This is a genomic window from Azospirillum sp. TSH64 (genome assembly GCF_003116035.1).
Classification (GTDB): Bacteria; Pseudomonadota; Alphaproteobacteria; order Azospirillales; family Azospirillaceae; genus Azospirillum.
In genome coordinates, this window is the sequence record NZ_LGQW01000015.1 from 4,317,782 (window position 1) to 4,375,452 (window position 57,671).

At 68.4% G+C, this 57,671-nt stretch carries 49 protein-coding genes (2 of these 49 running past the window's edge); 35 read left to right on the forward strand and 14 right to left on the reverse strand.

The features are described 5' to 3' along the window. Positions 1-326: the end of a GntR family transcriptional regulator gene (locus TSH64_RS20945; protein WP_098736333.1), read on the forward strand. Its footprint begins 433 nt before the window's first position; 326 of the gene's 759 nt are visible here — the last part of the coding sequence; its start codon lies beyond the left edge, outside the window; its stop codon occupies positions 324-326. Between the two features lie 50 nt (positions 327-376). Next, the gene (locus tag TSH64_RS20950; protein ID WP_109447930.1) at positions 377-1,042 is read left to right on the forward strand and encodes an HAD-IA family hydrolase; all 666 of its coding nucleotides are present in this window, start codon (positions 377-379) and stop codon (positions 1,040-1,042) included. Positions 1,043-1,086: 44 nt separating this feature from the next. Here the strand turns inward: TSH64_RS20950 and nagA are convergent, their stop codons facing one another. The 3 genes from nagA to ptsG form a co-directional block, all read right to left on the reverse strand. Next, positions 1,087-2,247 (reverse strand): N-acetylglucosamine-6-phosphate deacetylase, encoded by a 1,161-nt coding sequence (gene nagA, locus TSH64_RS20955; RefSeq protein WP_109447932.1) that lies wholly within the window; start codon positions 2,245-2,247, stop codon positions 1,087-1,089. Beyond that, positions 2,247-3,308, reverse strand: coding sequence for an SIS domain-containing protein (locus tag TSH64_RS20960; protein ID WP_109447934.1), 1,062 nt, complete (start codon positions 3,306-3,308; stop codon positions 2,247-2,249). The genes nagA and TSH64_RS20960 overlap by 1 nt, the downstream gene beginning before the upstream one ends. 179 nt (positions 3,309-3,487) lie before the next feature. Then, positions 3,488-5,272: a PTS glucose transporter subunit IIBC gene (ptsG, locus tag TSH64_RS20965; RefSeq protein ID WP_109447936.1), complete on the reverse strand. Its 1,785-nt coding sequence runs from the start codon at positions 5,270-5,272 to the stop codon at positions 3,488-3,490. A 330-nt stretch (positions 5,273-5,602) separates the two neighbouring features. On the opposite strand from ptsG, the gene ptsP reads away from it, so the two are divergent. Continuing rightward, the gene (ptsP, locus tag TSH64_RS20970; protein ID WP_109447937.1) at positions 5,603-8,179 is read left to right on the forward strand and encodes a phosphoenolpyruvate--protein phosphotransferase; all 2,577 of its coding nucleotides are present in this window, start codon (positions 5,603-5,605) and stop codon (positions 8,177-8,179) included. 72 nt (positions 8,180-8,251) lie between these two features. Here ptsP and TSH64_RS20975 read toward each other — a convergent pair whose 3' ends face one another. Beyond that, positions 8,252-8,953 carry a hypothetical protein gene (locus TSH64_RS20975; protein ID WP_109447938.1) on the reverse strand — a complete coding sequence of 234 codons (702 nt, stop codon included), beginning with the start codon at positions 8,951-8,953 and terminating at the stop codon, positions 8,252-8,254. Between the two features lie 358 nt (positions 8,954-9,311). Between TSH64_RS20975 and TSH64_RS20980 the strand changes: the two genes are divergently transcribed. The 3 genes from TSH64_RS20980 (at position 9,312) to TSH64_RS20990 (ending at position 14,090) form a co-directional block, all read left to right on the forward strand. Beyond that, positions 9,312-10,220 (forward strand): DUF6502 family protein, encoded by a 909-nt coding sequence (locus tag TSH64_RS20980; protein ID WP_199237621.1) that lies wholly within the window; start codon positions 9,312-9,314, stop codon positions 10,218-10,220. Beyond that, positions 10,217-11,608, forward strand: coding sequence for a DUF5666 domain-containing protein (locus TSH64_RS36665; protein WP_282188116.1), 1,392 nt, complete (start codon positions 10,217-10,219; stop codon positions 11,606-11,608). Before TSH64_RS20980 ends, TSH64_RS36665 begins: the two co-directional genes overlap by 4 nt. A gap of 379 nt (positions 11,609-11,987) precedes the next feature. Beyond that, positions 11,988-14,090 carry a HAMP domain-containing methyl-accepting chemotaxis protein gene (locus TSH64_RS20990; protein WP_109447940.1) on the forward strand — a complete coding sequence of 701 codons (2,103 nt, stop codon included), beginning with the start codon at positions 11,988-11,990 and terminating at the stop codon, positions 14,088-14,090. On the opposite strand, the gene TSH64_RS20995 is transcribed toward TSH64_RS20990, so the two are convergent. Beyond that, positions 14,068-15,297 carry an ROK family protein gene (locus TSH64_RS20995; protein ID WP_109447941.1) on the reverse strand — a complete coding sequence of 410 codons (1,230 nt, stop codon included), beginning with the start codon at positions 15,295-15,297 and terminating at the stop codon, positions 14,068-14,070. The two genes, TSH64_RS20990 and TSH64_RS20995, sit on opposite strands and share 23 nt — an antisense overlap. A 238-nt stretch (positions 15,298-15,535) precedes the next feature. Here TSH64_RS20995 and TSH64_RS21000 point away from each other — a divergent pair, with 238 nt between their 5' ends. The 11 genes from TSH64_RS21000 (at position 15,536) to TSH64_RS21050 (ending at position 27,964) form a co-directional block, all read left to right on the forward strand. Next, the gene (locus TSH64_RS21000) at positions 15,536-17,038 is read left to right on the forward strand and encodes a sugar ABC transporter ATP-binding protein (protein WP_109447942.1); all 1,503 of its coding nucleotides are present in this window, start codon (positions 15,536-15,538) and stop codon (positions 17,036-17,038) included. A gap of 10 nt (positions 17,039-17,048) precedes the next feature. Next, the gene (locus tag TSH64_RS21005; protein ID WP_247873068.1) at positions 17,049-18,023 is read left to right on the forward strand and encodes an ABC transporter permease; all 975 of its coding nucleotides are present in this window, start codon (positions 17,049-17,051) and stop codon (positions 18,021-18,023) included. Positions 18,024-18,048: 25 nt separating this feature from the next. After that, on the forward strand, positions 18,049-19,041 hold the full coding sequence (locus TSH64_RS21010) for a substrate-binding domain-containing protein (RefSeq protein ID WP_109447946.1): 993 nt from the start codon (positions 18,049-18,051) through the stop codon (positions 19,039-19,041). 101 nt (positions 19,042-19,142) lie between these two features. Then, positions 19,143-20,210, forward strand: a complete 1,068-nt coding sequence (locus tag TSH64_RS21015) for a sugar phosphate isomerase/epimerase (RefSeq protein WP_109447949.1) — start codon at positions 19,143-19,145, stop codon at positions 20,208-20,210. Continuing rightward, complete coding sequence (locus tag TSH64_RS21020; protein WP_109447951.1) at positions 20,207-21,379, forward strand: Gfo/Idh/MocA family oxidoreductase; 1,173 nt, start codon at positions 20,207-20,209, stop codon at positions 21,377-21,379. The genes TSH64_RS21015 and TSH64_RS21020 overlap by 4 nt, the downstream gene beginning before the upstream one ends. Before the next feature lie 368 nt (positions 21,380-21,747). After that, positions 21,748-22,584: an alpha/beta hydrolase gene (locus TSH64_RS21025; protein WP_109452880.1), complete on the forward strand. Its 837-nt coding sequence runs from the start codon at positions 21,748-21,750 to the stop codon at positions 22,582-22,584. Positions 22,585-22,741: 157 nt separating this feature from the next. After that, a complete protein-coding gene (locus TSH64_RS21030) occupies positions 22,742-23,428 on the forward strand; it encodes a hydrolase (RefSeq protein WP_109447953.1) in 687 nt (228 codons plus the stop codon). Positions 23,429-23,508: 80 nt separating this feature from the next. Further along, complete coding sequence (locus tag TSH64_RS21035; RefSeq protein ID WP_109447955.1) at positions 23,509-23,775, forward strand: XapX domain-containing protein; 267 nt, start codon at positions 23,509-23,511, stop codon at positions 23,773-23,775. Further along, positions 23,772-25,781, forward strand: coding sequence for an amidohydrolase (locus TSH64_RS21040; protein ID WP_247873069.1), 2,010 nt, complete (start codon positions 23,772-23,774; stop codon positions 25,779-25,781). The genes TSH64_RS21035 and TSH64_RS21040 overlap by 4 nt, the downstream gene beginning before the upstream one ends. A 75-nt stretch (positions 25,782-25,856) precedes the next feature. Then, a complete protein-coding gene (locus tag TSH64_RS21045; protein WP_109447957.1) occupies positions 25,857-26,303 on the forward strand; it encodes a DoxX family protein in 447 nt (148 codons plus the stop codon). A gap of 56 nt (positions 26,304-26,359) precedes the next feature. Beyond that, positions 26,360-27,964 carry a Na+/H+ antiporter gene (locus tag TSH64_RS21050; protein WP_109447959.1) on the forward strand — a complete coding sequence of 535 codons (1,605 nt, stop codon included), beginning with the start codon at positions 26,360-26,362 and terminating at the stop codon, positions 27,962-27,964. A gap of 7 nt (positions 27,965-27,971) precedes the next feature. On the opposite strand, the gene TSH64_RS21055 is transcribed toward TSH64_RS21050, so the two are convergent. Both TSH64_RS21055 and rocF read right to left on the reverse strand, forming a co-directional pair. Beyond that, entirely contained in the window at positions 27,972-29,042 is a 1,071-nt protein-coding gene (locus TSH64_RS21055) for an ornithine cyclodeaminase (RefSeq protein ID WP_247873070.1), read from the reverse strand. 13 nt (positions 29,043-29,055) lie between these two features. Beyond that, positions 29,056-30,006: an arginase gene (gene rocF, locus TSH64_RS21060; RefSeq protein WP_109447963.1), complete on the reverse strand. Its 951-nt coding sequence runs from the start codon at positions 30,004-30,006 to the stop codon at positions 29,056-29,058. A gap of 138 nt (positions 30,007-30,144) precedes the next feature. Between rocF and TSH64_RS21065 the strand changes: the two genes are divergently transcribed. From TSH64_RS21065 to TSH64_RS21090, 6 genes are all read left to right on the forward strand, one after another. Further along, positions 30,145-30,588, forward strand: a complete 444-nt coding sequence (locus tag TSH64_RS21065; RefSeq protein ID WP_098736358.1) for an Lrp/AsnC family transcriptional regulator — start codon at positions 30,145-30,147, stop codon at positions 30,586-30,588. A gap of 138 nt (positions 30,589-30,726) precedes the next feature. Next, positions 30,727-31,584 (forward strand): ATP-binding cassette domain-containing protein, encoded by an 858-nt coding sequence (locus tag TSH64_RS21070; protein WP_109447965.1) that lies wholly within the window; start codon positions 30,727-30,729, stop codon positions 31,582-31,584. 171 nt (positions 31,585-31,755) lie between these two features. After that, a complete protein-coding gene (locus TSH64_RS21075; protein ID WP_109447967.1) occupies positions 31,756-32,595 on the forward strand; it encodes a transporter substrate-binding domain-containing protein in 840 nt (279 codons plus the stop codon). Positions 32,596-32,600: 5 nt separating this feature from the next. Continuing rightward, positions 32,601-33,305, forward strand: coding sequence for an ABC transporter permease subunit (locus TSH64_RS21080; RefSeq protein WP_109447969.1), 705 nt, complete (start codon positions 32,601-32,603; stop codon positions 33,303-33,305). Between the two features lie 2 nt (positions 33,306-33,307). Continuing rightward, the gene (locus tag TSH64_RS21085) at positions 33,308-33,997 is read left to right on the forward strand and encodes an ABC transporter permease (protein ID WP_109447971.1); all 690 of its coding nucleotides are present in this window, start codon (positions 33,308-33,310) and stop codon (positions 33,995-33,997) included. A gap of 57 nt (positions 33,998-34,054) precedes the next feature. After that, positions 34,055-34,837 carry an alpha/beta hydrolase gene (locus TSH64_RS21090; protein ID WP_109447973.1) on the forward strand — a complete coding sequence of 261 codons (783 nt, stop codon included), beginning with the start codon at positions 34,055-34,057 and terminating at the stop codon, positions 34,835-34,837. Here the strand turns inward: TSH64_RS21090 and TSH64_RS21095 are convergent. From TSH64_RS21095 to TSH64_RS21110, 4 genes are all read right to left on the reverse strand, one after another. Beyond that, entirely contained in the window at positions 34,824-36,566 is a 1,743-nt protein-coding gene (locus tag TSH64_RS21095; protein ID WP_247873071.1) for an ATP-binding protein, read from the reverse strand. The two genes, TSH64_RS21090 and TSH64_RS21095, sit on opposite strands and share 14 nt — an antisense overlap. Before the next feature lie 19 nt (positions 36,567-36,585). Continuing rightward, positions 36,586-37,116 carry a YfiR family protein gene (locus TSH64_RS21100; RefSeq protein WP_109447975.1) on the reverse strand — a complete coding sequence of 177 codons (531 nt, stop codon included), beginning with the start codon at positions 37,114-37,116 and terminating at the stop codon, positions 36,586-36,588. A 2-nt stretch (positions 37,117-37,118) separates the two neighbouring features. After that, a complete protein-coding gene (locus TSH64_RS21105; RefSeq protein WP_109447977.1) occupies positions 37,119-39,062 on the reverse strand; it encodes a TonB-dependent receptor in 1,944 nt (647 codons plus the stop codon). Positions 39,063-39,151: 89 nt separating this feature from the next. Continuing rightward, the gene (locus TSH64_RS21110; RefSeq protein WP_109447979.1) at positions 39,152-39,469 is read right to left on the reverse strand and encodes a DUF1289 domain-containing protein; all 318 of its coding nucleotides are present in this window, start codon (positions 39,467-39,469) and stop codon (positions 39,152-39,154) included. A 359-nt stretch (positions 39,470-39,828) separates the two neighbouring features. On the opposite strand from TSH64_RS21110, the gene ccoG reads away from it, so the two are divergent. Next, entirely contained in the window at positions 39,829-41,310 is a 1,482-nt protein-coding gene (ccoG, locus tag TSH64_RS21115) for a cytochrome c oxidase accessory protein CcoG (RefSeq protein ID WP_109447981.1), read from the forward strand. 131 nt (positions 41,311-41,441) lie between these two features. After that, positions 41,442-42,938 carry a PLP-dependent aminotransferase family protein gene (locus TSH64_RS21120; RefSeq protein WP_109447983.1) on the forward strand — a complete coding sequence of 499 codons (1,497 nt, stop codon included), beginning with the start codon at positions 41,442-41,444 and terminating at the stop codon, positions 42,936-42,938. Between the two features lie 10 nt (positions 42,939-42,948). Here TSH64_RS21120 and TSH64_RS21125 read toward each other — a convergent pair whose 3' ends face one another. Then, the gene (locus TSH64_RS21125; protein WP_199237623.1) at positions 42,949-44,154 is read right to left on the reverse strand and encodes an ROK family transcriptional regulator; all 1,206 of its coding nucleotides are present in this window, start codon (positions 44,152-44,154) and stop codon (positions 42,949-42,951) included. 452 nt (positions 44,155-44,606) lie between these two features. Between TSH64_RS21125 and TSH64_RS21130 the strand changes: the two genes are divergently transcribed. From TSH64_RS21130 to TSH64_RS21160, 7 genes are all read left to right on the forward strand, one after another. Continuing rightward, positions 44,607-45,917 carry a sugar ABC transporter substrate-binding protein gene (locus TSH64_RS21130; RefSeq protein ID WP_109447985.1) on the forward strand — a complete coding sequence of 437 codons (1,311 nt, stop codon included), beginning with the start codon at positions 44,607-44,609 and terminating at the stop codon, positions 45,915-45,917. 128 nt (positions 45,918-46,045) lie between these two features. After that, positions 46,046-46,918 (forward strand): sugar ABC transporter permease, encoded by an 873-nt coding sequence (locus TSH64_RS21135; RefSeq protein WP_109447987.1) that lies wholly within the window; start codon positions 46,046-46,048, stop codon positions 46,916-46,918. Next, positions 46,915-47,751, forward strand: a complete 837-nt coding sequence (locus tag TSH64_RS21140; protein WP_348770340.1) for a carbohydrate ABC transporter permease — start codon at positions 46,915-46,917, stop codon at positions 47,749-47,751. The genes TSH64_RS21135 and TSH64_RS21140 overlap by 4 nt, the downstream gene beginning before the upstream one ends. Positions 47,752-47,764: 13 nt before the next feature. Further along, positions 47,765-48,793 (forward strand): ABC transporter ATP-binding protein, encoded by a 1,029-nt coding sequence (locus TSH64_RS21145; protein WP_109447991.1) that lies wholly within the window; start codon positions 47,765-47,767, stop codon positions 48,791-48,793. A gap of 14 nt (positions 48,794-48,807) precedes the next feature. Further along, entirely contained in the window at positions 48,808-49,581 is a 774-nt protein-coding gene (locus TSH64_RS21150; RefSeq protein ID WP_109452888.1) for an L-iditol 2-dehydrogenase, read from the forward strand. A 196-nt stretch (positions 49,582-49,777) separates the two neighbouring features. After that, positions 49,778-51,253 (forward strand): mannitol dehydrogenase family protein, encoded by a 1,476-nt coding sequence (locus tag TSH64_RS21155; protein WP_109447993.1) that lies wholly within the window; start codon positions 49,778-49,780, stop codon positions 51,251-51,253. A gap of 14 nt (positions 51,254-51,267) precedes the next feature. After that, positions 51,268-52,242 (forward strand): PfkB family carbohydrate kinase, encoded by a 975-nt coding sequence (locus TSH64_RS21160; RefSeq protein ID WP_109452890.1) that lies wholly within the window; start codon positions 51,268-51,270, stop codon positions 52,240-52,242. A 111-nt stretch (positions 52,243-52,353) separates the two neighbouring features. Here the strand turns inward: TSH64_RS21160 and rpoH are convergent, their stop codons facing one another. After that, positions 52,354-53,319, reverse strand: coding sequence for an RNA polymerase sigma factor RpoH (rpoH, locus tag TSH64_RS21165; RefSeq protein ID WP_109447995.1), 966 nt, complete (start codon positions 53,317-53,319; stop codon positions 52,354-52,356). A gap of 721 nt (positions 53,320-54,040) precedes the next feature. On the opposite strand from rpoH, the gene TSH64_RS21170 reads away from it, so the two are divergent. The 3 genes from TSH64_RS21170 to TSH64_RS21180 all read left to right on the forward strand — a co-directional run bounded on the left by TSH64_RS21170 (position 54,041) and on the right by TSH64_RS21180 (position 57,022). After that, entirely contained in the window at positions 54,041-55,294 is a 1,254-nt protein-coding gene (locus TSH64_RS21170) for a polysaccharide pyruvyl transferase family protein (RefSeq protein WP_109447997.1), read from the forward strand. Positions 55,295-55,302: 8 nt separating this feature from the next. Then, positions 55,303-56,448, forward strand: a complete 1,146-nt coding sequence (locus TSH64_RS21175; protein WP_109447998.1) for a hypothetical protein — start codon at positions 55,303-55,305, stop codon at positions 56,446-56,448. Between the two features lie 142 nt (positions 56,449-56,590). After that, on the forward strand, positions 56,591-57,022 hold the full coding sequence (locus TSH64_RS21180; RefSeq protein ID WP_109447999.1) for a DUF1810 domain-containing protein: 432 nt from the start codon (positions 56,591-56,593) through the stop codon (positions 57,020-57,022). Between the two features lie 10 nt (positions 57,023-57,032). On the opposite strand, the gene TSH64_RS21185 is transcribed toward TSH64_RS21180, so the two are convergent. Then, on the reverse strand, positions 57,033-57,671 hold the 3' portion of the coding sequence (locus TSH64_RS21185) for a malate/lactate/ureidoglycolate dehydrogenase (RefSeq protein ID WP_109448000.1). The gene runs 486 nt beyond the window's last position; only the last 639 of its 1,125 coding nucleotides appear in the window; its start codon lies beyond the right edge, outside the window; the stop codon is at positions 57,033-57,035.

The following is a 57,671-nucleotide window of genomic DNA, read 5'->3' on the forward strand; positions in this document are numbered from 1 at the left end:
ACCGGCTGCGGCTGGCCGACGGCACCCCGCTCGCCATCGAACTCAGCGCCCTGCCGACCAGCGTCCTGCCCGATCCCGATCTGGTGCAGGGTTCCCTGTACGAGACCCTGCGCGGGCGCGGCCATCCACCCTTCCGCGCCCTGCAACGCTTGTCTGCCATTCGCCTGCCGGCGGATCAGGCGACGCTTCTGGGGGTTCCCGACGGCGCCCCCGCCCTCTACATTGAGCGCCGCACCTTCCTGGAGAACGGAACCCCGCTGGAGTTCGTCCGTTCCCACTACCGCGGCGACGCCTATGACTTCGTCGTGGAACTGTCGCTGGTCTGATCCCCCCGGACCATTCCGTCCCACACAGACGTTTCCAACGAGAGCGAGCGATGAAGCCTGCCCTTGATACCCCGTTCCGCGTCCGCGCCATCCTGTTCGACATGGACGGCACCCTGATCGACACGAAGGGTCCGGTTGAACGCTCCTGGCGCGCCTGGGCCGCCCGGCACGATCTCGATCCCGAGGCGATCCTGGCGGTCTGCCACGGCGTCCGCAGCATCGAAACCGTCCGCCGCTTCGCCCCCGCCGGTGCCGACATCGACGAGGAGGTGCGTCTGGTGGAGGAGTGCTACACCAGCGATACCGAAGGTGTGCGCGCCGTCCCCGGCGCGCTGGAGCTTCTGCAATCGCTGCCGCGCCACCGCTGGGCGGTGGTGACCTCCGCCCCGCACGACATGGCACGGAAGCGCATCGCCCAGGCCGGCCTGCCGCTGCCCGACCTGCTGATCGGCGCCGACAACGTCACCCAGGGCAAGCCCCACCCCGAAGGCTACCGCACCGCCGCCGAAAAGCTGGGCTTCGACCCGCGCGACACCGTGGTGTTCGAGGATGCCCCGGCGGGACTGGCCGCCGGCAACGCGGCAGGCGCCTGGGTGATCGGACTGACCACGACACTGCCGGCGCATGAGTTGGACGGCAACCTGTCCCTGCCCGACCTGACCGCGCTGCGGGTGCGCGTCGACGAGGATGGGCTGGAGATCGTGGCGGTGGGCTGACGGATCGTCGGAGTGTGGGCATCGGCAGCCGATAGCTGAGCGCCCTAAGCCCACCGCCACTCCCCGTCGACCCAGGTTCCGCGCACCGTCAGATCCGGCCGCAGCAGCACCAGATCGGCCCGCCAACCCGGCGCGATCCGGCCGCGCTCGCTCGCCATGCCTAAGAACTCGGCCGGATAGAGCGACGCCATGCGCAGCGACTCTTCCAGCGGCAGGCCGATCAGCGTCCCGGCATTGCGCACCGCCGTCGCCATGTCGAGGTCGGCCCCCGCCAGAGTGCCGTCGGCCAGCACCAGCCGCCCGTCGCGCCGGTAGATCGTCCGCCCGTTCAGTTCGAAGCGATCCGCGTCGGTGCCCGTCGGCGGCATCGCATCGGTCACCAGCATCATCCTGCCCCGCGGCCGGGCAGCCAGCGCGGCGCGCATCATCAGCGGGTGGACATGATGCCCGTCGGCGATCAGCCCACACCAGGGCCGCCCGTCGCCCAGCGCCGCCCCGGCCGGGCCGGGCTGGCGGTTGGCGATGCCGGGCATGGCGTTGTAGAGGTGCGTCACCCCGCGCACGCCGAGATCGAAGGCCTCGACCACCCGCTCGGCGCTCGCCATCGTGTGGCCGACCGATAGGATCACCCCCGCCGCCATCAGCCGGGACAGGGCCGCATCCTCCACGCATTCCGGCGCCAGGGTCAGCAGCACCCGGCCGCCCGACATCCGCCCCGGCAGACTACCGATGAAGGCAAGATCGCCCTCGTCCGGTGCGCGGACGAAGCGCGGATCGTGAGCGCCGACCCGCTGCGGGCTGATGAAGGGTCCTTCGAAATGGATGCCCAGCACACCGCTGCCCGGCTGTGCCACCGCCGTCACCGCGGCCTCGGCGGCGGCGCGGTGGCAGTCGGGGGTGTCGGTGATGATGGTCGGCAGCAGCCCGGTGGTGCCGAAGCGCCGGTGCGCCGCGGCGATGGCGAGCGTCGCTTCCACAGTCGGCCGCTCGTTGAACAGCACGCCGCCGCCGCCATTGACCTGGATGTCGAGGAAGCCGGGCGCCAGCAGGTCGCCGGCCTCCAGCGCCACCGTCCGCTCGACGTCCGGCAGGGTGCGGCCAGGCGCCAGGATGTCGAGGATGCGGCCATCGGCGACCAGCAGGCTGCGGCCGTCGAGGATGGTCTCGCCCGTGAAGATCCGGGCACCGGTCAGGAGCTGTCGCATCAGACGGTCTTCGTCACTTTGGCAAGGTTGGGCGGGCTGTCGGGGTCGATGCCGCGGGCCAGCGCCAGTTCATAGACCGCGCCATAGAAGCTCTGCAATGCCGCCAGCGGTGCCGCCTCCGGTGCGATCCCCGGCAGGCTCGGCAGCAGCGTGGTTCCTGTAAGCCCCGCTTCGGTGGTGGCGACGTTGGCCCCCAGCCCGACGATGCGCTCCACCACCGCGCGGGTGTGCGGCTCCGCCGCATCGGGCTGGGTCAGGGCCAGCACCGGGAAGCCGGGGCCGACCAGCGCCAGCGGGCCATGAACCACCTCCGCCGCGCTGAAGGCTTCGGCGTGCAGTCGGCAGGTTTCCTTGAACTTCAGCGCCATCTCCAGCGCAGCACCGAAACCGACTCCGCGCCCCAGCACATAGAGGTTCCGCGCGGTGGCGAGCGGCATCAGCGCCGGCCTCCAGTCCAGCCCCTTCGCCGCCTCCAGCGTGTCGGGCAGGGCCGCCAGCGTCGCCTTCAGCGCCGGATCGTCCTGCCAGTGCGCCACCAGCTGCAGATAGGTGGCCAGCGAGGCGATGCAGGATTTCGTCGCGGCGACGCTGCGTTCCGGCCCAGCCGCCAGCGGCAGGAAATGGTCGCACATCTCCGCCAGCGGCGAGTCCTCGGCATTGACGAAGCCGACCACCCGCGCACCGCCGGCCTTCGCCGCCTCCACCAGCCGCAGCAGGTCCGGGCTGCGGCCCGACTGCGAAACGGCGACGAACAGTGCGCCTTCCAGGTTGAGATGCCCGCCATAGACAGAGGCGATGGACGGCCCGATGGAGGCCACCGCCCGTCCGATCCGCGTCTCGATCAGATATTTGCCATAGGCAGACGCGTGGTCGGAGCTGCCGCGGGCGCAGGTGACGACGAAGCGCGGCGGCTCGCGTCGCAGGCGTTCGCCCAGTTCGGCGAAGCCGGCGCCACAGCGCTCGATCTGCCGGGCCACCGCGGCGGGGGCCTCCGCTGCCTCCACCGCCATCAGGGGAGTGGAGCGGGAGGGGGTGAAATCTGGAATGCCCTGATCGGTCATGGCGGCGCTCGCGATTGACTGGTATAGATACCAATGTAAGACCTTCTTGCGCCGGAGGCCAGCGTCCATTGGTGGAATCTCATCACGACAGTCGCCGCAATGTGGAAAAGAAAAGCGGCGCGACCCGGGAAAGGTCGCGCCGCACGATAAAACCACTCAAATACCAGATAGGGTTCCCGCTATTCGGCGGCGCGCCGTCCGCCCGGCAGCATGCCGGTCATCGCCCCCGCCAGCGCGTCGGCATCGTTGCCGACGATCAGGTCGAGGCCGTTGGCGCCCAGCCCCATCACCGCGCGCACGCCGGCCCGCTTCAGCGCCTCGGCATTCGCCTTGCCGGCGTCGCTCAACTCGACCCGCAGACGGGTGGTGGCGAATCCGGCCACGTCCTTGATGTTGCCGGCGCCGCCCAGCGCCTCGGCGATGCGGGCGGCGCGGTCGGCCGGGACAGCCGCCGCGGCCGGAGCGGATACGGGCTTCGCCGTCACCGGTGCCGTCACCGCGGCGGGACCGTCGGCTTCCGCACCGGCGCTGTGCAGATACTCCTGCATCTCCGTCTTCAGATTCTCCGACAGGGTGCCGAACACCGCCTGCACGCTGTCGCGCACCCGCAGCACGCCGGACGCGCCCATGCCGCGCAGCTTGCCGTCATCGACGCGGGCCGGATCCTTCACCACCACGCGCAGGCGGGTGATGCAGGCGTCCAGATTGCTGATGTTGCCCCGTCCGCCGAATGCCAGGACGAGATCGCGCGCCCGCTCGCTGCCGGTCGCCGTGCTGACGCTGTCCTCCGTCGCGTCCTCGCGGCCGGGGGTCTTCAGGTTCAACGCCAGGATGGTGTAACGGAACACGACATAATAGATCGCCGCATAGACCGGCCCCAGGATCAGCACCAGCCACCATTTCTGCGACAGCGGGCTCAGCGCGTTGAACAGAACGAAGTCGATGCCGCCCTGCGAGAAGGTGAAGCCCATATGGGCGCCCAGCGAGTTCATGATGAACTGCGAGGTCGCCGCCAGAACCGCATGGATCAGGTACAGCACCGGCGCCAGGAACAGGAAGCTGAACTCGATGGGTTCGGTGATGCCGGTCAGGAAGGAGGTCAGCGCGGCGGACACCATGATGCCGCCGACGCGCACGCGATTCTCCGGCTTGGCGGTGTGCCACATGGCGATTGCCGCGGCCGGCAGGCCGAACATCTTGAACAGGAAGGCGCCGGACAGGATGCCGGCGGTCGGGTCGCCGGCGAAATAGCGGGCGATATCGCCATGGACCACCTGCCCGGCGGCATTCTGGAAGGACCCGATTTCGAAGAAGAAGGGCACGTTCCAGATGTGGTGCAGGCCGAAGGGGATCAGCAGGCGTTCGACGAAGCCGTAGATTGTCGCGGCCAGACGCGGATCGTTCACCGCCGCCCAGCGCGAGAAGCTGTTGATGCCCTCCTGCACCGGCGGCCAGACCACCGACAGCACGATGCCCAGCACGATGGCGGCCAGCGCGGTTACGATCGGCACGAACCGCTTGCCGGCGAAGAAGCCGAGATAGGCCGGAAGCGCGATCTTGTAGAAGCGGTTGAACATCGCCGCCGCCAGCCCGCCGGCCAGGATGCCGCCGAACACGCCGGTTTCCATCGACTTGATGCCCATGATGGTCTTCGGCTCCATGCCCCAGACCCCGGTCATCACGCCCAGCGTGGCGAGCATCACGATATAGCCGATGGTGGCCGCGATGGCCGACACGCCGTCATTCTCGGTGTAGCCCAACGCCACGCCGATGGCGAAGATCAGCGGCAGGTTGCCGAAGATCACATCGCCGGAATTCTTCATCAGCATCGACAGCAGCGGCGGCATCCATTCGAAGTTCGCCGCACCGATACCGAGCAGCAAGCCGGCGACGGGAAGGACCGCCACTGGCAACATCAGCGACTTGCCGATTTTCTGTAGAAACGCAAAGGGGTTCATTGCCATGGCGGCTCTCCCGCAAATTGTCCGGCGGCGGCGACATCCTGAGTTCCGGATGGGTCGGCCCTGGGTGGAACTACAACCTGACCCATGCTCGGGTTTCACGACATAGGCGACATAGCGCGCCGGGCAAGCTTGCGGCTTATCCCCGATGCGCCATGCGGGGTGCGGATTGGCCGCAGGCTTCCGCCTTTCCCGGACGGGATCTTTCGATAACATATGACGAGAATTGCGCTTGGGCTATGCGGCGTCTGCGCACAGACGGCGTCGGACCGGAGGCACCCGCCAGGGGATGCCCGCTGCGGTCGAAGCGATAAGAAAAGAGGACCGAACCACATGACCGCGATCACGCTTGCAGCCCCGCTGGCCGGATGGGCCATGCCGCTGTCCGAGGTGCCCGATCCCGCTTTCGCCCAGGGGCTGGTCGGAACCGGCATGGCCATCGACCCCACGGTGAACGAGTTGCGCAGCCCTTGCGACGGCACCGTGCTGTCGATCCACCGGGCGCGCCATGCCTGCACCGTCCGCACCGCCAGCGGGGCGGAGGTCCTGCTGCATCTGGGGGTCGACACCGTCGGGCTGAACGGCGAGGGCTTCACCGCCCATGTCCGGGACGGGCAATCGGTGAAGACCGGAGACCGCCTGATCAGCTTCGACATGGATCTGGTGGGAAGCCGGGCGCAGAGCCTGGTCAGCATGATGGTTGTGGTGAATGACGGCTACACCGTCGACGGCCAGTCGGTGGATCGCGAGATCGCCGCCGGCGACGCGGCGATGACCGTCCATGGCGGCAGCGGCGCCGATGCCGGGCTCCCCGCCGCCGGCCCTGACTCGGAAGAGGAAGGAGAGGGAGAAACCGGCGAGCGGAGCGTCGTGCTGCCCATCGCCAACGGGCTGCATGCCCGCCCGGCGGCGGCCCTGGTCGCCGCGACCAAGGCCTATCCCGGCACCGTCACCCTCCACTGCCGCGACCGCCGTGCCAACGCCAAGAGCGTGGTCGCCCTGATGGGGCTCGGCACCGTACTCGGCGACCGGCTGACGGTGCGCGCCGCCGGCCCCGGCGCCCAGGACATGGCGGAAAGCATCGCCGTGCTGATCGAGGGCGGGCTGGGCGATCCGGTTGTCGCAGGTGCCGGTTCACAGGCCGCGCCGGCTGCATCCCCCGCCGCCGCCCCGGCCCAGCCGGCCGCGGAGGAAGAGATCGGCGCGCCCTTCGCCGCTGGCGAGGAGGTGCTGCTGAAGGGCACCATCGCCGTGCCGGGACAGGCGGTCGGCACCGTCGCCCGCCGGTTCCGCACCACGGCGCGCGTGGTCGAACAGGGCGCCGGCGCGCAGGTCGAGGAGCCGCGCCTGCGCCGGGCGCTGGAGCGGGTCGTCGCCGGCCTGACGCAATCCGCGCAGCGGATGCCCGAACATGCCGCCATCTTCCAGGCCCACCGGGAGCTGCTGGACGATCCGGAGCTGCTGGACGGGGCGCTCGCCGACATCCGCAGCGGCAAGAGCGCCGAATGGTCCTGGCAGTGCACGGCACGCCGTCAGGCCGACGCCCTGGCCGCCCTCGCCGATCCCCGCATGGCCGAACGCGCCGCCGACCTGCGCGACCTGGAACAGCAGGTGCTGACCGCCCTGTCCGGGAAGGAGCCGGATGTCGGGCTGGCCGAACTGCCGGCCGGGAGCATCGTGCTGGCCGACGAGATCCTGCCCTCCGACCTCGCCGGGGTTCCCGCCGGGCGGCTGGCCGGCATCGGCATGGCGCATGGGGGGCCGACCTCCCACGCCGTCATCCTGGCGGCGGCGCTGGGCGTGCCGACCGTGGTGGCGCTGGGCCGGCAGGCGGAGCGGGTTCCGGACGGCGCACCCGTCGTGATCGACGGCAACCGCGGCGAACTGCTGGTCTTCCCGCCGGAGGACACGCTGGCGGCGACCCGGACCGCCGTCGCGGCCCGCACGGCGCGGCGCGAGGAGAACCGCCGGTCCTCCCGCGAGGAGTGCCGCATGGCCGACGGCACGCGGATCGAGGTGTTCGCCAATCTGGGCCGGGTCAGCGACGCCCCCGGCGCCGTGGTGGAAGGTGCGGAGGGCTGCGGCCTGCTGCGCACCGAATTCCTGTTCCTGGAACGCCAGTCCGCCCCGACGGAGGACGAGCAGTACCAGCAGTATCAGCAGATCGCCGACGCGCTGGAAGGCCGGCCACTGGTGATCCGCACGCTGGATGTCGGCGGCGACAAGCCGCTGTCCTACCTGCCCCTGCCGAAGGAGGAGAACCCGGTGCTCGGCCTGCGCGGCGTCCGCGTGGGCCTGCGCGAACCGGAGCTTCTGCGGGCGCAGATCCGCGCCATCCTGCGGGTGAAGCCGGCCGGCGTCTGCCGCATCATGGTGCCGATGATCGCCTCGCCGTCCGAACTCCAGGCGGTGCGGGCGATGGTGGATGAGGAGCGATTGAGGCTCGGCCGGGCCGAACCCATCGAGCTGGGGGCGATGATCGAGGTGCCGGCCGCCGCCCTGATCGCCGACCGCATCGGCGCGGTGGCGGACTTCCTGTCCATCGGCACCAACGACCTGACCCAGTATGTGCTGGCGATGGACCGTGGCAACCCGCATGTGGCGGCGCAGCTCGACGCGCTGCATCCGGGCGTGCTGCGGCTGATCCGCCTTGCGGTGATGGGGGCGAAGACCCACGACCGGGTGGTCGCGGTGTGCGGCGGCTCGGCCTCCGACCCGATGGCGGCGCCGCTGCTGATCGGGCTGGGCGTCACCGAACTGTCGGCCACCCCGGCGGTGATCGCCGACCTGAAGGCGTTCATCCGCACCCTGCGCATGGAGGATTGCCGCCGCGTCGCCGAAGCCGCCCTCGGCACCGACAGCGCCGACGAGGTCCGCCGGCTGGTCACGGAGACCTGGCCGGCGCTTTGAGATCCTGAAGCGGAAAAAGCCGGCAGCCCATCGCTGGGCGTGCCGGCTTTTCGATGCACTGTCGAAGAACCGTCACACCCGCCCGGCCATCAGCAGCACCGCCGCCGCCTGCCGGCCGCCATGCCAGCGGGCGGCGCTCCGGGCGGCGGCGCGCATCGCGGCGATACCGATCAGCGATGTGGCGACGAACAGCCCAGGCGTCAGGTCGCCGCGCATCAGCAGCGCCGCACCCAACCCGACGATCAGCACGCGATAGACCGTTTCGCAGAAGCCCAGCCCGGCGAGGAAGCCGTCGGTGTAACCGAAGCTGTCGGCACCGGCCAGCCGGGCGAGCTGCGACTGCCCGCCCACGGCATTCGCCGGCCCGGTCGCCCCCACCGCGATCATCGCCGCCAGCGCCGCGACTCCGGCCAGCGCCATGCCCCCCATCAGCGGACTGACCAGCGCCAGCACCGCCAGATGGACCGGCGCCCATGCCGCTTCCAGCACCCACAGACGCTGCAGCCACCCGATGGCGGCGCCCGACGGTACCAGCCGCGCCAGTTCCCACGATTGCGCGAATTCCAGCATCGCATGCAGGGCGAACAGGCTCAGCGCCACGGCCACCAACAGAAGAAGGCTGCCATCGTCGCCCCCCACCCACAGGGCGCCCTGCAATGGCTGGGCATATAGGGCGCTTCCGGCCACCAGCAGGTTCGCCGCCGCCCCGAACAGGCAACTGCGGATCAGAGCGGACCGGTTGGTGACCGCGTGACGGGCGATGGACGACGCCATGTCGGACGCTCGCGTTCGGAAGGAAAGGACCGGCGGCAGGCTCTGCCCTCCGTGCGCCATGGCGGGGGGCGGGCAGTCCCGTCCGGTGGGCCGGTGGGCGGGCGGATGATCAGGCTGATCGAACGATGACAGGCTCATGCGGGCTACGGCCGGACGGCCGCTCCTTAAACCTCGGCGGACCTCGACGATCCGCAGGAACTGCGCAGCCACGGCGACCGTCGCATGTCCGGCATGATGCGTGGGAAAATTTCCCACATCAAGCGAAAAGGTGATTCCCTTTCCCTTCCGCCGCGCTATTGTCAAATCGGTCCTCACATCGGTCCAACAGCCAGCCCCCAACCGCCGGAGTGTCAGGCGCGTGCCGATCCGCAGCCCCGAACCAGACCGCCAGAAAATGGCCGGCAGCACCGGGGCGGCACCGCCGGCGGCGCTGCTGACGGCGGTGCGCCGGCTGCTGGTCCCGCTGGTGCGGACGCTGATCGGCTTCGGCATTTCCTGGCCGATGCTGGCGACCCTGTTGAAGTCGGTGTATGTCGAGGTGGCGGAGCGTGGCTTCGCGCTGCCTGGAAAACCGATGACCGACAGCCGCATCACCCTGCTGACCGGCGTCCACCGCAAGGACGTCAGCCAGATCCGCAGCGCGCCGCCGGTCGCGGAGGCCGCCGCCGCCGCCGCCCCGTCGCTGGGCGCCCAGGTGCTGAGCCGCTGGCTGACCGAAGCCGCATTCCTCGACGCCGACGGCCGCCCCCGCCCCCTGCCCCGCGTTTCCGACGGCGAAGCCGGCTTCGAAACGCTGGTGACCGGCATCAGCAAGGATATCCGCCCGCGCGCCCTGCTGGACGAGCTTCTGCATGCCGGACTGGTGACGGAGCGGCCGGACGGACTGCTCGACCTCGCCGAGGCGGCGCATGTGCCGCGCGGCGACCTGGACAAGCTCGCCTACTATTACGGCCGCAACCTTGCCGACCATCTGGCGGCGTCCGGCCACAATCTGGCGGGCGGAACGCCGCCGTTCCTGGAGCGGGCGCTCGCCTATGACCGGCTCAGTCCCGACTCGGTCGCCGTCCTGCGCCGGGAGGCCGACCGGCTGGGAATGGCGATGCTGGTCGAGCTGAACCGCATGGCGGCCGATCTCGCCGATGGCGACGCCGGCCGTGACGACGCCGACCGCCGTTTCACCGCCGGCCTCTACCTCTATGACGCAGAGGAAGCGGCCGATCCTGCGCGGCACGAGGCCGGGTCCGGCGGGGGAGCGGCGGCATCTTGATCCGCAAGCCCCTCGCCCGCACGCTGCTGCTGACGCTGATGCTGGTTGCCGCCGGCTGCGGCCCCACCCCGAACCGGGATGGCGGAGTAGCAGACCGGGGCATCGGCGGCACCGGCGTTTCCGTTGCCGACCGCGGAATTGGAGGTACCGGCATCGTCGGAACCGTCACCGCCTTCGGCAGCGTCTGGGTCAACGGCCTGCGGGTCGATCTGCCGCACACGACCCGGGTGCGGATCGAAGGCCGACCGGCCCAGCCCGGCGACGTGCGGGTCGGCCAGACGGTCGCCATGACTGCCGCCCCGGGCGGACCGACCGGCCTGACGGCACAGACGCTGGAGGTGCGCTTCGCCGTCGCCGGTCCGGTGGAGCGGACGACGGCCGGCGGCGCCCCCGGCGCCGTGGTGTTGGGACAGCGCATCGACCTCGCCGAGGCGGAAGGCACCACGGCGCTCACCCCCGGACGCTGGGTCGCGATCTCGGGCCTGCGCCGGCCGGACGGCGTGATCGACGCCAGCCGCATCGATCCCTGGGAACCGGCGCGCGGCTGGGTCCTGCGCGGACGGCTGGAGTCCGTGACACCGAAGACGCTCACCGTCGCCGGGCTGACGCTGTCCCGCGGGCGGAGCGTGACCGGCCCCCTTCCGGCGGTGGGCAGCATCGTGCGCGTCGCCGGCAAACCCGATCCCGCCGCGGCGCTCGCGGTGGAGGCCGATCCCTTCAATCCCTTCGGCAGCACGGTCAGCGCGCTGTCGATCGAAACCTATGTCGATGCCTCCGGGCAGACGACGAGTCCGGGCGGCCCGAGCATCGGCCGGCCCGACGGCGGGTCCGCACCCGCCCGCGTGGTGATCGACAGCGTGGTGACGTCCGGCGGCGGAATCGACCGCAGCCGGTCCTTCGGCGCCCAACGCCTGGGTGGCCGCTCGCTCGACGGCACCGATCCCGCCGCCCGCGCCGCAGGGTTGTCTCGGGCGGGCATGCGTCCCGACGGCCCGCAGGGGCAGGACGCACCGGGCATGGATGGGCCGGAAGGACCGCTCGACGGCGTGCGCGCCCATCCGGGATGGGGCGCGCCACCCGGCCCCTTTGGCGGTCCCTATGGCGGCCCGGCCGCCGGTCAGCGTCCTGCTGCCGGCCCCAGTTCCAGCCCTGACGGCAGTTCCGCCTCCGGTGCCGCCCGTGCGGCCAGCCCGCCCTCTTCCACGGGCACCTCGCCGGAATCCACCGCCGCCCCGATCGGCGGCGGGTTCGGGGGAGGATTTGGCGGTCCCGGCCGGGGACGGGGCTCCATGCCGGGGGATGGCGGTTCGCCCCACGGCAGCCCGAGAGGAGGATTTGGCGGAGGTCTCGGTGGTGGGCCGGATGGGAGCCGCGGCGGGCATTTTTGATCAAGCACAGCGACCGATGCGTGCAAATAGCGTCTCGCCTAGGACTTAGGTATTTATTTTAAAAGCTGGGAAGACGTTTTTGTCCCCACCCACAAGGCGCTGCGGCATTTTGATCCACACTTGGATTTTGCCTGCATTCCCGAACTTATCCGCATTAGCATATTAATATATCAACATCGGAGGAAAGCCGTCGGGTCCGGCCGGTGCCATTGTCAATCAGGGCTGAACCGAAACCACAAAGTCGGTTTCCATTATCGTCTTCGGTTTAGGCCCTGACCGGTTTCCATGACCCGCCCGCTCAGCCGGCCCGCCCTGGCGGGTGGAGCGGTGTCGCGCCGTCCGCAACGGCTCCAACTCTTCGCACAGACAGGACCAGACCATGATCTCGCTCCTTTCGCGGCTGTCGATCCGCGCCACCCTTGGACTCGTCGTCGCCGCGCTGGGGCTGCTGCTGATCGCCACCAGCACCGTCACGCTGATCGACGTCGTCGACCGCACCCGCAACGCCCAGCGCGTCGCCACCCTCAGCGAGACCAGCCGCGACCTGCTGCGCACGCTGCTGGCAATCCGGCTGGAACGCGGCTTGGTCGGTCCGGTGCTGGGAGGGGAGGAACCGGCCGGCGACGCCGAACTGCGCGACATCGCCGCCAACCGCGCGGTGGCAGAAAGCGGCTATGCCGCCATCGCCGCCAAGCTGGGCGCGCTCGACCTGCCCGGCCTGCCGGCCGCGGCCGCGACGTTGCGCACCGCACACGACACGCTGACAGCCTTGCGGCAGAGGGCGGACTCCGCGCTTCGCCAGCGGAAACCCGCCCGCGATCCGGCGGTGGCGGAGGCCTGGGCAACCGTCCCGGTCGCCTATCTCGATGCGTTGACCGCCGCGACCGACCTTCTGGACGGCTCCCTGAAACTGGCCGATCCGATGATCGACCATCTGCTCGGCATCAAGCGCGCCGCCTGGAACACCCGGCTGAATGCCGGCGGCATGGCGCTCCGCATCCAGACCGCGGTCGCCACCGGCCAGGGCTGGACTCCGGCCGACGCGCAGGCGGTGGCAGAGGCCATCGGCCGCACCGGTCAGGCCTGGGCCCTGGTCCGGGAATCGGCCTCCCGTCCCGATACGCCCGACCAGATCCGCGAGGCGGTCGAAAAGGCCAAGGTGAATTTTGAAGGCCCGCTGGTCGAACAGCGCAAGGCGGTGCTCGCTGCCCTGGCCGAAGGCCGCAAATCTCCGGTCGAGATCGGCACCCTGCGCCAGCAGGACACCACCAGCCAGGGTTACATCGTCGATGCCGCCATGGCGGCGGTGGACCGCATGGTCGTCCGTTCCGATGCGCAGGCCGCGCGTGCGACGCAGGATGCCGTCATCTCCGGCCTGCTGGTGGTGGCCGCCGTGCTGCTGACCGTCATCGGCATGATCGTCGCCAAGCGCCGGGTCAGCGATCCGATCCGCTCGATGACCGAGGCGATGCGGCGTCTGGCCGACCGCGACATGGCCGTGACCATCCCCGGCCTGGGCCGCGCCGACGAGATCGGCGGCATGGCGGCGACCGTCACCGTCTTCCGCGACAGCATGTTGACCGCCGACCGTCTGGCGGCGGAGCAGGCCCGCGAACAGGCCGCCAAGGAGGCGCGGGCTGCCCGGCTGGAAGCGCTGATGCGCGATTTCGATGCCAAGGCGATGCACATCGTCGAGACGGTGGCGTCGGCCGCCACCGAGATGCAGGGCACCGCCGGAGCCATGTCGACCACCGCCTCGCAGGCCAGCGCGCAGGCGACCGCCGTCGCCGCAGCCTCCGAACAGGCGTCGGTCAACGTCCAGACCGTGGCGTCGGCAACGGAGGAACTGTCGGCCTCCATCCTGGAGATCGGCCGGCAGGTCGCCGCCTCCACCCGCATCTCGGGCGAGGCGGTGACCCAGGCCGAACGGACCAACAGCACCATGCGCACGCTGGTGGAGGCGGCCGACCAGATCGGCCATGTGGTGGAGATGATCAACACCATCGCCGCCCAAACCAACCTGCTGGCGCTCAACGCCACAATCGAGGCGGCCCGCGCCGGGGAGGCCGGCAAGGGCTTCGCCGTCGTCGCCGGCGAGGTGAAGGCGCTGGCCAGCCAGACCGCACGCGCCACCGACGAGATTCAGGCCAAGGTGAAAGAGATCCAGCAGGCCACCGGCGGCGCCCAGGACGCCATCCACGGCATCGGCCAGACCATCGGCCGCATCAGCGAGATCACCACCACCATCGCCGCCGCCATCGAGGAGCAGGGTGCCGCCACCCGCGACATCGCCGGCAACGTGACGGAGGCCGCGCGCGGCACCACGGAGGTGTCCTCCACCATCGTTGGCGTCAACCATGCGGTGCTGGAGACCGGCTCCGCCGCCACCGAGGTGCTGGACGCCGCCAGCAGCCTTGCCCGCGAGGCCGAAACCCTGCGCGGCGAGGTGACCTCCTTCATCACCGCCGTGCGGGCGGCGTGACGCCGGTTCCCGTCGTCGGTCCGGCCAGCATGGTTTCCTGCACCGCCATCACCGCGGCGCCGATCACCCCGGCACTCTCGACCTCCGGCACATACTGGATGTCGAGATGCCGGGTGGAGAGGGCGAGTGAGCGCTGGTAGACGCTCTGCCGGATCGAGGCCAGCAGCAGCGGCCCGATCCGCGCCACGCCGCCGCCGATGAAGATGTGCGACGGATTGAAGAAGTTCACCACGGCGGCCAGCATCCGCCCGATATGGCCGCCGGCCTGCTGGACGATGGCGGTGGCCGCCGCATCCCCCGCCCGGCTGGCGTTGCCGAGATCGACCGTCGTCAGCGCGCCGTTGCGCTCCAGCAACTCCATCAACCGCGGGCTTTCGCCGCCCCGCGCCGCTTCCTCCGCCATGCGGGCGATGGCCGGTCCGGCCGCCATCGCCTCGACGCAGCCGGCATTGCCGCAATGGCAGACCGGCCCCTGCGGATCGACGCAGATATGGCCGACGTCGCCCGCCGACCCGTCCCGCCCGCGATAGACCAGGCCGTGGCAGATGATGCCGCAGCCGATGCCGGTGCCGACCTTGATCACCAGGAAATTCTGAAGCTGGCCGCGCAGGCGCCAGTGCGTGCCCAGCGCCAGGATGTTCACGTCGTTGTCGACGAAGACCGGCGCGGCATACTCCTCCGCCAGGAATTCGCGGATCGAGAAGGTCTCCCACCCCGGCAGCAGCGGCGGGTTGACCAGCATGCCGCTGTCGAAGGCGACCGGTCCCGGCACGCCGACGCCGATGCCCAGCACCCGCCCCGGCCCGATTCCCATCCGCTCGCGCGCCTCGCGCAGCAAATCCCGCACCCGCCCGAACACCACCGCCGGCCCATCACGCACGTCCGCAGATTCCGACCGGTGGTCCAGCACAGTCATGTCGGGGGCGAGCAGCGCCACGTCGATGCTGGTGGCGCCGATGTCGATTCCCGCCAACACCCCCATCCGGTGGCTCAGCCGCAGCACCTCCGGCCGCCGCCCGCCCGAGGAGGGCTGCACCCCGCCCTCCTCGATCAGTTCGCGGCCGATCAGGCTTGAGATCGCGAGGTTGGCCTTGCTCTTGGAAAAATCGACCGACGCCGCCAGTTCGCCGCGCGACAGACCGCCCGCCCAGAACAGCCGCTCCAGCAGGGCGCGCTCGCCGTCCGACAGACGTTGCCAGTCAACCATCGACGAGTGCCTTTCCGAACGACGCGTGTCTGCTTCCCTATCACACCTCACCCACTTTTGCCAAATTATGTTCGAAGTCGGCCATTGTCTGTCCAAAGGGGCGGGCTTACCATCAGCCCAACGAACGAAGCGGCGTCTTGCCGGACGATACGCCTCGCAGTGGGAGAAACGTCATGGACGGTACCCGCCCGACCGCAGGCTTGCGGTTGGTGGAAAGGCCGTCAGGGGGTGCGGAGCCATGAGCCTGCATGTCGCCTTCGACGGCATCACCAAGGAATTCGGACCCGTGCGGGTGTTGCACGGCGTCGGCTTCGACCTGCATCCCGGCCGGGTGCATGGGCTGCTGGGCGAGAATGGCGCCGGCAAATCGACGCTGATGAAGATCCTCGCCGGTTATCACGCCCCGACCACCGGCACGCTCCGCATCGACGGCGAGGCGGTGAGGTTCCGGAACTCCCGCGACGCCGAACAGCGCGGCATCGTGCTAATCCATCAGGAACTCAGCCTCGCCGACGACCTGACCGTCGCCCAGAACATGTTCCTCGGCCACGAGATCAAGCGCGGCTGGCTGCTCGACGACCGCGCGATGCGCGACCAAGCGGCCCAGGCCCTGCGGCAGGTCGGCTTCGACCGCGACCCCGACACCAAGGTCCGCGACCTGATCGTCGCCGAGAAGCAGCTGGTGGAAATCGCCAAGGCGCAGCTGCGCAACGCCCGCCTGCTGATCATGGACGAGCCGACGGCCAGCCTGACGCCGTCGGAATGCGACCGGCTGTTCGGGCTGATCGACCGGCTGCGGCGGGATGGCGTCACCATCGTCTACATCTCCCACAAGCTTGACGAGGTGGAGCGCATCACCGACGAGGTGATCGTGATGCGCGACGGCCGTTTCGTCGCCCGTGCCCCCACCGCCGAGACGTCGCGCCAGCGCATGGCGACGCTGATGGTCGGGCGCGAGCTGACCGACATGTTCCCCGCCAAGCATAGTCCCGCCATCGGCAAGCCGCTGATGGCGGTGCGCGGCCTGACCGTTCCCGGCTGGGCGGAGGAGGTGAGCTTCGACCTCCATCCCGGCGAGATCCTGGGCTTCGCCGGTCTGGTCGGCGCCGGCCGCACCGAACTGTTCGAAGGCATCCTGGGCCTGCGTCCGCGCAGCGGCGGAACGGTCGAGATCGAAGGCCGTCCGGTGTCCTTGCGCAACCCCCGCGAGGCGATGCGCAACGGCCTGACCTATCTCAGCGAGGACCGCAAGGGCAAGGGCCTGCACGTCAACATGGGGCTGCGCGACAACCTGACCCTGATGACGCTGCGCCACCATGCCCAGCCGCTGCTGTCCCCGGCGTCGGAGGATCGGGCGCTGGAGCATGCCGTCACGAATTTCGGCATCCGGGGCAACCCGCAGGGCACGGCATCGTCACTGTCCGGCGGCAACCAGCAGAAGCTGGCAATCGCCAAGTTCCTGGAGCCCGACCCGCGCGTCTTCGTGCTGGACGAGCCGACCCGCGGCGTCGATGTCGGCGCCAAGCGGGACATCTATTTCCTGATCGCGCGGCTGGCCGCCGAAGGGCGCGGCGTGATCGTCATTTCATCGGAACTGATCGAACTGATCGGGCTCTGCCACCGGGTGATCGTGATGCGCGGCCGCCGGGTCGCCGCGACCGTGCCCGCCGACCGGCTCAGCGAAGAGGAGTTGATTGCCCATGCCATCGGGACCAACGTCGGCACCCACGCCGGCCACTGAGGCCGGCGCCGTGTCCGCCCGCAAGGCGGGCCGCCGCTTCGACCCGCACCGCTTCGGTCCGGTCGTCGGGCTGGTGCTGCTGCTGATCGTCGGCACGGCGCTGAACCCGGACTTCGCGACCTGGGACAACATGATGAACGTGCTGACCCGCACGGCCTTCATCGGCATCATTTCCATCGGCATGTGCTTCGTCATCATCTCCGGCGGCATCGACCTGTCGGTCGGGTCGATGGCGGCGCTGATCGCCGGCGGCATGATCCTGCTGATGAATGCGCTGGCCGGGTCGGTCGGCTCGCCGGTCGTCGTCGTGGCGCTCGGCATGTTGTTCGCCCTGCTGCTGGGCGGCGGTTTCGGGCTGGCGCACGGCTATCTCATCACCCGCGGACGGATCGAGCCCTTCATCGTCACGCTGGGCACGCTCGGCATCTTCCGCGCCGTGCTGACCTGGCTGGCCGACGGCGGCGCCATCACGCTGGACAACGACCTGTCGGACGCCTACGGCCCCGTCTATTACGGCAGCCTGCTCGGCATCCCGGTGCCGGTCTGGGTCTTCCTGGCGGTGTCGGTCGCCGGGGCAGTCCTGCTGAACCGGACCGCCTTCGGCCGCTATGTCCAGGCCATCGGCTCCAACGAGCAGGTCGCCCGCTTCGCCGCGGTGGATGTCGACCGGGTGAAGCTGCTGACCTACGGGCTGCTCGGCGTCTGCGTCGGCATCGCCACGGTGCTGTATGTGCCGCGCCTGGGCTCCGCTTCCCCCACCACCGGCCTGCTGTGGGAGCTGGAGGCCATCGCCGCGGTGATCGTCGGCGGCACCTCCTTCAAGGGGGGCGAGGGGCGGATCGCCGGCACGGTGATCGGTGCGGTTCTGCTGTCGGTCATCAGCAACATCCTGAACCTGACCAGCATCATCAGCGTCTACCTGAACGCGGCGGTGCAGGGCTGCGTCATCATCGCCGTCGCCTTTTTGCAGCGTCGGCGCCCGTAAAAACAACATAAGGAGGAGAAACGTCATGTCGGAAGTTGCGCGTTACACCCGTCGCATGGTGCTGGGCACGGGCTTGGCGATGGCGGCGACGGTCGCCCTCGGCGCCGGTCTTGGCGGCGTCGCCTTCGCGGCGGACACGGTGAAGCTGGGCGTCAGCATCCCGGCCGCCACCCACGGCTTCACCGGCGGCATCGTCTGGTGGGCGAACCAGGCGAAGGCGGAGCTTGAGAAGGCCCATCCCAACCTGAAGATCACCGTCAAGACCGCCAGCGGCGCGCCGGAGCAGGCGAACCAGCTTCAGGATCTGGTGACGGTGACCAAGATCGACTCGCTGGTCATCTTCCCCTTCGAATCCGCCGCCCTGACCCAGCCGGTGCTGCAGGCGAAGAAGAAGAACGTCTACGTCACCGTCGTCGACCGCGGCCTGACCGATCCCAGCGCCCAGGACGCCTACATCGCCGGCGACAACACCGCCTTCGGCCGCATCCCCGCCGAATACATCGCCAAGAAATACAACGGCAAGGCCAACATCGTGGCGCTGCGCGGCATCCCGACCACGCTCGACAACGAGCGCTGGGAAGCCTTCACCGGCGTGCTGAAGCAGTATCCCGACATCAAGATCCTCGACGGCAAATACGCCAACTGGAACCGTGACGACGCCTTCAAGGTGACGCAGGACTTCCTGACCCGCTTCAAGGACATCGACGTCGTCTGGGCCGCCGACGACGACATGGCCTTCGGCGTGCTGAAGGCCATCGAGCAGGCCAAGCGCACCGACATCAAGGAGGTGTTCGGCGGTGCCGGGTCGAAGACGATGGTGAAGACCATCCTCGACGGCTCCAACCCGCTGATCCACGCCGACGTGTCCTATTCGCCGAAGTTCATCTACGACGCCATCAAGATGACCGCCGAAGCCCGCCTGAAGGGCGACAAGCTGCCGGCGACCTACATCATCCCGTCGTCGCTGATCACCAAGGAGAACGCCAAGGAGTTCTACTTCCCGGATTCGCCGTACTGATCCCTGGTTCGTCAGTCCCCCTGACTCTCCCCCTCCCAGCGGGGGAGGGTTAAGGGGAGCAGCCGCCAGCCGACACCTCCCCCCATCAGGGAGCCAGACCTATGAAGACCATCAAAGGCCCGGCGATCTTTCTCGCCCAGTTCGCGGGCGACGCAGCCCCCTTCAACTCGCTGGACGGCATCGCCCGCTGGGCCGCCGGCCTCGGCTTCAAGGGCGTGCAGATCCCAAGCTGGGACCGCCGCCTGTTCGATCTGCACAAGGCGGCGACCAGCCTCACCTATTGCGACGAGATCAAGGGCACGCTGGCCGATGCCGGCGTCGAACTGACCGAGCTGTCCACCCACCTCCAGGGCCAGCTCGTCGCCGTCCACCCCGCCTACGACGCGCTTTACGACGGCTTCGCCCCGCCGGAGGTCCATGGCCGTCCCGACGCCCGGCAGGCCTGGGCGGTGGAACAACTGCACCTCGCCGCCAAGGCATCCGCGAACCTCGGTCTGACCGCCCACGCCACCTTCTCCGGCGCGCTGGCCTGGCCCTATCTCTATCCGTGGCCGCAGCGTCCGCCCGGCCTGATCGAGACCGCCTTCGACGAGCTGGCGAAGCGCTGGCGCCCGATCCTCGACGCCTTCGACGAAGCGGGCTGCGACCTCTGCTACGAGATCCACCCCGGCGAGGATCTGTTCGACGGAACCACCTTCCAGATGTTCCTCGACCGGGTCGGCGGGCATGAGCGCTGCAACATCCTGTTCGACCCCAGCCACTTCGTGCTCCAGCAGCTGGACTATCTCGGCTACATCGACGTGTTCCGCGACCGCATCCGCATGTTCCACGTCAAGGATGCGGAGTTCAATCCGACCCCCTGGCAGGGCGTCTATTCCGGCTATGCGCCGTGGAAGGACCGCGCCGGGCGCTTCCGCTCACTGGGCGACGGGCAGGTCGATTTCAGCGGCATCTTCTCCAAGCTGACCCAGTACGGCTTCGACGGCTGGGCGGTGCTGGAATGGGAGTGCTGCATCAAGCATCCGGAACAAGGGGCCGCCGAAGGCGCCCGCTTCATCCAGGATCACATCATCCGCGTCACCGACCGCGCCTTCGACGATTTCGCCGATGCCGGCACCGACGAGGCGGCCAACCGCCGGATCCTCGGTCTGGGGAAAGGGGCATCATGAGCCCGGATCAAGCACCCGCGTCGTCGAGACGCTTAAGGCTCGGCATGGTCGGCGGCGGTCAGGGCGCCTTCATCGGCGCCGTCCATCGCATCGCCGCCCGCATCGACGACCGGTACGAACTGGTGGCCGGGGCCCTGTCCTCCAACCCTGAGCGGGCGCGGGCCAGCGGGGCGGAGCTGTTCCTGGCGCCCGACCGCTGCTACGACGATTTCCAGAAGATGGCGGCGTCCGAGGCCGCCCGCCCCGACGGCATCGATGCGGTCGCCATCGTCACGCCGAACCACCTGCATTACCCGGCGGCAAAAGCCTTCCTCGAGGCCGGCATCCACGTCATCTGCGACAAGCCGCTGGTCCATACGGTGGAGGAGGCTGAGGAGTTGGCCGCACTGGTGCGCAGCCGCGGCCTCGTCTTCGTCCTGACCCACAATTACAGCGGCTATCCGATGATCCGGCAGGCCCGTGCCATGGTGGCCTCGGGCATGCTGGGCCGGATCAGGGTGGTTCAGGCCGAATATGCCCAGGACTGGCTGGCGACCGACCTGGAGACCAGCGGCAATAAGCAGGCGTCCTGGCGCACCGACCCGGCGCAGAGCGGCATTGCCGGCTGCATCGGCGACATCGGCACCCACGCCTTCCATCTGGCGGAGTTCGTGACTGGGCTGCGCTGCACCGATCTCGCCGCCGACCTGTCCGCCTTCGTGCCCGGCCGGCGGCTGGACGACAATGCCCACATCATGATGCGCTTCGACGGCGGCGCCCGCGGCATGCTGTGGGCCAGCCAGGTTTGTCCCGGCACCACCAACGGCCTGCGCCTGCGCGTCTTCGGCGAGGCCGGCGGGCTGGAGTGGCAGCAGGAGCAGCCCAACGAACTGCGCTTCACCCCGCTGGGCGAGCCGACCCGCACCCTGCTGCGCGCCGGTGCGGGAAGCCTGCCTTCGGCCAGCGCCATCTCGCGCACCCCCGCCGGCCATCCGGAGGGCTATCTGGAAGGCTTCGCCCAGATCTACCGCGACGCCGCCGACCGCATCGCCGCCAGCATCGACGGCTGCCCGGCCCCGGCGGACATGCCGCTGCCGACGGTGGAGGACGGGGTGCGCGGCGTGCGTTTCATCCATGGCGCCGTCGAGTCCAGCCACCGCGACGCCGCTTGGGTGTCCTTGGCCGGATAAGCAGCACAAACGCCTTTTCCCTCTGCGCGCACCATGAAAAGCCGGTCTCCGTATAGGAGAACCGGCTTTTTCACGTTTACGGTGCGCGATGCGCAGAACCGGCAAAAGCCGTTCCGATAAGGCAATCACCCTCCTGGCGCATTCCCTAACATCCGTTCACCAAGACAGCCGGCGCCGGTCCTGCCGGCCCGGTCCCGAACGGACTTCGCATGACCACCCAGGATTTACATCCGTCCCGCCGGACGGTTCTGTCCGGCAGTGCCGCCCTCGCCGTTGCGGGCGGCGGTCTTCTGCCTGCGTTCGCCGGCACCGCCGTCGCCGCCGAAAAGACGGCCACCCGCCCAGACCAGACCAAAGGAACGAAACCCATGCTTCAGGGCAGCTACGTCACCACCAAGGACGGCGTCCAGATCTACGTCAAGCAGTGGGGTCCGCAGACCGGCCAACCGGTGGTCTTCAGCCATGGCTGGCCGCTGACCGGCGACGCCTTCGAAGACCAGATGATGTTCCTGGCCCAGCACGGCTACCGCACCATCGCCCATGACCGCCGCGGCCACGGCCGGTCGTCGCAGCCGGGCTTCGGCAACGATCTCGACCATTACGCCGACGATCTGGCGGCAGTGACCGAGGCGCTGGACCTGAAGAACGCCGTCCATGTCGGCCACTCCACCGGCGGCGGCGAGGTCGCCCGCTACATCGGCCGTCACGGCGTGTCGCGCGTCGCCAAGGCGGTGCTGATCGGCGCCATCACGCCGATCATGGTGAAGACCGACTGGAACCCGGACGGCGTTCCGCTGGAGGTCTTCGACGGCATCCGCGCCAGCGTGAAGGCCGACCGGTCGCAGTTCTTCAAGGACCTGACCATCCCCTTCTACGGCTTCAACCGGCCGGGCGCCAAGGTTTCGCAGGGCGTCATAGACAGCTTCTGGCTTCAGGGCATGATGGGCGGTCTTCAGGCCGAGTACGAGTGCATCAAGGCCTTCTCCGAGACCGACCAGCGCGACGATCTGAAGAAGATGATCGTCCCGACGCTGGTCCTGCACGGCGACGACGATCAGGTCGTCCCGCTCGCCACCACCGGCAAGGCCGCCGCGGCGCTGCTGCCGAAGGGCACTCTCAAGGTCGTCCCCGGCGGTTCGCACGGCATGTGCACCACGCAGAAGGACCTCGTGAACGAGGAACTGCTGGCCTTCATCCGCGCGTAACCGGGTGGCGGGACACTGTCCTTTTATCGGCAACAATTATGTTCTGTTTTGCCAGATTGTCCCGAAACGCCACCCCATGCCATTGTCCCTTCAGACGGCGGCACCGACGAAAACGGCGGCCAACCCCTTAAAAATCCAAACGGAACAGGAAACGATCATGACCTTCAACGCCAAGTCGCTCATCAACGCCGACGACACCGTCTTCATCTTCATCGATCACCAGCCGCAGATGTCCTTCGGCGTGGTCAACATCGACCGCCAGCAGCTGAAGAACAACACCATCGCGCTCGCCAAGACCGCCAAGCTGTTCGGCGCCTCGACCATCGTGACCGCCGTGGAGACCGAGAGCTTCTCCGGCTACATCTGGCCGGAACTGATGGACGTCCTGAAGCAGGACCCCATCGAGCGCACCTCGATGAACAGCTGGGACTCCGAGGAGCTGGTGGCCGCCGTCAAGGCGACCGGCAAGAAGAAGCTGGTCATCGCCGCGCTGTGGACCGAGGCCTGCCTGCTGTACCCGACGCTGTGCGCCATCGAGGAAGGCTTCGAGGTCTACATCGTCACCGATTGCTCGGGCGGCACCTCCAAGGAGGCCCATGACGCCGCGGTCCGCCGCATGGAGCAGGCCGGCGCCCATTCCATCACCGCGATCAACGTGCTGCTGGAAATCCAGCGCGACTGGGCCAAGCGCGAGAGCTACGACGGCGTGATGAACATCGTCCGCGAGCATTTCGGTGCCTACGGCATGGGCGTCGATTACGCCTACACCATGGTCCACAAGGCCCCGCAGCGCGGCGAATTCCCGCACAAGGTGGTCGGCGGCCTCAAGCACGAGCACGCCTGATCCCTGCCTGCATGCCCTTGCCGGCGCCCGGTTCCGACCGGGCGCCGGCCCCCATTCCAGAAAGCGGGAGAGCGGATCCCATGATGCCCTATCTTCTTTCGGGCGGCGCCGGCATTCTGGTCGGCGTGATCTATGCGCTGCTTGGGGTCCGTTCCCCGGCGCCGCCGACCATCGCCCTGATCGGTTTGCTCGGCATGCTGGTCGGTGAACAGGTGGTGCCCGTCGTCAAGCGGCTGGTGGCCGGGGAGCCGGTGCTCGCCTTCATCCAGACCGATTGCGCGCGCCATGTGCTGGGGCCGCATGCCGGGACGGAAACGCCACCGGCTGCCAAGGAAGACAAGGCGTGACGCCTCCCCCCATCGACCGTCGCCCCATCGACCGTCGCAAGGCGATGGCGGGAACCGCCGCCGCGTCTCTGCTAGCATCGCCGCTGCTGTCCACCCTCGCGTCCAGACCCGGGAATGCCGCCATGCCGAATTCCGCCACCCCGAATCAAGCCGCCGGCGATCTGATCCTCGTCAACGCCAAGGTCACCACGCTCGACCGCGCCAACCCGCAGGCCAGCGCCATCGCCATCCGCGACGGCCGCTTCCTTGCCGTCGGTACCGAGGCCGAGGTGCGCGCCGTGGCTCCCCAGGCGACGGTGATCGACGCCAAGGGCCGGCGGGTGATCCCCGGGCTGATCGACAGCCACATGCACATCATCCGCGGTGGCCTCAACTACAACATGGAGCTGCGCTGGGACGGCGTGCCGAGCCTCGCCGACGCCATGGCGATGCTGAAGCAGCAGGCGGCCATCACCCCGGCGCCGCAATGGGTGCGCGTCGTCGGCGGCTTCACCGAGCACCAGTTCGCCGAGAAGCACCTGCCGACCATCGAGGAGCTGAACGCCGCCGCTCCCGACACGCCGGTCTTCATCCTGCACCTCTACGACCGCGCCCTGCTGAACGCCGCGGCCCTGCGTGCCGTCGGCTATACCAAGGACACGCCCAACCCGCCGGGTGGCGAGATCGTACGCGATGCCGCCGGCAACCCGACCGGCCTGCTGCTGGCCCAGCCCAACGCGACGATCCTCTATTCGACACTGGCCAAGGGTCCGAAGCTGCCGCCGGACTACCAGCTGAACTCCACCCGCCATTTCATGCGCGAGATGAACCGGCTGGGCGTGACCGGGGTGATCGACGCCGGCGGCGGCTTCCAGAACTATCCCGACGATTACGCCATCGTCGAGAAGCTGCATGCGGACGGCGAGCTGACGCTGCGCATCAGCTACAACCTGTTCACCCAGAAGCCGAAGGAGGAACTGGCCGACTTCGCCGGCTGGGCGAAGAAGGTGAAGCCCGGCGACGGCGACGACAGCTATCGCCACAACGGCGCCGGCGAGATGCTGGTCTATTCCGCCGCCGACTTCGAGGATTTCCGCGTCGCCCGCCCGGACATGCCGCCCAACATGGAAGGCGACCTTGAGCCGGTGATCCGCCTCTTGGCCGAGAACCGCTGGCCCTGGCGCCTGCATGCCACCTACGACCAGACCATCAGCCGCGCGCTCGACGTGTTCGAGAAGGTCAACCGCGACATCCCCTTCGACGGGCTGCACTGGTTCTTCGACCACGCCGAGACGATCAGCGACCGCAACATCGACCGCATCGCCGCACTCGGCGGCGGCATCGCCGTCCAGCACCGCATGGCCTACCAGGGCGAATATTTCGTCGAACGCTATGGCGCCAAGGCGGCGGAGCGGACACCGCCGATTGCAAAGATGATGGCGGCCGGCCTGCCGGTCGGCGGCGGCACCGACGCCACCCGCGTCGCCAGCTACAACCCGTGGGTCTCGCTGTCCTGGCTGGTGACCGGCCGGACGGTGGGCGGCCTCAGCCTCTATCCGCGCGCCAATCTGCTGGACCGCGAGACGGCGCTGCGCCTGTGGACGGAGGCCAACACCTGGTTCTCCAACGAGCAGGGCAAGAAGGGCCAGATCAAAGCCGGCCAGTTCGCCGACCTCGCCGTGCTGTCCGATGACTTCTTTTCGGTGCCGGAGGACCGCATCGTCCACCTGACCTCAGTGCTGACCATGCTCGGCGGCGCGGTGGTGCATGGCGAGGGCGATTTCGGCCCGCTGGCGCCGCAACTGCCCAAGCCGATGCCGGACTGGTCGCCGGTGCGCACCTTCGGCGGCTATTACAAGTCGGCCGACGCCGGCGACCAGCGTCAGGCGCTGGCCTCGGCCTGCGGCTGCGCCACCGGCTGCGGTGTTCACGGCCACGACCACGCCGCTGCCTACGCCGCCGACGTGCCGGCCGCCGATGTGCAGTCCTTTTGGGGTGCGCTCGGCTGCGGCTGCTGGGCGGTGTAACCACCTCTCCCCTGGAAATGGATCCCCTCTCCCCCCGGGGAGAGGGGGATTCCCCCCAATCGGAACATCACCGCCATGACCCTCCGCTCCTTCGAACGCCCGGCGGAACGCCTCGTCGACCGCATCCTCGACTGGGACGGCACATGGATGCTGGCCCGTCTCGCGCTGGTCGGGGCCTATCTCCTCGGCGGTTTGGTGAAGCTTTTCGACTGGCCCGGCGCCGTCGCCGAGCAGGCGCATTTCGGCCTCACCCCGCCCGCGCTGTGGGCGGCGCTGACCATCCTGGTCGAGCTGGCAGGCCCGCTGCTGATCCTGCTGGACCGGGCACTGTGGCTGGGGGCCGGCGCGCTCGGCGTCTTCACCGTTCTCGCCGCCTTGATCGCCAATGATTTCTGGACGATGGCCGGACCGGAGCGCTTCATGGCGACCAGCGCCTTCTTCGAACATATCGGGCTGGTCGGCGGCTTCGCGCTCGCCGCGATCGTCTCGCGGATGCGCCGCCGCTTGGGTATAAACCGCTAAGCGAGGGAAAGCGCCCCCTCATCGCCACCCACGATAACAGCACAGCGGATCCCAGCATGTCGCCATCCGGTCAGTTCGAACTCGTCCTCGGCCTGATGGCGGCGATCATCGTGCTGGAACTTGCGGCCAAGCGGCTGCGCATGCCGCCATCGGCCGTGCTGGTGCTGGGCGGTATCGCACTCGCCCTGATCCCAGGCCTGCCTGAGATCACACCCGATCCCGACCTGACCCTGCTGCTGTTCCTGCCGCCGCTGCTGTTCGCCAGCGCCTATTTCACGGTGTGGAGCGACTTCCGCGCCAACCTGCGCATCATCCTCCAGCTTGCGGTCGGAGCGGTCGCCTTCACCACGCTGGCGGTCGGGGTGGCCGCCCATCTGGTGATGCCGTCGCTCCCTTGGGCGGCCTGCTTCACCCTGGGCGCCATCCTGTCGCCGCCAGACGCGGTCGCCGCCAAGGCGGCGCTGAAGGGATTGCCGCTGCCGCCCCGCATCGTCACCCTGCTGGAAGGCGAAAGCCTGGTGAACGACGCCACCGGGCTGGTGCTGTTCCGCATCGCCATCGCCGCCGGCATGACCGGCACCTTCGAGGCCGGCCATGCCTCGCTGGAGTTCCTGTGGCTGGCCATCGGCGGTGTGGTGGCCGGCGTGGTCTTCGGCCACATCGCGGCACTGCTGCTGGGGCGCCTGCGCGACGTGCCGCTCAGCATCGTCGGCGGCTTCCTCGCCGCCTGGGGCAGCTATCTGGGCGGCGAGGCGCTGGAGGTGTCGGGCGTGCTCGCCACCGTCGGCTGCGGTCTGGTGATGGGCCGCCGCCAGCACGACCTGTTCACCGCACAGCTGCGCACCCATGCCAACGCGGTGTGGGCGGTGGCGGTGTTCCTGATGGAATCGATGGTCTTCATCATCATCGGCCTGTCGCTGCGCGGCGTGCTGGGCCGGCTGGAGGCCGCCGGCACCGGCCTGACCAACCTCTTGCCGATGATCGTCGCCGTCACCCTGGCGATGATCCTGTCGCGCTTCGCCTGGCTCTTCCCCTCGACCTACCTGCCCCGCTTCCTCTTCCCGGCATTGCGGCGGCGCGATCCCTACCCGTCGGTGGCGGTGCCGGTGATCATGGGCTGGGCGGCGATCCGCGGCGTGGTCAGCCTTGCCGTCGCCCTGTCGGTTCCGGTGGAGTTTCCCGGCCGCGACATCATCCTGGCGACCACCTGGGCGGTGATCCTGGTGTCGATCCTGGGTCAGGCGACCACGCTCGCCCCGCTGATCCGCAGGATGCGGCTGGGCGGCTTCACCCTGGAGCGCCGCCCGACCCTGTCGGAATCCGAAGCCCGCATCCGCATGGCGCAGGCAGCGCTGGAAGCGGTGCGTGAGCGCTCCGACAGACCGGACGGACGCCAACGCCATCCGCGCCTGCTTGAACAGTACGGCCACCGGGCGACGATGGCCGAACGCTTTCACGAGAGCGAAGGCATGCTGGCGGAGGACCGGCGCGAGCATTTCGCCGCCGTTCTCGCCGCCAACCGCGCTGCCCGCACGGAGATCCTCGGCCTGCACCGCGGCGGCCGCATCCACGACACGGTGCTGCACCGGCTGGAGGCGGAGCTGGACCTTGAGGAACTCGGCGCCGAGCAGGCGCTGGCGGAGGGGGAAGCTGCGGGGTGAGTCTTCCCTACGCCGCCTCGCCCACCGGGGCCGGCTTCGCCGCGCGCAGGATCATGCCGAACAGGTCGCGCGGCTCGTCGGGATCGGCCAGCATGTCCAGATTCTCGTAGAATCCGGTCCCTGCCACCTTGTCGCGGACATAGCGCAGGGCGGAAAAGTCCTCCGTCGCGAAGCCCACCGAATCGAACAGGGTGATCTGCCGCGCGTCGCGCCGCCCCACCGCCTGACCGGTCATCACCGTCCACAGCTCCGTCACCGGATGGTCGGGGGCAAGCTGCTGGATTTCGCCCTCGATCCGCGTCTGCGGCGGATATTCGACGAAGATGTCCGACCGCAGCAGGATGTCGCGGTGAAGCTCCGTCTTGCCAGGGCAGTCGCCGCCGACCGCGTTGATGTGCACGCCCGCCCCAACCATGTTGTCGGTCAGGATGGTGGCATACTGCTTGTCGGCGGTGACGGTGGTGATGATCTGCGCGCCCTCCACAGCCTCCTCGGTCGATGTGCAGGCGGTGATCTCGAAGCCCTGGTCGCGCAGGTTGCGCACGCATTTCTGCGTCGCGACGGGATCAATGTCATAGAGCCGCAGTTTCCGGATGCCCAGCAGCGCCTTGAAGGCCAACGCCTGGAACTCCGCCTGCGCCCCGTTGCCGATGATCGCCATACAGTTGGCATCCTTCGGCGCCAGATGCTTTGCCGCCACGGCGGAGGTCGCGGCGGTGCGCAGCGCCGTCAGGATGGTCATCTCCGTCATCAGCACCGGATAGCCGTTGCCGACATCGGCCAGCACGCCGAAGGCGGTCACGGTCTGCCGCCCCACCCGCGTGTTCTTGGGATGGCCGTTGACATACTTGAAGCCATAGGTGCGGCCATCGCTGGTCGGCATCAGTTCGATCACGCCTTCCGCGCTGTGCGAAGCCACCCGCGGCGTCTTGTCGAAGCTCTCCCAGCGGCGGAAATCCTCCTCCACATAGGCCGACAGCTCGGTCAGGAAGCGCTCCACGCCGATGTGCAGCACCAGCTTCATCATGTGGTCGACGCTGACGAAGGGAACGAGGTTCAGGTTCGGGATCATGGTCAAACGCTCCATTCGCTCAGAAGCTGCGGGTGGGGTAGTCGAGAACGCGGCGCCCCATCAGGCTCGCCAGCAGTTCCACCATCAGGGTCGCGGTGCGGCCGCGCTCGTCCAGGAAGGGGTTCAGCTCGACCAGATCGACGCTGCTGACCAGACCGGTGTCGTGCAGCATCTCCATGATCAGGTGCGCCTCGCGGAAGGTGGCGCCGCCGGGAACCGTGGTGCCGACGCCGGGTGCGATGCCGGGATCGAGGAAATCGACATCCAGGCTGACATGCAGCAGCCCGTCGGCCTCAACCACCCGCTCCAGGAACGGGCGCAGCAGGGCGACGATGCCGTGCTCGTCGATCTTGCGCATGTCGTGGACGGTGATGCCCGAGGTCTCCAGCGCCCGCCGTTCGGCCGGATCGACGCTGCGGATGCCCATCATGCAGACATTGTGCGGGTCGAGCCGCGCCGGCGGCGGCGGGAAATACCCGTCGAAGCCGGCCAGCCCGGTGGCGTAGGCCATCGGCACGCCATGCAGGTTGCCGCTCTCCGTCGTCTCCAGCGTGTGGAAATCCGGGTGCGCGTCCAGCCACAGCACGAACAGCGGGCGTCGCATCTCGGCGGCGCGCTGCGCCAGCCCGGTCAGGGTGCCAGCGGCAAGGCTGTGGTCGCCGCCCAGGAAGATCGGCATGGCGTCCTGCCCGGCGCTCGCCTCGTACGCAACCTGGGTCAGCGCCGCGGTCCAGCCGGCCACTTCCGGCAGGAATTTCAGCGCAGCGTTGCCATGCGCCATCGGCCGCTGCGGCAGCGGCGCCACGTTGCCCAGGTCGGTCACGCTGTGGCCCAGGTCCGACAGCGCCTTGGCGATGCCGGCGGTGCGGTAGGCGCTCGGTCCCATTTCGCAGCCAAGCCGGCCCGCCCCATCCTGCACCGGCACGCCGACCAGCCGGCACTGCTTCGTTTTGGTCTTGTGGTAGGACATTGTTTGGTCTCTTGCCTGTTCCTCTCACCAGCAAACCACAGGCGTCCGGCGGAACGGACAGGACAATTTGACAAATGTCGCCAATCCGCCTACCAAACTGAACAGCCAAGCTTGCCATAATGTCGGAGTGCCTCAACCATGACGCTCGACCAGCTCGACGAGAAGCTCATCACCCTGCTGCGCCATGACGGCCGCCGCAGCATCTCCGACCTCGCCATCGAACTCGGCGTCTCGCGGGCGACGGTGCGCTCGCGGATGGAGCGGCTGGAAAGCTCCGGCATCATCACCGGCTACACCGTGATCCTGCGCGCCGACACGGTGGAGGCGCCGGTGCGCGGCATCATGCTGATCGAGGTGGAGGGGCAGGCCACCGACCGGGTCGTCCGCACGCTCAGCGGCTTCCCCGAGATCATGGAGATCCACAGCACCAACGGGCGCTGGGACCTGATCGTCGAGCTGTCGGCCGGCAGCCTGCCGGAATTCGACGGGGTGCTGCGCCGCATTCGGCTCATCCCCGGCATCACCACCAGCGAAACCAACCTTCTGCTGAACACCCCGCGCAGCACCCGCGCCCGGCTGTAGGCCACCCGCAACTTGCCAATCCGCGCAGTCCAAGCTTCCATTCTGGCAGGTTTGGCCGAGTCTTCTGTCACTTTTTCCTCTTCCCGCTGCCGTCCGCTTCGCTGATGCTCCGCGTCACCAACGAAACCGGGACGCCGCATGGACCAGCATCGCATCGCCATCGATCCTATCGCCAGCGTCGACCGGGACGGTCCGGCACACCGCCACCCTCCCTCCAACCCCGCCGCCACGGTCGCCGTCCAGGCGGACGGCATCCACAAGCGGTTCGGATCGTTGGAGGTCTTGAAGGGCGTGTCGCTTACCGCCCGCGAAGGCGATGTCGTCACGCTGATCGGCTCCTCTGGGTCCGGCAAGAGCACGCTGTTGCGCTGCATCAACATGCTGGAAGTCCCCGATGAAGGGCGCGTCACCATCTGCGGCGAGACCATCGCCATGAAGACGGCGCGCGGGCGGACCCTGCCGGCCAATTCCCGTCAGGTCGACCGCATCCGCACCAGCCTCGGCATGGTGTTCCAGAGCTTCAACCTCTGGAGCCACATGACCATTCTGGAAAACGTGATCGAGGCACCGGTCCATGTGTTGGGTGTGCCGAAGGGCGAGGCGATCGACCTCGCACGCAGCCTGCTGGACAAGGTCGGCATCCTGGGCAAGGCCGATTGCTATCCGATCCAGCTGTCGGGCGGCCAGCAGCAGCGCGCCGCCATCGCCCGCGCCCTCGCCATGCAGCCCAAGGTGATGCTGTTCGACGAACCGACCTCGGCGCTCGATCCCGAACTGGTCGGCGAGGTGCTGCGCGTCATCCGCCAGCTGGCGGATGAAGGCCGCACCATGATCCTGGTGACGCACGAGATGGACTTCGCCCGCGAGGTCTCGTCCAAGGTCGTCTTCCTCCACCAGGGCCGGATCGAGGAGGAAGGGGCGCCCGACAGGGTGCTGACCAGCCCCGAATCCGACCGCGTGCGCCAGTTCCTCTCCCGCCGCCTCTCCGCCGCCTGAGCGGCCTCGCATCTCCCTCCAAAGGGGGGTGCGCCACACAAGCGCAGGCTTGCCGGCTTTCGCGACGATGACGGCCGACGGACGCCTGTGCCAAAGTCCGCCGTTCCGCGGCCGGCACGGATCGCAAGAGCCGGACCCGAGCGGACAAACGAACACAGGATAGCAACACCAATGAAGAAGATCCTTTTGGCCCTGGTGCTGGGCGCCCTGGCCGCCGGCAGCGCCGTTCCGGCGATGGCGAAGGATGCAAAGAAGATCCGCATCGCGTCCGAAGGCGCCTTCGCGCCGTGGAACGGCATGGATTCGTCGGGCAAGCTGGTCGGCTTCGAAATCGACCTCGCCTGGGACCTGTGCAAGCGCATCGAGGCGGACTGCGAGCTGATCGCCATGGATTGGGACGGCATGATCCCGTCGCTGCAGCAGGGCAAGATCGACGCCATCATGGCCGGCATGACCATCACCGACGAACGCAAGAAGGTCATCGCCTTCGCCGGCCCCTACGGCACCGAGCAATCCACCTTCGCCACCCTGAAATCCTCCAAGCTGGCCGGTGCCGGCGTAGGCGCAGAGCGTGTCGACCTCGCCGACGAGGCGGCTGCCAAGCCGGCGGTCGCCAAGCTGGCGGAGCTGCTGAAGGGCAAGACGGTGGGCGTCCAGACCTCCACCATCCAGGTCGATTTCCTGGAGAAGTATCTGCCGGACGTGACGGTGCGCAATTACGACAAGATCGACAACGCCGCCATCGATCTGGCCGCCGGCCGCGTCGATGCGATCTTCGGCGACCGCTCGCCGGTCGAGGCGCTGATGCGCGCCGCGGGCACCGACAAGATGACGCTGTTCGGCCCAGCGATGACGCGCGGCGTGCTGGGCGAAGGTATGGGCGTCGGCCTGCGCAAGGCAGATGCCGAGCTTAAGGGCCGTCTCGACATGGCCATCGCCGATGCCAACAAGGACGGCACCATCGCGACCCTGAGCCAGAAGCATTTCGGCTACGACGTTTCGGTGCGGTGACCGCAATGCTGGACCTTCTCACCACCGGGCTGCACGGCTGGGGGCCGCAGCTCCTGTCCGGGACGGCGATGACCATCGCGGTCGCGCTGTCGTCCTTCCTGCTGGGTCTCGCCTTCGGGGCCGCCGCCGGCGCCGCCAAGCTCAGCGACAGCCTGGTGTTGAGGGGTCTGGCGGAGCTTTACACCACCGCCGTGCGCGGCGTGCCCGAACTGCTGGTGATCTACCTGCTGTTCTTCGGCGGTTCGGGCATGATCATGGCGGTGGCCGGAATCTTCGGCTATGGCGGCCTCATCGAGCTGAACGCCTTTTCCATCGGTGTCGCCGCCGTCGGCCTGATCTCCGGCGCCTATTCGACCGAGGTCATCCGCGGCGCCGTCAAATCGGTGCCCTACGGCCAGATCGAGGCGGCGCGGGCCTGCGGCATGGGGCGCTGGCGCATCCTGCGACGGGTTCTGGTGCCGCAGACCCTGCGCTTCGCCCTGCCCGGCCTGGGCAATGTCTGGCAGCTGACGCTGAAGGACACCGCCCTCATCTCCGTCACCGCCCTGGCCGAGATCATGCGCGTCGCCCACACCGCCGCCGGCTCCACCCGGCAATCCTTCTTGTTCTACAGCGTCGCCGCGCTGCTGTACCTTGCGCTGACCACCGTCTCTACGACGGCGTTCCAGCAGGCCGAGCGCTATGCCAGCCGCGGCGTGCGGAGGGCCTGACGATGAACTGGACCTTGATGTGGGACAGCCTGCCGCGCCTTCTGGCGGCCCTGCCCCTGACCTTGCAGCTGGTGGCGATGGCGCTCGCCTTCGGGGCCGTTCTGGCCTTCGCCACCGCGCTCCTGCGCCTGTCCGGCAACCGGGTGGCGGTGGCGCTGACCTCGGCCTACACCTTCATTTTCCGCGGCACGCCGCTGCTGGTGCAGATCTTCCTGATCTATTACGGCCTCAGCCAGATCGACCTCATCCGCGACAGTGTCCTCTGGCCCGTCCTCAGCCAGCCGATGTGGTGCGCCATCCTGGCGCTGGCGCTCAACACCGGGGCCTACACCAGTGAAATCCTGCGCGGCGCCATCGAGACGGTGCCGCAGGGGCAGGTGGAAGCGGCACGAGCCTGCGGCATGTCGCGGGTGCGGCTGTTCCGCCGCATCGTCCTGCCGATGGCGATCCGCCAGATGTTGCCGGCCTATGGCAACGAGGTGATTTTGATGGTGAAGGCCAGCTCGCTCGCCAGCACCATCACCATGATGGAGATCACCGGCGTCGCGCGGCGGATGATCGCCCAGACCTTCGCGGTCTTCGAGATCTTCATCGTGGCCGGCATCCTCTACCTGCTGATCAACTTCGTCGCCACCCGCCTGATCAAGCACGCGGAATGGCGCATGACACCCTATCTGCGGGCACGGGCCTGACGCGCGCCATTCATGCTATCCTGCCGTCCGATCCCACTGCGCCAGCAACCGGACACCATGACCAGCGCCGTCGACGAGCAGGACCGCCTGATACCCACAGACCTTGGCCGCCTCTACGTGAAGGACTGGACGCCCGCCGTGGCCGGCGGGCTGCCGCCGATCCTGCTGTTCCACGATTCGCTCGGCTGCGTCGATCTCTGGCGCAGCTTCCCGGCCCGCCTTGCCGCCGCGACCGCAAGGCGGGTGGTCGCCTATGACCGGCTGGGCTTCGGCCGGTCCGATCCCCACCCCGGCACCCTGCCCCGCGATTTCGTCGCCGCGGAGGCGCGGGACACCGTTCCCCTCCTGCTCGACCGTTTCGGCATCGGCGATTTCGTCGTCTGCGGCCACAGCGTCGGCGGCGGCATGGCGGTGGAGACGGCGGCGCGCTTCCCCTCCCGCTGCCGCGCGCTGGTGACCGTCGCAGCCCAGGCCTTCGTCGAGGAGCGCACGCTGGACGGCATCCGCGAGGCGAAGCAGGGCTTCCAGGACCCGGCCCAGCTGGCCCGGCTGGCGAGATACCAGGGCGACAAGGCGCGCTGGACGGTCGATGCCTGGACCGAAAGCTGGCTGTCCCCCGCCTTCGCCGACTGGACCCTGGACGCCGCCCTGGCCAAGGTCCGCTGCCCGGTTCTGGCCCTGCATGGCGACCGCGACGAATACGGATCGGCCGAACATCCGGCCCGCATCGCCGCGGATCGCGGAACCGTCCGCCTGCTGCGCGACACCGGCCACGTCCCGCACCGCGAATGCGAAGAGGAGGTGGTCGAGGCGATCCGGTCCTTCCTCAGCGAACCCTGACGCCCGCTCCCAGCGCTGCCTCCAGCAGCTCCGCAAGCTCCCTGACCCGGTAGGGTTTCGGCAGCACCCTTACCCCTTCGGTCCGGGCGATGTCCTCGCTGTAGCCGGTGGTCAGCACCACCGGCAGGCCGGGGCGCAGGCGCCGGGCGGTGTGGGCCAGATCGATGCCGTTCATCGCCCCCGGCATCACCACGTCGCTGAACAGGATGTCGATCAGCAGGGCCCGGTCGCTCAACAGCACCAGCGCCTCCTCGGCATTGCCGGCGCGCAGAACGGCATAGCCCATCTCGTCGAGTGCCGCCGCCACCATGCTGCCGACGATGGGGTCGTCCTCCACCAGCAGCAGGCGCCGGCCGGCCCCGCGCGCGGTGTCCAGCGACCGCTCCTTCGCGGGTGCCGCCACCGGCTTGACCGTCCGCGGCAGGAACAGCGAGACGGCAGTGCCCTGGCCGGGCGCGCTGTCGATCTCCACCCGGCCCGACGATTGGCGGGTGAAGCCATACACCTGCGCCAGCCCGAGTCCGGAGCCCTTGCCGACCTCCTTGGTGGTGAAGAAGGGTTCGAAGACACGGGCCTTCACCTCCGCCTCCATCCCGGTGCCGGTATCGCTGACCGTCACCTGCACCAGATCGCCGCCGGCTCCGTCGACTGGCCGGTTGCGGGCGGTGATGCGCAGCCGCCCGCCTTCGGGCATGGCATCGCGCGCATTGACGGCGAGATTCAGGATCGCCAGCTCGAACTGGGTCGGATCGACCTCCACCGGCCAAAGCCCCGGCTCCACCTGCGTCTCCAGCGTGATGTCGGCGCGGATGGCGCGGGTCAGCAGGTCGGCCATGCCCAGCAGCCGGTCGCGGACATCCATCGGCTCCGGCCGCAGGGTCTGGCGACGGGCGAAGGCCATCAGCTGCTGCACCAGCTTGGCGCCGCGGTCGATGGCCTGCTGGCCGGTTTCCAGCAGCGGCTGGATCGACGGCTCCTTCGCCCGCCGCCCGACCAGCTGGAGGCAGCTGGACAGCGCCTGGAGCAGGTTGTTGAAGTCATGGGCGATGCCGCCGGTCAGCTGGCCCATCGCCTCCATCTTCTGGCTCTGGCGCAGGGCGGCCTCAACCCTCTCGCGCTCGGCGATTTCGGCGTTCAGCGCCCTGTTGGCGGCGGACAGGTCGCGCGCCCGTTCCGCCAGGTCATGGTTCGCCCGCGTCAGCGCCGCCTGGGCCGCACCCAGCACCAGCACGATCAACAGGGTCATCGCCAGCAGCAGTGCCATGCCGACATAGCGTTCGGCCCGACGGGCGAAGGGCTCCAGTTCCGTGCGCAGGGACACGCTGCCGATGCGGTGCCCGTCCTGCATCACCGGCACGTTGACCGTCAGGGTGTCGTCGTCGAAATGATGGCCCGGCGGTTCGGCCATCGGGGGCACCGGCTTCATTCCAGGCGCGGTGTAGGCGGCGAACAGGGTGCCGCCGGCGTCATAGATACCGGCGGCCTCGAACTCGGGGCTGGCCGACAAGGCCGTCAGATACTCACCGGCGGTTGGCCTGTCGTTGAAGCTAAGCGCCGCGGTGGTGGTGATGGCCAGGATGCGGGTCTGCACCTCGACGTCGCCGACCTTCTCTTCGCGATAGGCGGTTTCGCTGGCGACCGCCATGAGACCGCCGGCGATCAGCAGCACGGCCATGGCCAGCAGAGTCAGGCGCGGCGTGTGCCGCCAGAATCCGGCCAGATCGGTCACGTTCCGCTCTCCTGCTTCCTCATGGCCGCACCGAAAGGCTCATCAGCTTGGAACTGATCGCCAGCCGGTTGCCCTGGGCCGCCGCCGCGTCGATGGCGAAACGGACCCGGTCCTCCTGCAGCACGAAGGTGATAACCGCCCCGGCGGCCGATCCGCCCGGCGCATCGGCATCGCTGACCGTCAGAACAGGCTCGCCGCGCAGCCGGTCCATCGCCAGTGTCCCATACAGCAGATGGCAGCCCGACCCTTTTTCGAACTGCGGCCGGCGCATCAGTTGGATCGGCCGTCCGCCGGCGCTCTGTCCGGCGACAGCCCGGTCCAGCAAGTCGCCGAACGGGTCCGGCCCTTCCACGCAGAGGCGGAACGGGCTGTCCGCCGTGGCGAAGGCGCCCGGCGGCCAGGCGACGAAGGCGATGAATTTGTAGAGGAAGGTCGCCTTCACCGCCGCTTCCAGCGGCTCTGCCGATGCGATCGACACCGGCGCGCCTGCAAGCACCATCACCAGGCTCAGCGCCAGCGGACTGCACCAGCGGAGGGTCCGTTCCTCCATGCTCAAAACCCCGCCCGCATGCGCGCATAGACGCTCCGCCCGATGGCGCGCGGCGTGGTGCTGGACGGGTCGTAGGCCTCCAGATGCCGGGCATGCAGCAGATTCTGGCCGAACAGCGACAGCTCCAGCGACGGGGTGACGTGCCAGCCCAGATGCAGGTCGGCCTCGGTATAGGCCGGGACGTTCGACACCGCGACCCGTCCGACCCGGCGCAGGGTGGCGTCGAACTCCACCTCCGGCGTCAGGTTCATCTGCGACCGCAATTGAAGCTGATAGGCCGGATCCTGGCCGGCGGCCTGGAAGTTGGACAGGTCGCTCGCCCCCGGCTTCAGCCGCAGGTTCTTGTGCAGCCAGTTGGCCCCGGCATGCAGGGTCCACCAGCTGGTCAGGCCATAGCTGCCCCAGCCTTCGATACCGTAGGTGTTTCCCTCCATATCGTTGCGCAGCATGATCGGCAGGCCGCCGTCAGTCAGGCTGGTGGTGCGCAGGTCGTCATAGACGTTGTAGAAGGCGGACAGCGCCACCCGGCTGTTCGCCACGGGCCGGCCGCGATAGCCGACCTCATAGGCCACCAGCCGCTCCGACTGGAAATCGGGCGAGGGCGCCAGGATGCCCGCCCCCGACAGCTCGCGGTCGACGCGCGACGGCGTGCGCACCGACCGGCTGACCGCCGTCCACAGCAAGTGGTCGTCCGACAGCCGCCAGGCGAGCCGCAGATTGGGCAGGATGTCGAAGCCGGAATAGCTGTTGTATTCCGCCTTCATCCCGACCGTCAGCTTCAGCTTCGGCGCCAGCGTGACCTCGTCCTGGGCGAACAGGCTTCCCAGTGAGATCGTCGCGTCATCCTCCGGAAAACCGAGGGACACCCGTGAGCGGAAGGCCGACTGCCACACACGGTACTGCGCGCCCCAGACCAGCTGGTGCCGGCTGCCCAGCGCCAGATTGTGCTGGGCCTGGACGTCGACGGTCTCCAACCGGTCGGTCGCGACCGCATAATCGCGGGTCTGCTGGTCGTAATAGGCCTGCAGCTGCACCGACGACCCGTCGTCCAGCCTGTGCGTCCAGCGCCCGAGCAGGTTCCCGCCATGCAGCGAGGTGTCGAGCCACTCCGTATGGTTGTGGAACAGATCGCCTTGCAGGGTGTAGGAAGCAGCACCCCCAGCCGCGACCCCATCCAGCCGGAACCCGGCCTGCGAGCCGTCGAAGGCATCGGTGGTCACGTCGCCCGGCACCGCTGCGAAGCTGCTGCGCCGGTCGAAGCCGGTCAGATAGCCGCGCAACGCCAGTCCGCCGTCCGCGGCCTTGACGCCGTAGCGCAGGGTGCCGTTCCGCTCGCCGGAGCCGGCGCCGATCTCGGCGAAACCGCCCTGGCTGTCCGCGGCGGGCCGGGTGATGACGTTGACGACGCCGTTGACTGCATTGGCGCCCCACAGCGTGCCGCCGGGGCCGCTGACCACCTCGATCCGCTCGATCTCCGACAGCGGGACGTTGATCGCTTCCCAGAAGACGGTGGAGGCGACCGGCGAATAGACGCTGCGGCCGTCGACCATCACCTGAAGCTTGTTGGCGGCTTCCGGCGAGTTGAAACCGCGCGCGCTGACGCTGTAGCCGGCGGTGTTCAGCCGGGCGACCTCCAGATTAGTGGCCAGCCGCAGCGCTTCGGGCAGGCTGGTGGCGCCGGAGCGCCGGATGTCCTCCGCCGTGATGACATAGACTGCCGCCGCCGCGTCGCTCAACCGCTCGGGACGCTTGGAAATGGAGGTGACCTTGATCGTCCCCAGTTCCTCAAGCGACAGGGTCGACAGATCCTCGACCGTCTGGGCCGATGCCGCATGCGGGGCCAGGGCCAGCGACGCCGTCAGGAGGGCGCCCAGCCTGCGGGCGGGACCGCCGGCTCCCCCGGTCCTTTCGCACCGGCTTTTACGACGGAGGGCTGGCCATGGCATCGACGCTTGGGTGCTCTGTTCAGTGTCTTCACGAACGAGCTTTATAGCAGTCTTGAGCGTGGCATCCCGCTAGGCGGAACGGCCGAATTCTACCTAGAGCTTTCGGGCGTCTGACCAGGGCGGTCGACCAGCTGGCCGCGCTCCTCCCGCAACAGGGCGAGTTTCGCCTCCAGCTTGCCGATCTTCCTGTCGAGCTTGCGCAGCCGCTTGCGCGGCACCTTTTCCTCGGCCGGTCCGGCTTCGATGCCCCGCCGGGAGTTGGCCGCGATCCTGGCATTGATCGCCGCCTTGGCCGCGTTGCCCAGCCGCTTCCACCCCTTCACCTCCGCCTTGGTGCGATGGCAGCCCAGGCAGTTGCCGTCGCCGCCGAAGCGGCAGAGGCCGATGCACGGGTTTCCGCTATCCATTTTCGCTGTCCCGTCGTTCTGCTTTCCGCTCAAGAGGGCCTGCCACATGGTCGTCTCCGGTCGACGACAATGTGCGGTGTTATTTCCATCCGGCAATGGCGGCCGGTGGAAAGCTGGCATGCCCGGACTCCGGATGCGCTTCGTGCAAGTCGCCAGAATGTATGGATACCTCGGAAAGAAATCCATACAAAGATGCGACACACCGCCGCACAACGGCTTCAAGGGCCTAGTCCGCCCTACAATCGCCTTGCCGTATCCGTACAAGTGATCCATACAAACACCATCGCCGGATGGCCGCTTCTCCATACGCCTTAGAGCATGGACGGGCGCCCGGACGGCTTCTTCGTGCCAGGTGATCCATGCCCAGCGATGCGCCCATCATCACCCGCCGCCCCGTCCATGCGGCGGACACTCCGGACCCGCCGTCTGCCTATGCCTCCCACCGCAAGATCCATCCCAAGGCGGTGCGCGGGCGATACCGGCGGCTGAAGACATGGCTGGGCGTGGTCCTGCTGGCGCTGTTCGCCATCCTGCCCTGGCTGCGCTGGGACCGCGGGCCGGGGTTGCCCGATCAGGCGGTGCTGTTCGATCTGGGCAGCCAGCGCTTCTACATCTTCGCCCTGCAGCTGTGGCCGCAGCATGTCTATTACATCACCGGCGTGATGATCATCGCATCCATCGGCCTGTTCCTGGCGACGGCGCTGGGCGGCCGGGTCTGGTGCGGCTTCACCTGCCCGCAGACGGTGTGGACCGACCTGTTCGTCTGGGTCGAACGGCGGGTGGAAGGCGACCGCGGCGACCGAATCCGGCTGGACAAGCACCCCTGGACCGCCGGCTGGCTGGCGAAGAAGACGGTCAAGCATGCGGGCTGGCTGGCGATCTCGCTGGTTACCGGCTTCCTCGGCATCGCCTACCTGACCGACGCGCCATCCCTGGCGGCCGATCTGCTGCGCTTCGACGCCTCGGCGCTCGCCGCCGGCTCCGTCCTGTTCATCGCCGCCTGCACCTATGCCATGGCCGGCTTCATGCGTGAACAGATGTGCTTCTACGTCTGCCCCTGGCCGCGCATCCAGGCCGCCATGCTGGACGAGGAAAGCCAGGTCGTCACCTATCAGGACTGGCGCGGCGAAGGCCGGGCGCCCCTGCGCAAGAGCGAGGGCTGGGACACCCGCACCCACAAGGGGTTCGGCGACTGCATCGACTGCGGCCAATGCGTCCATGTCTGCCCGACCGGCATCGACATCCGCGACGGCATCCAGATGGAATGCATCGGCTGCGGCCTGTGCGTCGATGCCTGCAACGACGTGATGGCGCGCATCGGCCGGCCCGGCGACCTGATCCGATTCGACACCCTGACGGCACAGGCGGCGAAGGCGGCCGGCACCCCGCCGGCCCGCTACCGGCTGATCCGGCCGCGCACCATCGTCTACGGCCTGATGCTGGTCGTGGTCGGCGGGGTGATGGCGATTGCGCTGGCGATGAAGTCCAGCAACGACGTCTCCGTCCTGCGCGACCGGGCGCCGCTGTTCGTCACGCTCAGCGACGGCCGCATCCAGAACGCCTACACCATCAAGATCGCCAACATGTCGCTGACGGATCGCCACTACCGCCTCAGCCTCTCCGGCCTTCTACAGGCGCGCCTCAGCCTGTCCGGCGACGGCAGCGAGACCGGCGAGCTGTCGCTGTCGGCCCGCGCCAACGCGGTGGAAACCTATCGCATCCAGGTCCGCGTGCCGCACTCCGCCCTGCCGGACTCCTCGACCCCGGTGACCGTCGTCCTGACGCCCGACAGCGGCGCCGGCCAGCCGGCCCGGCACGACAGCGTCTTCCTGGCACCATGACCCTCCCCCTGGAGGACTTCCCCTCTCCCGTCGGGGAGAGGGGCATTGGACGCTTGCAGCACCATGATCGGAGCGCGCATATGATGCCGACGGTGCCGCCGCAATCAGGCAAGGGAACGGCCAGGACATCCATGCAATCCGACACCCCGGAACACACCGGCCCAGCCGATCCGTCGGACACCGCCGTCTGGCAACCCGACCTGACCAACCGCGCCAAGCCGGTCTATCTCGCCATCGCCGATGCCCTGGCCGACGACATCGCCGCCGGCCGGCTGGCTGCCGGGCAGCGGCTGCCGCCGCAGCGCCTGCTCGCCGACCGGCTGGGCGTGGATCTGACCACGGTCAGCCGCGCCTACAGCGAGGCCCGGCGCCGCGGCCTGCTCGACGCCCGCGTCGGCCAGGGCACCTTCGTCAGCGCGCAGGAGGTTGCGCCGGACCGCCCTCTTCCCGAGACCGCCCGGCCCCGGCGCGAGGCCGCCCCCGTGCCCGCGGTCATCGACATGACCATGAACCAGCCGCCGCTGCCCGACGCGCCGGAGCTGCTGGACCGGGTGCGCCACAGCCTGTCGCAGGCGATGCTGCGGCTCGACCCGCAAACGCTGCTGCGCTACCCGGAAGCCGGCGCCGGCTTCCGCGCTGTGGAGGAGGATTGTGCCGCCGGAGCCCGCTGGCTCGCCAAGCGCCTACCCGATCTGGACGGGTCCCCGCTCGGCGATCACGGCCGCATCGTCGTCTGTCCCGGCACGCAGAGCGCCCTCCTGGCCCTGCTGTGCATGCTGACCAGCCCCGGCGACACCGTCTGTACGGAGGAGCTGACCTATCCCGGCTTCAAGGCCATCGCCCGGCAGCTCGGCCTGCGGGTGGTCGGGGTGGCGATGGACGGCGACGGCCTCGACCCCGACGCCCTGCGCGCCGCGGTGCAGGCCCATTCCCCGAAGGCGCTCTACTGCACACCCACCCTGCACAACCCGACGACGGCGACCCTTCCGGCCGACCGCCGCGCCGCCATCGCGGCCATCGCCCGCGAACACGGCGTCCCGATCATCGAGGACGACATCTACGGCGTGCTACCGCAGGACGCCCCGCCGCCCATCGCGGCCTTGGCGCCCGACGTGACCTTCCACGTCGTCGGCCTCGCCAAATGCGTGGCCCCCGGCCTGCGCATCACCTATGTCGCCGCCCCCGACGCCCGCCAGGCCATGCGGCTGGCCGCCGCCCAGCGCGCCACCATCCTCGGCACGCCGCCGGTCCCGGCCGCCGTCGCCAGCCAATGGATCGCCGACGGCACCGCCGATGCGCTGCTGACCGCCATCCGTGCCGAGGCGACGGCCCGCCAGCGCATCGCCCGCGACCTGCTTCCCGCCGCCGCACGGACCGCCCACCCCGAGGGGTTCCATCTGTGGCTGACCCTGCCGCCGGCCTGGACCCGTGGGGAGTTCGCCGCCCATCTGCGCAGCCACGGCATCGCCGCCGCGGTCAGCGACACCTTCCTGACCGCCGGCGCGGTGCCGGAGGCCCTGCGCATCTGCCTCGGCGCCCCGGTGACCCGCGCCGACTGCCGCCGCATGCTGGAGGTGCTCGCCGACGCCCTCGACCAGAGCCCCGCCCTGGCCGGCATCGTGATCTGAGTCTGAACCGTCAGACCAGAACCCGCGCCATGCCGGACCGGACCAACAGGTCGGTGTCGGGCGAGAAACGCGCCTTCAGCGGCAGCATCGCCGCCCCCAGCACGCGGGCCATCGGTCCGATGGAGCCCGCCATCACCGGCGCGGCCTTCAGCCCCGACCGGTTGAAGCGCTCGACCGCCGCCGTCAGCCTCTGGGTGAAGCGGTCGCGCCAGGACGGCGGCAGGAAGCCGTCGACCACCACCTCCTGAAAATCGATGACGCTCAGCGCCGATACGACCGCACGCGACAGCTCCGCACATGCCGCTTCGGCCCAGGCGTCGAAGATGGCGTCCGCCCGCTCGCCGCTGCCGTCGGCCAGCACTGCCGACAGCGCCGCGGACGGGTCGATGCCGGCGGCCTCCAGCTCGCGTTCCAGCAGGAAGATCGAGGCGGCGTGGATCAACTGCCCCGGCGGCGTGCCCGGGCCGGCCGGGCGGGTCGGCATCGAACCGATGGCCCCGGCATTGCCCTGCTCGCCGCGGTAGAGCCGTCCGTCGATCACCACCCCGCCGCCGATGAAGGTCCCGAGATAGATGTAGAGCGCGCTGCGGCTGGTGATGGCGTGACCGGCGATCATCTCCGCAGCACAGGCCGCCGCGGCGTCGTTGTAGAGCGTCACCGGCAGCCCGGTCTCGCGCGCGAAGGCGCCGGCGATGTCGGCATCGCGCCAGCCATCCAGCGCCCCCGGCGCCAGCCCAAGCTCCGCCGACCAAGCATGGATTTCGTCCGGCATGGCGACCCCCAGCCCGACCACCCGCGCGCGCGCCGCCGGCGACAGATGCGCCAGCAGTCCGGCCGCCTGGGCGATGGCGGTGGAGATCGTCGGCTCCGGCAGCGGCGCGTCGTAGCGCACGCGGCTCGCCCCCAGCTCCTCCCCCAGCAGGTTGATCAGGATGGCCTCGACGCTGCGCCGGCCGATCTTCACCCCCAGCGCATAGGCGCCGTCCGGATTTGGCGCGATCGGGGTGGACGGCTGCCCGACCTGCCCGCGCACCTTGTCCAGCTTGACCAGCAGCCCGTCTTCCAGCAGCCGGTTGACGATCACCGACGCCGCCTGCCCACTGAGGCCGGTCTCCCGCGCGATTTCCGCCTTGGACAGCATGCCGGCCTGCAACAGCGCATGCATGACCAGCCGCTCGTTGTAGGCGCGCAGCCCGGTGGTATCGCCGCCCCGCATCCTTCCGCCGCCTCCTCGCCCTTAGACCTCGACAACAGTCCGTATATCAACCAATCATAACAAAATCAAAGTGATTTATTTAGTCCGACTCGGCCACGGTCATGGCTGTTGGATCGATCACCTTTGAAACTTCGCCACCGTAGCAAGCAGTCCACCAAGGGAGCAAGGCCGGTGGCAAATCCGGCTTAATCCTTAACTCCGCTGCATCGATGGACCCACCGTCCAAGCCAGCTCCCCGCCCTGCCCCGCGGAACCCGCAAGCCATACGGCGCCGAATATAAAAATCAATGTGATTTATATATTGCGGCCCGGAACCACCTGCGCCATAGTGTTGGTGTGCCCTACAAACCGAATGCCGCAAGCGCATCCGGGTGTCGGGCGACCAGTCGCAAAGGGCCGGCGGGACGAAAGCCAGGGCGCGGCCGGACAGGATTTTGGGGAGGAAAACAGGAATGAAGCGTGCGCTTTCCTTGATCGGCGCGGCCGTCGCCGCGTTTCTCGGCAGCTCCGCCCAGGCGGAAACGCTGTCCATCGCCACGGTGAACAACGGCGACATGATCCGCATGCAGAAGCTGTCGGAGCATTTCACCAAGGCGCATCCCGACATCACGCTGAACTGGGTGACGCTGGAAGAGAATGTGCTGCGCCAGCGCGTCACCACCGACATCGCCGCCAAGGGCGGCCAGTACGACATCCTGACCATCGGCACCTACGAGGTTCCGATCTGGACCAAGCAGAAGTGGCTGATGCCGCTGACCAAGCTCGGCGCCAACTATGACGTCGAGGATCTGCTGCCCTCGATCCGCAGCGGCCTGACCACCGACGGCACGCTCTATGCCGCGCCCTTCTACGGCGAAAGCTCGATGGTCATGTACCGCAAGGACCTGTTCGAAAAGGCCGGCCTGACCATGCCGGAGGCGCCGACCTGGGCCTTCGTCTCCGACGCCGCGCGCAAGCTGACCGACAAGAAGGCCGAAATCTACGGCATCTGCCTGCGCGGCAAGGCCGGTTGGGGCGAGAACATGGCCTTCCTCAGCGCCATGGCGAACTCCTTCGGCGCCAGCTGGTTCGACATGAACTGGAAGCCGCAGTTCAACACCGACCCGTGGAAGCAGACGCTGACCACATATCTCGGGCTGATGAAGGACGCCGGTCCGCCGGGCGCCTCCTCCAACGGCTTCAACGAGAATCTGGCGCTGTTCCAGTCCGGCAAATGCGCGATGTGGATCGATGCCACCGTCGCCGCCTCCTTCGTCTCCAACCCGGCGCAGAGCAAGGTGGCGGACAAGGTCGGCTACGCCCTGGCCCCCGACACCGGTCTCGGCAAGCGCTCCAATTGGCTGTGGGCCTGGAACCTCGCGATCCCCGCCAGCAGCAAGAAGGGCGACGCCGCCCAGGCCTTCATCTCTTGGGCGACTTCCAAGGAGTATCTCGACCTCGTCGCCAAGGAAGAGGGCTGGGCCAACGTGCCGCCGGGCACCCGCACGTCGCTCTACGCCAATCCGGAATACCGCAAGACGGCCCCCTTCGCCGACTTGACGCTGAAGTCGATCCAAGCCGCCGATCCGCAGCACCCGACGGTCCAGCCGGTTCCCTACACCGGCGTGCAGTTCGTCGCCATTCCCGAGTTCCAGGGCATCGGCACGGCGGTCGGACAGACCTTCTCGGCGGCGCTCGCCGGCCAGACGACCGCCGACCAGGCGCTGCAGACCGCCCAGACCCTCGCCACCCGCGAGATGACCAAGGCCGGCTACATCAAGTAAGCGGTCACGCCTGACCTTCCGTTCTGTCAGATCACGGCAAAACCTCTTTCCACCGTCATCCCCGCCTTCGCCGGGATGACGGTGGCAGGAGGCCGTGCTCCACAACGCCGTTACCCAAGGGTCGAGCCATGGCCACCGCCCACTCGCGTGCCGCCGCGCGCCTGACGATGTCTCCGGCCGTCATCCTGCTGCTCGGCTGGATGCTGATCCCGCTCGTGATGACGCTCTACTTCTCCTTCCTGCGCTACAATCTGCTGATGCCGGGGACGGAGGAGTTCATCGGCACGCTGAACTACCAGTATTTCCTCACCGATCCGGCATTCTTCGCCGCACTCGGCAACACGCTGGCTCTGGTCGGTGGGGTGCTGGTGCTGACCATCGCCGGCGGGATCGGGTTGGCCCTGCTGCTCGACCAGCCCTTTTGGGGGCGCGGCATCGTCCGCCTTCTGGTCATCGCGCCCTTCTTCGTCATGCCCACCGTCTCGGCGCTGGTGTGGAAGAACATGCTAATGAACCCGGTGAACGGCCTGTTCGCCGCCATCGCCAAGGCGCTGGGCCTCCAGCCCTTCGATTTCCTGGCCGAGGCGCCGCTGTCCTCGATCATCATGATCGTGACATGGCAGTGGCTACCTTTCGCCACGCTGATCCTGCTGACCGCCCTCCAGTCGCTCGACCGTGAAAGACTGGAGGCGGCGGAGATGGACGGCGCCGGTGCGCTCGACCGCTTCATCCACATCATCCTGCCCCATCTGGCGCGTGCAATGACGGTGGTGACGCTGATCCAGACCATCTTCCTGCTGTCGGTCTTCGCCGAGATCCTGGTGACGACCAACGGCGGCCCCGGCACCGCCACCACCAACATCACCTACCTCGTCTATGCCCAGTCGCTGCTGCAGTTCGATGTCGGCGGCGGCTCCGCGGGCGGCATCGTCGCCGTCGTCCTCGCCAACATCGTCGCCGTCTTCCTGATGAGGATGATCGGCCGCAACCTGGACATCTGACCATGGCGCGCGCCGCAACCAACCGCCACAAGCTGGTCGTGACCCTGATCGCCTGGACCGTCGGGATCGTGATCTTCTTCCCCATCCTGTGGACCGTCCTGACCAGCTTCAAGACCGAGGCAGAGGCGGTGGCGACCCCACCGACCTTCCTCGCCTTCCACTGGACGCTGGAGAACTACGCCGAGGTCCAGCAGCGCTCCGACTATTTCCTCCATTTCTGGAACTCGGTCGTCATCTCCGTCGGCTCGACACTGCTCGGCCTGCTGGTCGCGGTCCCCGCCGCTTGGTCGATGGCCTTCGTCCCCGGCAAGCGCACCCGCGACGTGCTGATGTGGATGCTGTCGACCAAAATGCTGCCGCCGGTCGGCGTGCTGATCCCGATCTATCTGCTGTTCCGCGACTTCGGGCTTCTCGACAGCCGTATCGGTCTGGTCATCGTGCTGACGCTGATCAACCTGCCGATCATCGTCTGGATGCTGTTCACCTATTTCCGCGAAATTCCGGGCGAGATCCTGGAAGCGTCGCGGATGGACGGCGCCGGCCTGCGCGAGGAAATCCTGTTCGTGCTGCTGCCGATGGCGGTGCCCGGCATCGCCTCCACCCTGCTGCTGAACATCATCCTGGCATGGAATGAGGCCTTCTGGACCCTGAACCTGTCCGCCTCGCAGTCGGCGCCGCTGACCGCCTTCATTGCCAGCTATTCCAGCCCGGAAGGGTTGTTCTACGCGAAACTGTCGGCCGCCTCGACCATGGCGGTCGCGCCGATCCTGGTTCTCGGCTGGTTCAGCCAGAAGCAGCTTGTGCGCGGCCTGACCTTCGGCGCCGTGAAGTAGGGGGGAACCCGTTATGGGTCAGATCACGCTCGACCGCGTCACCAAAAGCTTCGGCGACATCGACGTCATCCCGCCGCTGGATCTCTCCATCGGCAACGGCGAGTTCGTGGTGTTCGTCGGCCCGTCCGGCTGCGGCAAGTCCACGCTGCTGCGCCTGATCGCCGGGCTGGAGGATGTGTCGTCCGGCACCATCCGCATCGACGGCAAGGACGCCACCGCCCTGCCGCCCGCCCAGCGCGGGCTGGCGATGGTGTTCCAGTCCTACGCGCTCTATCCGCACATGACCGTGCGCAACAACATCGCCTTCCCGCTGAAAATGGCCCGGCTCGACAAGGCAGCCATCGACCGCAAGGTGGAGGCGGCGGCCAAGGTGCTGAACCTCACCAACTATCTCGACCGCCGCCCCGGCCAGCTCTCCGGCGGACAGCGCCAGCGCGTCGCCATCGGCCGCGCCATCGTCCGCGAACCGACCGCCTTCCTGTTCGACGAGCCGCTGTCGAATCTCGACGCGGCCCTGCGCGTCAATATGCGGCTGGAAATCTCCGAGCTGCACGCCAGCCTCGGCACCACCATGATCTACGTGACCCACGATCAGGTGGAGGCCATGACCATGGCCGACAAGATCGTGGTGCTCAACGCCGGCCGGATCGAGCAGGTGGGATCTCCAATCGACCTCTACAGCCGTCCGCGCAACCGCTTCGTCGCCGGCTTCATCGGCTCTCCCCGCATGAACTTCATTGAGGGCGAGATCGCGCGCGGTGCCGGCGCCGACTGTATCGGCATCCGTCCCGAGCATCTGGCGCTGTCGACCGATTCCGGCCTGTGGTCCGGTACCGTCACCGTATCCGAACATCTGGGATCCGACACCTTCGTCTATGTGCAGGTGGACGGCATCGGCACGATGCTGGCACGGGCCGGCGGCGAGTTCCCGGTGCATCACGGCGACCGCGTCTGGCTGACGCCTCAAACCGAAAAGCTCCACCGCTTCGACGCCCAGGGCAATGCGCTGTCTTCCGTCGCCGCCGGTGCGAAAGTGGCATGAAAGGCTTCACCACCATGAAACGTCTCGACGGCAAATCGGCCATCGTCACCGGCGCCGCCCGCGGCATCGGCCGCGCCTTCGCCGCCGCCTATGTCGCGGAGGGCGCCACCGTCGCCATCGCCGACATCAACCTCGCGGCGGCGGAGAAGGCAGCGGAGGAGATCGGCCCCGGCGCCTATGCCGTGGCGCTCGACGTGACCAGCCAATCCTCCATCGACGCCGCCATTGCGACGGTGGTGGAGCGGGCCGGCGGCATCGACATCCTGATCAACAACGCCGCGCTGTTCGACCTCGCCCCCATCGTCGAGATCACACGGGACAGCTATGACCGCCTGTTCTCGATCAACGTCGCCGGCACCCTGTTCACGCTGCAGGCGGTGGCGAAGCGGATGATCGCGCAGGGCCGCGGCGGCAAGATCATCAACATGGCATCCCAGGCCGGGCGGCGCGGCGAAGCGCTGGTCGGCGTCTATTGCGCCACCAAGGCGGCGGTCATCAGCCTGACCCAGTCGGCCGGCCTCGATCTCATCAAGCACGGCATCAACGTCAACGCCATCGCTCCCGGCGTGGTCGACGGCGAGCATTGGGACGGCGTCGACGCCCTGTTCGCCAAGCATGAAGGCCTCCAGCCTGGCGAGAAAAAGCGCATGGTCGGCGAAGCCGTCCCCTTCGGCCGCATGGGCCGGGCGGAGGATCTGACCGGCATGGCGATCTTCCTGGCGAGCCGGGAGGCCGACTACATCGTCGCCCAGACCTACAACGTCGACGGCGGCAACTGGATGAGTTGAGAAAACCTCCTTCTCCCGCCCCGAGATCCCCTCTCCCCCCCGGGGAGAGGGTTAGGGTAAGGGGGACCCACAACGAAGACTCAAGGCTCGTGTACTCCACGCCGCCCACCCATTCCACGCCATGCGCCCCCCTCACCCCGACCCTCTCCCCGGGGGGGAGAGGGAGGATCCCCCGATCCCCCGCAGGACCCCGACCATGACCATCGCCCTTTCCGCCGCCATTCTCCCGGACATCGCCGCGCGGGCATCGGTGCCGGCTTATGACCGTTCCGCCCTGTCCGCCGGGATCCTGCATTTCGGCGTCGGCAACTTCCACCGCGCCCATCAGGCGGTCTATCTCGACAGCCTGTTCGCAGGGGGCCGCGACCATGACTGGGCAATCCTCGGCGCCGGCGTGATGCCGTCGGACCAACGCATGCGCGACGCCCTGGAACCCCAGGACTGGCTGACCACCGTCGTCGAGCAATCCGGCGCGCAGAGCCTCGCCCGCGTCACCGGTGCGATGATCGGCATGTTGCCGGTCGGCGACAGCGACGCCATCATCGCCAAGCTGGCCGATCCGGCGATCCGCATCGTCTCGCTGACGGTGACGGAGGGCGGCTACTACATCGACGCCGCCGGCAAGTTCGACGCCGGCCATCCGGCGATCCGCGCCGACATCGCCCTGCCCTCCCGGCCCACCACCGTCTTCGGGCTGATCGTCGCCGGTCTGGCCCGCCGCCGCGGCGACGGCACAGTGCCCTTCACCGTCATGTCCTGCGACAACATCCCCCACAACGGCGTCGTCACCCGCAACGCCGTGCTGGGCATCGCCAGGGAGATCGACGTCGATCTAGCCGCCTGGATCGAAAATTCCGTCGCCTTCCCCAACGGCATGGTCGACCGCATCACGCCGGCCACCGGCGAGCAGGAGCGCGAGACCCTCGACCGCGATTTCGGCATCGCCGACAACTGGCCGGTCTTCTGCGAAGACTTCACCCAGTGGGTGCTGGAGGACCGCTTCTCCGCCGGCCGTCCGGCGCTGGAGGCGGTGGGCGTGCAGTTCGTTCCCGACGTGACGCCCTTCGAGACGATGAAGATCCGCATCCTGAACGGCGGCCATGCGGTGATCGCCTATCCGGCCGGCCTGCTCGGCATCACCTACGCCCATGAGGCGATGGAAACCCCGCTGATCCGCAGCTTCCTGCAAAAGATCGAGCGGGAGGAGATCATCCCGACCGTGCCGCCGGTGCCCGGCACCGACCTGCACTCCTATTTCGGCATCATCGAGCGCCGTTTCGTCAATCCGAAGATCAAGGACACCATCCGCCGGCTCTGCCTGGACGGCTCCAACCGCCAGCCGAAATTCATCGTCCCGTCCATTGCCGACCGGCTGAAGGCCGGTGCCGGCATCGAGGGTCTGGCTCTGGAATCGGCGCTGTGGTGCCGCTACTGCTTCGGCACGACCGACGACGGCCAGCCGATCGAGCCGAACGATCCCAACTGGGACCGCCTGACCCAGGTCGCCGCCAAGGCGCGCACCGAGCCGACCGCTTGGCTCGACATGGAAGACGTTTATGGCGAGGTCGGCCGGTCGCAGCCCTTCCGCGACGCCTTCGCCGCCGCGCTTCGCGCCCTGTGGACAGATGGCACCCGCGCCGTACTCACCCGCTATGCCGGCGGATCCAACTGAAGGACATGCCCGCCATGACCGCTTTGCCGCAGGGTGATGCCGCCACTGCCGACGTGCTGTGCCTGGGAGAGGTGCTGATCGACTTCATGCCCACCGGCCCGGCAAAGCCGGGGGTGATCGGCGCCTTCGATCCGGCGCCGGGTGGGGCGCCGGCCAATGTCGCGGTCGGTCTGGCCCGGCTGGGGGTGCGCAGCGCCTTCATGGGCCGGACCGCGGCGGACGGCTTCGGTCGCTTCCTGGCGCGGGCGCTGACCGATGCCGGGGTCGACGTGTCCCACCTGCGCCGGGTGCCCGACGCCCGGACGCCCGTCGCCTTCGTCTCCCTCGACGAGGATGGGGAACGGGAGTTCCTGTTCTATGGCGAGCCGATGGCCGGCTTCTCCGCCGCCGACCTCGACCGCGATGCCGTCGCGGCGGCCCGCCTGCTGCATTCCGGCTCCATCGGCCTGATCGACCCGGCCGCCCGCGAGGCGAGCCTGCTGGCGGTGGAGACGGCGCACCGCCACGGCCGGCTGGTGTCCTTCGACGCCAACCTGCGCCTCGCCCTGTGGCCCGACCGCGACATGGCGGAACGCCTGATCCGCCAGGGCATCGCCACCGCCTCCATCGTCAAGCTGAGCGACGAGGAACTGGAGTTCCTGACCGGCAGCGCCGACCCGGACACCGCCGGCCGCAGCCTGTGGCATGAGGGCCTGCGCCTGCTGGTGGTGACGCATGGCCGCAACGGCTGCACCTTCCTGACCGCAGATGCGTCCGGCCATGTGCCCGGGATGACCGTCACCGCCGTCGACACCACCGGCGCCGGCGACGCCTTCGTCGCCGCACTGCTGGCCGGCATCCTGGAAGAGGTGGGGACTGCCTTCGCCCCCGACCGGTTGCACGAAATCTGCCGGTTCGCCAACGCCGCCGGGGCGCTGACCACCACCGCTCCCGGCGCCATCCCCTCCCTGCCAGACCGCGCCGCGGTCAACCGGCTGCTGGACCGCTGAAAACGGACGAATTCTGAAGCTTCCGTTTTTGAAGCGTTCTGAAGTCCGCGCCCCGGCCTGGAGCAAAGCAAGCCCCGACCCGTCCACCGAGCCGGGGCAACTCCAGTCAGATCAGGCAACCGTCAGCAGGCGGTTCTTCTCCATCGTCAGCTGCTCCGTCTTTGCGGTGGCGATCACCGCCTTCTGGAGCTTCTCGAAGGCACGCACCTCCAGCTGGCGCACGCGCTCGCGCGAGACGTGGAAGGTCTGGCTCAATTCCTCCAGCGTCAGCGGCTCGTCGCGCAGGCGGCGGGCAATCAGGATCTTGCGCTCACGGTCGTCCAGCACGCCCAGCCCGAGCTTCAGGAACTGCTGACGCCGGCGGCGCTCCTCGGAATCGGCCAGGGTCGTCTCCTGGTCCGGACGGTCGTCGGCCAGCAGGTCCTGCCACTCGGCATCGCCATCCTCCGACAGGCCGACGTTCAGCGAGCGGTCGTTGCCCAGGCGGCGGTTCATCTCCACCACCTCGGTCTTCGACACGTTCAGTTCGGTGGCGATGCTCTCCACCGCTTCCGGCGACAGGTCGCCGCTCTCCAGCTCCTGCATCCGTGCCTTCAGGCGGCGCAGGCTGAAGAACAGCTTCTTCTGCCCGGCGGTGGTGCCGATCTTCACCAGCGACCAGTTGTGCAGGACATACTCCTGGATAGCGGCGCGCACCCACCACGAGGCATAGGTGGCGAAGCGGAATCCCTTGCCGGGATCGAACTTCTGCGCCGCCTGCATCACGCCGACATTGCCCTCCGCCACCAGATCGGCCAGCGGCAGGCCATAGCCGAGATAGCCGCGCGCCATCTTGACGACGAGCCGCAGATGGCTGCCGACCAGCATGTCGAGCGCCGTCGGATCCTGCCGGTCGTGCCAGCGGACCGCCAAATCATGTTCTTGTTCAGGCGTCAGATACTGATACTTGCGGGCATCCTGCAGATAAAGTTGCATCGGCTCGGCGGAGCGGGGTTCGGCAGCGCGGGTTTGGGTGGTGGGTTGGGCAGTGGCTTTGGCAGTGGCTTGGGTCGTGCGGGTTTCAGCGTTTCGCTGCATGGTGTCTCTTTTTCTCCCATCCGACGGGAGCGGCGCCGCGGGCAAAGGCCCCGGCGTTGTTCGGGTCGGTCCTGTTGAAAGGTCGATTTTTGGTTCGTTGCGTTACCGGCATTCGACGCTGCCGGACGGCGTGCACCGTGCTCGGTGCTGGAACGGTCGGAGAGGGGGTCCTCTCCAGCCCCGCGGGCAGCGCCGCGACCGGGGAAGGAGGTCGCAGCAGCCGGCACACCACAGGGCCGGAGAGGAGCGGCCGGGCCACGCGATCAGCGCGACCGAACCGGGGGAAACTTAAGGATCATCGGGGCGAAAGCCATTCTGTCGGAGCCGGCGCCATCAGCGGCGCAACAGACTCTATATAGGAATTTTCACAACGCATAAAAGGGGCGCCCAGGCGAATTTTCCTGGCACCCCAACCGAAGCTCGGTTCCCGCGTCTGTCTTGGCGGAACGTTTTCGGAAATAGGACACGCCATGGCCGCTTTCAACCCCCCGCCGCAAAATCGATGATCTTTCGAATTTCGATGGACCTTCATAAGACGATCAACCGATCGTCAGTCAAATCACGAAAGACAAAATCAAGGATTAGATTTTATTAGAAAGTCTAAACACTGCACCCCAACGATCATGTCGTGTTATTTTTAGGTTGTCACTTGCAGTCATACCTCTTCTGCGCTTACCGTCGGCCTGTTTCCAGCATCCACCGACCCGAGGCTAGAGCCGACATGCTTGAAGACATCGTGATCGACACCCCTGTCGACCGGCCACACAACTCCGGCCAGGCGTCTGAACGGATTTCCGGCCATGCGCCGTCCCAGCCTCTGCGCGTCGCGGTGCTGTGGAAAACGCCGAATCTCGGCCTCTACTCGAACGCCCCCTTCGACGACCTGTACAACGGGATCGGACACAACAACGGCAACCTCGCCTTCGTGCATTCGATCTGCAGCCACATCACCAACCCGGTGAAGCATTTCAGCTGGGGCTCGTCGGCGGAGACGCTGCGGAACAACGCCGACATCATCGTCATCCCCTGCGCCAACCAGCTGGGCCGCCACACCGATTACGGCCAGATGGCGGAGAATCTGGAGAAATCCGGGCTTCCCGTCGTCGCCATCGGCCTTGGCGCCCAGGCGAACAGCTACGAGCACGACATCGAACTCAGCCCCGGCACGCTGCGCTGGGCGCAGGTGATCGCGGCCTCGAACCCGTCCTCCGCGACCTCGCCCAACATCTACACCCGCGGCGCCTACACCACGGCGCAGTTGGACAAGCTGGGCATCGCCGGTTCGCTGCCCGGCGGCTGTCCGTCACATTTCCTCAACCAGGCGCCGGGCCTGGGCCGGAAGATCCACGCAACCTGGTCGGCGCTCGACCTGCCGCGCTCGATCACCGTGGCCGGCGGCCATCAGGCCTGGGTGAAGACGCGGGAAATCGAACACCAGCTGATCGCCCTGATGATGGACCCCATCGCGCCCGGCCAGTACATCGTCCAGTCCATGGGCGAGATGATCCGTGCCTCGCGCGGTCTGTTCGACAGCATCGACCCGCATGCGCTGAAGGAAATCCACCGCCACACCGTGCCGCATTACTCCTTCGAGGAGTTCAAGGCCTGGTGCCGGAACTATATGCGCTCCTATTATGACGTGCCGGCCTGGATGGACACGCTGCGCCAGCAGGATCTGACCATCGGCTGCCGCTATCACGGCGTCGCCCTGGCGATCCAGGCGGAACGGATGGGCCTGACGGTCACCATCGATTCCCGCACGCGCGAGCTTTGCGAGAACACCGGCGTCCCCTATGCCGACGCCGCCGACCTGACGATGCCGCTGACCCGCAGCCGACTGAAATCGCTGATCAATTTCGACCCGGACGCCTACGACCGCCACCGTGCCGAGTCGGCGGCCCGTTACCTGGACTTCCTGCTTGCCAACCGGTTGCAACCGGCGCCCTTCCTGAAGTCCATCGCGAACGGCAAGTGAGGGCCGCCATGCTCCGCCGGACCGCAGCGCTGGCGATCACGCTGAGCATGGTCGCCGCACAAGCACACGCATTGACGATCAGGAAGGCGGGAGAACCGGAAACGGTCACCTCCTGGCAACGCGACGCCTGCGCCGAAAGCGACGCGCCGGACACCCCGGCGCGCGCCTTCCGGGATGCCGGCGGCACGGTGCATCTGATCGCCTCCCATTCCACCGCGCGGGCGCTGACCGGCCCGTCGCTGGATGCCGTGCGGCCCAACTGCGCGGTGATCTTCCAGGGCCACGGGCAGGACGATCCGCGCCTGCATGACGACCGCAGCTGGATCTCGTCCTTCTACACGCCGGACGGCAGCACGGTCTTCGCCCTGGTCAGCAACGAATTCCATGCGCAGAAGCGGCGGGCGCTCTGCCCGTCCGGCGAGTACATGCGCTGCTGGCGCAACAGCATAACCGCGGCGGTTTCCAGCGACGGCGGGGCCAGCTTCCGGCTGAGCGCCACCCCGCCCAACCACACCGTCGCGACGCTGCCCTACCCCTACAGCGGAGATGCCGGCCAGCGCACCGGCTATTTCGCACCCAGCAACATCGTCCGCAACGGCGACCACTGGTACGCCTTCCTGTGGGCCGAGCGGTTCGGCGCGCAACAGCGCGGGGCCTGCCTGATGCGCACCGACAACCTCGCCGATCCGCAGAGCTGGCGCGGGTGGGACGGCCACTCCTATTCCGTCCGCTTCGTGCGCGACGGCCAGAGCGCCGACGCACTGGAGAACCATGTCTGCGCCCCGGTCGCCCCCGGCGTGTTGCAGGGCACCGTGCGCAGCATCGTCCGCCACCGCGCCAGCGGCCTGTTCATTGCCACCGTGGCGATGACCCGTGATGGCCGCACCGGCGTCTGGACCACCACCTCCGCCGATCTGGTCGAGTGGTCGAAGCCGGAGCTTCTGTGGGCCACCCCCCTGCTGTTCCGCTACGGCTGCGGCGATGCGGCGGCCTTCGACTACCCGGCTCTGCTCGACCCGGACAGCCGGAGCCGCAATTTCGACGACGTCGGCAGGACCGCCTATGTCTACATGACGCGGCTGAACCTCGACAAATGCAGGATCACCTGGAACCGCGACCTCGTCCGCATGCGGGTGGAGATCGACGGAGGCTGATCGCCCGGCAGCGGCAAGGATGCCACGCCCAGAGGATGCCACGCCCGGAGCGGCCGGACCCTATAGCCTGACAAACAACCGTTGCGAAGCGCCGGCCTGCATCCGATGTCTCGGCATGACCCCAGGAACGAGGAGCAGCGCCATGCCGGACAGCGATCCTTTCGACCTCCAGCGCTTCGTCAAGGCTCAGGACCCGGTCTATGCGACCGTGCTGGCGGAGCTGAGCGACGGCCGCAAGCGCACCCATTGGATGTGGTTTATCTTCCCGCAGCTGCGCGACCTCGGCCGCTCGCCCACCGCCCAATTCTACGGCATCGCTGGCCTGGACGAGGCGCGGGCCTATCTGGCTCACCCGGTACTCGGCAGCCGGCTGGCACAGGCAACCGAAACCGTGCTGGCCGTGCAGGGGCGGACGCTTCACGAGATCTTCGGCTCACCCGATGACCTGAAGTTCCGCTCCTCCATGACCCTGTTCGCCCAGGCGGCGGCAGAGGGGGGAGATCTCTACCGCAAGGCACTCGACCGATTCTGCGACGGACGGCCGGACGATGCGACCGTGAAGCTGCTGGCCTGACGGCCGGCCGTCAGGCCAGCAGTTCGCCAAGAGCCAGCCCGCGCTCCCGCCCCAGGCTGTCCAGCATCGCCAGCGTGGCGCCGTCCAGCGGAATGCCGTCGGCCAGACGCTGGCGGCGGGTGCGGGTTTCCGGCTCGCCCGGCATCTGGATGGCATCGGCCCCCGGCACCGTGGGCGTGTCGCGGACATAGGCCACCAGATCGTCGAGATCGGCGGCCCACTGCATGTTGCCGCCACGCGCCGGGTCGAAGACGATGGCGAACATGTTGTTCATCACCCGGCCGGAATCCTGGTGGGACGGCGTGCCCGGCATCGCCGAGGCCAGCGCCCCCGCCAGCACGTCGCACATCAGCGCCAGCCCGAAACCCTTGTGCCCGCCCAGCGGCAGCAGGGCGCCCGACGGGTCCTGGAACATCACGCCGGGATCGCGCGTGGGCTCGCCCTGCGGATCGAGCAGCAGGCCCGGCGCCATCTCCTGCCCCTTGCCCATCGCGACGCGGCATTTGCCGACGGCGACGGCGCTGGTGGCGAAATCCAGGATCAAGGCCGGTGTCGCTTGCGTGGCCGGAACCGCGATGCAGATCGGGTTGGTGCCCAGCCGCGGCCGGGTGCCGTCATGCGGCGCCACCGCCGGGCGGGTGACGACATT

What these genes read in the sequence shown, in the direction of transcription:
- TSH64_RS21050 (WP_109447959.1), top strand. Translation starts at nt 26,360, where the DNA reads ATGTCGCCATCCGGTCAGTTCGAACTCGTCCTCGGCCTGATGGCGGCG.
- TSH64_RS20975 (WP_109447938.1), bottom strand. Translation starts at nt 8,953, where the DNA reads ATGGCGTCGTCCATCGCCCGTCACGCGGTCACCAACCGGTCCGCTCTG.
- TSH64_RS21030 (WP_109447953.1), top strand. Translation starts at nt 22,742, where the DNA reads ATGACCTTCAACGCCAAGTCGCTCATCAACGCCGACGACACCGTCTTC.
- TSH64_RS21145 (WP_109447991.1), top strand. Translation starts at nt 47,765, where the DNA reads ATGGGTCAGATCACGCTCGACCGCGTCACCAAAAGCTTCGGCGACATC.
- rpoH (WP_109447995.1), bottom strand. Translation starts at nt 53,319, where the DNA reads ATGCAGCGAAACGCTGAAACCCGCACGACCCAAGCCACTGCCAAAGCC.
- TSH64_RS21045 (WP_109447957.1), top strand. Translation starts at nt 25,857, where the DNA reads ATGACCCTCCGCTCCTTCGAACGCCCGGCGGAACGCCTCGTCGACCGC.
- TSH64_RS21110 (WP_109447979.1), bottom strand. Translation starts at nt 39,469, where the DNA reads ATGGATAGCGGAAACCCGTGCATCGGCCTCTGCCGCTTCGGCGGCGAC.
- TSH64_RS21075 (WP_109447967.1), top strand. Translation starts at nt 31,756, where the DNA reads ATGAAGAAGATCCTTTTGGCCCTGGTGCTGGGCGCCCTGGCCGCCGGC.
- TSH64_RS21025 (WP_109452880.1), top strand. Translation starts at nt 21,748, where the DNA reads ATGCTTCAGGGCAGCTACGTCACCACCAAGGACGGCGTCCAGATCTAC.
- rocF (WP_109447963.1), bottom strand. Translation starts at nt 30,006, where the DNA reads ATGTCCTACCACAAGACCAAAACGAAGCAGTGCCGGCTGGTCGGCGTG.
- TSH64_RS21180 (WP_109447999.1), top strand. Translation starts at nt 56,591, where the DNA reads ATGCCGGACAGCGATCCTTTCGACCTCCAGCGCTTCGTCAAGGCTCAG.
- ptsG (WP_109447936.1), bottom strand. Translation starts at nt 5,272, where the DNA reads ATGGCAATGAACCCCTTTGCGTTTCTACAGAAAATCGGCAAGTCGCTG.
- TSH64_RS21000 (WP_109447942.1), top strand. Translation starts at nt 15,536, where the DNA reads ATGAGCCTGCATGTCGCCTTCGACGGCATCACCAAGGAATTCGGACCC.
- TSH64_RS21090 (WP_109447973.1), top strand. Translation starts at nt 34,055, where the DNA reads ATGACCAGCGCCGTCGACGAGCAGGACCGCCTGATACCCACAGACCTT.
- TSH64_RS21105 (WP_109447977.1), bottom strand. Translation starts at nt 39,062, where the DNA reads ATGCCATGGCCAGCCCTCCGTCGTAAAAGCCGGTGCGAAAGGACCGGG.
- TSH64_RS21035 (WP_109447955.1), top strand. Translation starts at nt 23,509, where the DNA reads ATGATGCCCTATCTTCTTTCGGGCGGCGCCGGCATTCTGGTCGGCGTG.
- TSH64_RS21175 (WP_109447998.1), top strand. Translation starts at nt 55,303, where the DNA reads ATGCTCCGCCGGACCGCAGCGCTGGCGATCACGCTGAGCATGGTCGCC.
- TSH64_RS21120 (WP_109447983.1), top strand. Translation starts at nt 41,442, where the DNA reads ATGCAATCCGACACCCCGGAACACACCGGCCCAGCCGATCCGTCGGAC.
- TSH64_RS21150 (WP_109452888.1), top strand. Translation starts at nt 48,808, where the DNA reads ATGAAACGTCTCGACGGCAAATCGGCCATCGTCACCGGCGCCGCCCGC.
- TSH64_RS21080 (WP_109447969.1), top strand. Translation starts at nt 32,601, where the DNA reads ATGCTGGACCTTCTCACCACCGGGCTGCACGGCTGGGGGCCGCAGCTC.
- TSH64_RS21065 (WP_098736358.1), top strand. Translation starts at nt 30,145, where the DNA reads ATGACGCTCGACCAGCTCGACGAGAAGCTCATCACCCTGCTGCGCCAT.
- TSH64_RS20990 (WP_109447940.1), top strand. Translation starts at nt 11,988, where the DNA reads ATGATCTCGCTCCTTTCGCGGCTGTCGATCCGCGCCACCCTTGGACTC.
- TSH64_RS21130 (WP_109447985.1), top strand. Translation starts at nt 44,607, where the DNA reads ATGAAGCGTGCGCTTTCCTTGATCGGCGCGGCCGTCGCCGCGTTTCTC.
- ccoG (WP_109447981.1), top strand. Translation starts at nt 39,829, where the DNA reads ATGCCCAGCGATGCGCCCATCATCACCCGCCGCCCCGTCCATGCGGCG.
- TSH64_RS20995 (WP_109447941.1), bottom strand. Translation starts at nt 15,297, where the DNA reads ATGGTTGACTGGCAACGTCTGTCGGACGGCGAGCGCGCCCTGCTGGAG.
- TSH64_RS21020 (WP_109447951.1), top strand. Translation starts at nt 20,207, where the DNA reads ATGAGCCCGGATCAAGCACCCGCGTCGTCGAGACGCTTAAGGCTCGGC.
- TSH64_RS21100 (WP_109447975.1), bottom strand. Translation starts at nt 37,116, where the DNA reads ATGGAGGAACGGACCCTCCGCTGGTGCAGTCCGCTGGCGCTGAGCCTG.
- nagA (WP_109447932.1), bottom strand. Translation starts at nt 2,247, where the DNA reads ATGCGACAGCTCCTGACCGGTGCCCGGATCTTCACGGGCGAGACCATC.
- TSH64_RS21015 (WP_109447949.1), top strand. Translation starts at nt 19,143, where the DNA reads ATGAAGACCATCAAAGGCCCGGCGATCTTTCTCGCCCAGTTCGCGGGC.
- TSH64_RS21170 (WP_109447997.1), top strand. Translation starts at nt 54,041, where the DNA reads ATGCTTGAAGACATCGTGATCGACACCCCTGTCGACCGGCCACACAAC.
- TSH64_RS21070 (WP_109447965.1), top strand. Translation starts at nt 30,727, where the DNA reads ATGGACCAGCATCGCATCGCCATCGATCCTATCGCCAGCGTCGACCGG.
- TSH64_RS21010 (WP_109447946.1), top strand. Translation starts at nt 18,049, where the DNA reads ATGTCGGAAGTTGCGCGTTACACCCGTCGCATGGTGCTGGGCACGGGC.
- TSH64_RS21160 (WP_109452890.1), top strand. Translation starts at nt 51,268, where the DNA reads ATGACCGCTTTGCCGCAGGGTGATGCCGCCACTGCCGACGTGCTGTGC.
- TSH64_RS21125 (WP_199237623.1), bottom strand. Translation starts at nt 44,154, where the DNA reads ATGCGGGGCGGCGATACCACCGGGCTGCGCGCCTACAACGAGCGGCTG.
- TSH64_RS20950 (WP_109447930.1), top strand. Translation starts at nt 377, where the DNA reads ATGAAGCCTGCCCTTGATACCCCGTTCCGCGTCCGCGCCATCCTGTTC.
- TSH64_RS20960 (WP_109447934.1), bottom strand. Translation starts at nt 3,308, where the DNA reads ATGACCGATCAGGGCATTCCAGATTTCACCCCCTCCCGCTCCACTCCC.
- TSH64_RS21155 (WP_109447993.1), top strand. Translation starts at nt 49,778, where the DNA reads ATGACCATCGCCCTTTCCGCCGCCATTCTCCCGGACATCGCCGCGCGG.
- TSH64_RS21135 (WP_109447987.1), top strand. Translation starts at nt 46,046, where the DNA reads ATGGCCACCGCCCACTCGCGTGCCGCCGCGCGCCTGACGATGTCTCCG.
- ptsP (WP_109447937.1), top strand. Translation starts at nt 5,603, where the DNA reads ATGACCGCGATCACGCTTGCAGCCCCGCTGGCCGGATGGGCCATGCCG.
- TSH64_RS21085 (WP_109447971.1), top strand. Translation starts at nt 33,308, where the DNA reads ATGAACTGGACCTTGATGTGGGACAGCCTGCCGCGCCTTCTGGCGGCC.